Annotated in this window: 51 protein-coding genes, 10 tRNA genes, 1 pseudogene and 2 other annotated features (1 of these 64 running past the window's edge); of the genes and pseudogenes, 53 read left to right on the top strand and 9 right to left on the bottom strand. The window is 28.4% G+C overall.

Annotated elements, in window-relative coordinates:
* The 6 genes and pseudogenes from rsmA to AC4FQ1_RS09110 all read left to right on the top strand — a co-directional run.
* Positions 1-519 carry the 3' portion of a 16S rRNA (adenine(1518)-N(6)/adenine(1519)-N(6))-dimethyltransferase RsmA gene (gene rsmA, locus AC4FQ1_RS09135; protein ID WP_491169517.1) on the top strand. 324 nt of this gene lie to the left of the window's left edge, so the window shows 519 of its 843 coding nt (coding positions 325-843); its start codon lies off the left edge, out of view; it ends in the stop codon at positions 517-519.
* Between the two features lie 73 nt (positions 520-592).
* Positions 593-1,684 (top strand): DUF7922 domain-containing protein, encoded by a 1,092-nt coding sequence (locus AC4FQ1_RS09130; protein WP_491169516.1) that lies wholly within the window; start codon positions 593-595, stop codon positions 1,682-1,684.
* A gap of 116 nt (positions 1,685-1,800) precedes the next feature.
* A complete protein-coding gene (locus tag AC4FQ1_RS09125; protein ID WP_491149196.1) occupies positions 1,801-2,559 on the top strand; it encodes a prolipoprotein diacylglyceryl transferase in 759 nt (252 codons plus the stop codon).
* Complete coding sequence (locus tag AC4FQ1_RS09120) at positions 2,556-3,416, top strand: YhfM domain-containing protein (RefSeq protein WP_368410141.1); 861 nt, start codon at positions 2,556-2,558, stop codon at positions 3,414-3,416. Before AC4FQ1_RS09125 ends, AC4FQ1_RS09120 begins: the two co-directional genes overlap by 4 nt.
* Before the next feature lie 65 nt (positions 3,417-3,481).
* Positions 3,482-4,234: pseudogene (locus AC4FQ1_RS09115) on the top strand (Mrp/NBP35 family ATP-binding protein); the annotation flags it as partial.
* A gap of 35 nt (positions 4,235-4,269) precedes the next feature.
* Entirely contained in the window at positions 4,270-4,458 is a 189-nt protein-coding gene (locus AC4FQ1_RS09110) for a ferredoxin (protein WP_303127384.1), read from the top strand.
* Positions 4,459-4,494: 36 nt separating this feature from the next.
* Here the strand turns inward: AC4FQ1_RS09110 and AC4FQ1_RS09105 are convergent, their stop codons facing one another.
* The 4 genes from AC4FQ1_RS09105 to AC4FQ1_RS09090 form a co-directional block, all read right to left on the bottom strand.
* Positions 4,495-4,698, bottom strand: coding sequence for a hypothetical protein (locus tag AC4FQ1_RS09105; protein ID WP_303127386.1), 204 nt, complete (start codon positions 4,696-4,698; stop codon positions 4,495-4,497).
* 79 nt (positions 4,699-4,777) lie between these two features.
* Positions 4,778-5,230: a PadR family transcriptional regulator gene (locus tag AC4FQ1_RS09100; RefSeq protein ID WP_491169515.1), complete on the bottom strand. Its 453-nt coding sequence runs from the start codon at positions 5,228-5,230 to the stop codon at positions 4,778-4,780.
* A 2-nt stretch (positions 5,231-5,232) separates the two neighbouring features.
* Positions 5,233-6,078 (bottom strand): DegV family protein, encoded by an 846-nt coding sequence (locus tag AC4FQ1_RS09095; RefSeq protein WP_303127390.1) that lies wholly within the window; start codon positions 6,076-6,078, stop codon positions 5,233-5,235.
* A 132-nt stretch (positions 6,079-6,210) separates the two neighbouring features.
* Complete coding sequence (locus AC4FQ1_RS09090) at positions 6,211-7,248, bottom strand: DUF3048 domain-containing protein (protein WP_491169514.1); 1,038 nt, start codon at positions 7,246-7,248, stop codon at positions 6,211-6,213.
* Positions 7,249-7,518: 270 nt separating this feature from the next.
* Here AC4FQ1_RS09090 and AC4FQ1_RS09085 point away from each other — a divergent pair, with 270 nt between their 5' ends.
* The 3 genes from AC4FQ1_RS09085 to AC4FQ1_RS09075 all read left to right on the top strand — a co-directional run bounded on the left by AC4FQ1_RS09085 (position 7,519) and on the right by AC4FQ1_RS09075 (position 11,822).
* On the top strand, positions 7,519-9,636 hold the full coding sequence (locus AC4FQ1_RS09085; protein WP_491169513.1) for an anaerobic ribonucleoside triphosphate reductase: 2,118 nt from the start codon (positions 7,519-7,521) through the stop codon (positions 9,634-9,636).
* Positions 9,637-9,808: 172 nt separating this feature from the next.
* Positions 9,809-10,327, top strand: a complete 519-nt coding sequence (gene nrdG, locus AC4FQ1_RS09080; protein WP_491169512.1) for an anaerobic ribonucleoside-triphosphate reductase activating protein — start codon at positions 9,809-9,811, stop codon at positions 10,325-10,327.
* A gap of 22 nt (positions 10,328-10,349) precedes the next feature.
* Positions 10,350-11,822 (top strand): leucyl aminopeptidase, encoded by a 1,473-nt coding sequence (locus tag AC4FQ1_RS09075; RefSeq protein WP_491169511.1) that lies wholly within the window; start codon positions 10,350-10,352, stop codon positions 11,820-11,822.
* Positions 11,823-11,919: 97 nt separating this feature from the next.
* Here the strand turns inward: AC4FQ1_RS09075 and asnS are convergent, their stop codons facing one another.
* Positions 11,920-13,314, bottom strand: coding sequence for an asparagine--tRNA ligase (asnS, locus tag AC4FQ1_RS09070; RefSeq protein ID WP_491169510.1), 1,395 nt, complete (start codon positions 13,312-13,314; stop codon positions 11,920-11,922).
* 64 nt (positions 13,315-13,378) lie between these two features.
* Positions 13,379-13,638 (bottom strand) — a binding site (T-box leader).
* A 99-nt stretch (positions 13,639-13,737) separates the two neighbouring features.
* On the opposite strand from asnS, the gene AC4FQ1_RS09065 reads away from it, so the two are divergent.
* Positions 13,738-14,154: a cytochrome b5 domain-containing protein gene (locus AC4FQ1_RS09065; RefSeq protein WP_491169509.1), complete on the top strand. Its 417-nt coding sequence runs from the start codon at positions 13,738-13,740 to the stop codon at positions 14,152-14,154.
* 44 nt (positions 14,155-14,198) lie between these two features.
* Here AC4FQ1_RS09065 and AC4FQ1_RS09060 read toward each other — a convergent pair whose 3' ends face one another.
* Entirely contained in the window at positions 14,199-14,897 is a 699-nt protein-coding gene (locus tag AC4FQ1_RS09060; protein WP_303127405.1) for a metallophosphoesterase family protein, read from the bottom strand.
* A gap of 150 nt (positions 14,898-15,047) precedes the next feature.
* Between AC4FQ1_RS09060 and AC4FQ1_RS09055 the strand changes: the two genes are divergently transcribed.
* Positions 15,048-16,127, top strand: a complete 1,080-nt coding sequence (locus AC4FQ1_RS09055) for a M24 family metallopeptidase (RefSeq protein WP_491169508.1) — start codon at positions 15,048-15,050, stop codon at positions 16,125-16,127.
* A gap of 136 nt (positions 16,128-16,263) precedes the next feature.
* Here the strand turns inward: AC4FQ1_RS09055 and AC4FQ1_RS09050 are convergent, their stop codons facing one another.
* Complete coding sequence (locus AC4FQ1_RS09050) at positions 16,264-17,490, bottom strand: NupC/NupG family nucleoside CNT transporter (protein ID WP_303127409.1); 1,227 nt, start codon at positions 17,488-17,490, stop codon at positions 16,264-16,266.
* A gap of 51 nt (positions 17,491-17,541) precedes the next feature.
* Positions 17,542-18,360 carry a purine-nucleoside phosphorylase gene (locus AC4FQ1_RS09045; RefSeq protein ID WP_491169507.1) on the bottom strand — a complete coding sequence of 273 codons (819 nt, stop codon included), beginning with the start codon at positions 18,358-18,360 and terminating at the stop codon, positions 17,542-17,544.
* 191 nt (positions 18,361-18,551) lie between these two features.
* On the opposite strand from AC4FQ1_RS09045, the gene AC4FQ1_RS09040 reads away from it, so the two are divergent.
* Positions 18,552-19,106 carry a YdcF family protein gene (locus AC4FQ1_RS09040; RefSeq protein ID WP_491169506.1) on the top strand — a complete coding sequence of 185 codons (555 nt, stop codon included), beginning with the start codon at positions 18,552-18,554 and terminating at the stop codon, positions 19,104-19,106.
* 30 nt (positions 19,107-19,136) lie between these two features.
* Here AC4FQ1_RS09040 and murC read toward each other — a convergent pair whose 3' ends face one another.
* A complete protein-coding gene (murC, locus tag AC4FQ1_RS09035; RefSeq protein ID WP_303127415.1) occupies positions 19,137-20,516 on the bottom strand; it encodes a UDP-N-acetylmuramate--L-alanine ligase in 1,380 nt (459 codons plus the stop codon).
* Between the two features lie 290 nt (positions 20,517-20,806).
* On the opposite strand from murC, the gene purR reads away from it, so the two are divergent.
* The 41 genes from purR to murD form a co-directional block, all read left to right on the top strand.
* Positions 20,807-21,625 carry a pur operon repressor gene (purR, locus tag AC4FQ1_RS09030; protein WP_491169505.1) on the top strand — a complete coding sequence of 273 codons (819 nt, stop codon included), beginning with the start codon at positions 20,807-20,809 and terminating at the stop codon, positions 21,623-21,625.
* Between the two features lie 111 nt (positions 21,626-21,736).
* Positions 21,737-22,009: a septation regulator SpoVG gene (spoVG, locus tag AC4FQ1_RS09025; protein WP_303127419.1), complete on the top strand. Its 273-nt coding sequence runs from the start codon at positions 21,737-21,739 to the stop codon at positions 22,007-22,009.
* 228 nt (positions 22,010-22,237) lie between these two features.
* On the top strand, positions 22,238-23,608 hold the full coding sequence (glmU, locus tag AC4FQ1_RS09020) for a bifunctional UDP-N-acetylglucosamine diphosphorylase/glucosamine-1-phosphate N-acetyltransferase GlmU (RefSeq protein ID WP_491169504.1): 1,371 nt from the start codon (positions 22,238-22,240) through the stop codon (positions 23,606-23,608).
* A gap of 57 nt (positions 23,609-23,665) precedes the next feature.
* Positions 23,666-24,625, top strand: coding sequence for a ribose-phosphate diphosphokinase (locus AC4FQ1_RS09015; RefSeq protein WP_303127423.1), 960 nt, complete (start codon positions 23,666-23,668; stop codon positions 24,623-24,625).
* Positions 24,626-24,856: 231 nt separating this feature from the next.
* On the top strand, positions 24,857-25,543 hold the full coding sequence (locus tag AC4FQ1_RS09010; protein WP_024614186.1) for a response regulator transcription factor: 687 nt from the start codon (positions 24,857-24,859) through the stop codon (positions 25,541-25,543).
* Positions 25,544-26,962 carry a sensor histidine kinase gene (locus AC4FQ1_RS09005; RefSeq protein WP_303127426.1) on the top strand — a complete coding sequence of 473 codons (1,419 nt, stop codon included), beginning with the start codon at positions 25,544-25,546 and terminating at the stop codon, positions 26,960-26,962.
* A gap of 14 nt (positions 26,963-26,976) precedes the next feature.
* Positions 26,977-28,044: a S1C family serine protease gene (locus AC4FQ1_RS09000; RefSeq protein WP_491149168.1), complete on the top strand. Its 1,068-nt coding sequence runs from the start codon at positions 26,977-26,979 to the stop codon at positions 28,042-28,044.
* A gap of 196 nt (positions 28,045-28,240) precedes the next feature.
* Positions 28,241-28,816 carry an aminoacyl-tRNA hydrolase gene (gene pth, locus AC4FQ1_RS08995; RefSeq protein WP_491169503.1) on the top strand — a complete coding sequence of 192 codons (576 nt, stop codon included), beginning with the start codon at positions 28,241-28,243 and terminating at the stop codon, positions 28,814-28,816.
* 14 nt (positions 28,817-28,830) lie between these two features.
* Positions 28,831-32,343, top strand: coding sequence for a transcription-repair coupling factor (mfd, locus tag AC4FQ1_RS08990; RefSeq protein WP_491169502.1), 3,513 nt, complete (start codon positions 28,831-28,833; stop codon positions 32,341-32,343).
* A gap of 100 nt (positions 32,344-32,443) precedes the next feature.
* Positions 32,444-33,478 carry a peptidylprolyl isomerase gene (locus tag AC4FQ1_RS08985; RefSeq protein WP_491169501.1) on the top strand — a complete coding sequence of 345 codons (1,035 nt, stop codon included), beginning with the start codon at positions 32,444-32,446 and terminating at the stop codon, positions 33,476-33,478.
* Positions 33,479-33,616: 138 nt separating this feature from the next.
* Positions 33,617-34,168 carry a stage V sporulation protein T gene (gene spoVT / locus AC4FQ1_RS08980; protein WP_303127439.1) on the top strand — a complete coding sequence of 184 codons (552 nt, stop codon included), beginning with the start codon at positions 33,617-33,619 and terminating at the stop codon, positions 34,166-34,168.
* 101 nt (positions 34,169-34,269) lie between these two features.
* Positions 34,270-35,805, top strand: coding sequence for a putative polysaccharide biosynthesis protein (locus tag AC4FQ1_RS08975; protein WP_491169500.1), 1,536 nt, complete (start codon positions 34,270-34,272; stop codon positions 35,803-35,805).
* Positions 35,806-35,825: 20 nt separating this feature from the next.
* A complete protein-coding gene (gene yabN, locus AC4FQ1_RS08970; protein WP_303127443.1) occupies positions 35,826-37,277 on the top strand; it encodes a bifunctional methyltransferase/pyrophosphohydrolase YabN in 1,452 nt (483 codons plus the stop codon).
* Positions 37,278-37,510: 233 nt separating this feature from the next.
* Complete coding sequence (gene hbs / locus AC4FQ1_RS08965; protein ID WP_024614195.1) at positions 37,511-37,786, top strand: non-specific DNA-binding protein Hbs; 276 nt, start codon at positions 37,511-37,513, stop codon at positions 37,784-37,786.
* Between the two features lie 96 nt (positions 37,787-37,882).
* On the top strand, positions 37,883-38,140 hold the full coding sequence (locus tag AC4FQ1_RS08960; protein ID WP_303127446.1) for an RNA-binding S4 domain-containing protein: 258 nt from the start codon (positions 37,883-37,885) through the stop codon (positions 38,138-38,140).
* A gap of 91 nt (positions 38,141-38,231) precedes the next feature.
* Complete coding sequence (gene yabP, locus AC4FQ1_RS08955) at positions 38,232-38,528, top strand: sporulation protein YabP (RefSeq protein ID WP_303127448.1); 297 nt, start codon at positions 38,232-38,234, stop codon at positions 38,526-38,528.
* Between the two features lie 2 nt (positions 38,529-38,530).
* Positions 38,531-38,920, top strand: a complete 390-nt coding sequence (gene yabQ / locus AC4FQ1_RS08950) for a spore cortex biosynthesis protein YabQ (protein ID WP_303127451.1) — start codon at positions 38,531-38,533, stop codon at positions 38,918-38,920.
* A gap of 80 nt (positions 38,921-39,000) precedes the next feature.
* Positions 39,001-39,291, top strand: a complete 291-nt coding sequence (locus AC4FQ1_RS08945; protein WP_303127453.1) for an FtsB family cell division protein — start codon at positions 39,001-39,003, stop codon at positions 39,289-39,291.
* Positions 39,292-39,346: 55 nt separating this feature from the next.
* Positions 39,347-39,754, top strand: a complete 408-nt coding sequence (locus AC4FQ1_RS08940; RefSeq protein WP_303127455.1) for a S1 domain-containing RNA-binding protein — start codon at positions 39,347-39,349, stop codon at positions 39,752-39,754.
* 185 nt (positions 39,755-39,939) lie between these two features.
* Positions 39,940-40,028: transfer RNA gene (locus tag AC4FQ1_RS08935), tRNA-Leu, on the top strand.
* Positions 40,029-40,053: 25 nt separating this feature from the next.
* Positions 40,054-40,129, top strand: a tRNA-Met gene (locus AC4FQ1_RS08930).
* 7 nt (positions 40,130-40,136) lie between these two features.
* Positions 40,137-40,213: transfer RNA gene (locus tag AC4FQ1_RS08925), tRNA-Met, on the top strand.
* A gap of 8 nt (positions 40,214-40,221) precedes the next feature.
* A tRNA-Leu gene (locus AC4FQ1_RS08920) sits at positions 40,222-40,310 on the top strand.
* A gap of 31 nt (positions 40,311-40,341) precedes the next feature.
* Positions 40,342-40,417 (top strand) — tRNA-Met (locus AC4FQ1_RS08915).
* Positions 40,418-40,424: 7 nt separating this feature from the next.
* A tRNA-Met gene (locus AC4FQ1_RS08910) sits at positions 40,425-40,501 on the top strand.
* Between the two features lie 7 nt (positions 40,502-40,508).
* Positions 40,509-40,597, top strand: a tRNA-Leu gene (locus tag AC4FQ1_RS08905).
* A gap of 346 nt (positions 40,598-40,943) precedes the next feature.
* Entirely contained in the window at positions 40,944-43,334 is a 2,391-nt protein-coding gene (gene spoIIE / locus AC4FQ1_RS08900) for a stage II sporulation protein E (RefSeq protein WP_303130499.1), read from the top strand.
* 275 nt (positions 43,335-43,609) lie between these two features.
* On the top strand, positions 43,610-45,010 hold the full coding sequence (tilS, locus tag AC4FQ1_RS08895; RefSeq protein WP_491169499.1) for a tRNA lysidine(34) synthetase TilS: 1,401 nt from the start codon (positions 43,610-43,612) through the stop codon (positions 45,008-45,010).
* 2 nt (positions 45,011-45,012) lie between these two features.
* Positions 45,013-45,552 (top strand): hypoxanthine phosphoribosyltransferase, encoded by a 540-nt coding sequence (gene hpt / locus AC4FQ1_RS08890; RefSeq protein ID WP_303130501.1) that lies wholly within the window; start codon positions 45,013-45,015, stop codon positions 45,550-45,552.
* A gap of 75 nt (positions 45,553-45,627) precedes the next feature.
* Positions 45,628-47,430 carry an ATP-dependent zinc metalloprotease FtsH gene (gene ftsH / locus AC4FQ1_RS08885; protein ID WP_491169498.1) on the top strand — a complete coding sequence of 601 codons (1,803 nt, stop codon included), beginning with the start codon at positions 45,628-45,630 and terminating at the stop codon, positions 47,428-47,430.
* Positions 47,431-47,666: 236 nt separating this feature from the next.
* On the top strand, positions 47,667-49,337 hold the full coding sequence (locus AC4FQ1_RS08880) for a formate--tetrahydrofolate ligase (protein WP_491169497.1): 1,671 nt from the start codon (positions 47,667-47,669) through the stop codon (positions 49,335-49,337).
* A 127-nt stretch (positions 49,338-49,464) separates the two neighbouring features.
* A complete protein-coding gene (locus AC4FQ1_RS08875) occupies positions 49,465-50,244 on the top strand; it encodes a type III pantothenate kinase (protein WP_303130506.1) in 780 nt (259 codons plus the stop codon).
* Positions 50,245-50,251: 7 nt separating this feature from the next.
* Positions 50,252-51,235 carry a tRNA dihydrouridine synthase DusB gene (gene dusB, locus AC4FQ1_RS08870; protein WP_303130507.1) on the top strand — a complete coding sequence of 328 codons (984 nt, stop codon included), beginning with the start codon at positions 50,252-50,254 and terminating at the stop codon, positions 51,233-51,235.
* Positions 51,236-51,511: 276 nt separating this feature from the next.
* Positions 51,512-51,994 carry a transcription elongation factor GreA gene (greA, locus tag AC4FQ1_RS08865; protein WP_303130508.1) on the top strand — a complete coding sequence of 161 codons (483 nt, stop codon included), beginning with the start codon at positions 51,512-51,514 and terminating at the stop codon, positions 51,992-51,994.
* Positions 51,995-52,008: 14 nt separating this feature from the next.
* Entirely contained in the window at positions 52,009-53,514 is a 1,506-nt protein-coding gene (gene lysS / locus AC4FQ1_RS08860; RefSeq protein WP_491169496.1) for a lysine--tRNA ligase, read from the top strand.
* Positions 53,515-53,701: 187 nt separating this feature from the next.
* Positions 53,702-53,776: transfer RNA gene (locus AC4FQ1_RS08855), tRNA-Asn, on the top strand.
* A gap of 15 nt (positions 53,777-53,791) precedes the next feature.
* Positions 53,792-53,866 (top strand) — tRNA-Asn (locus AC4FQ1_RS08850).
* A gap of 12 nt (positions 53,867-53,878) precedes the next feature.
* Positions 53,879-53,953 (top strand) — tRNA-Asn (locus AC4FQ1_RS08845).
* A gap of 115 nt (positions 53,954-54,068) precedes the next feature.
* Positions 54,069-54,234, top strand: a binding site (T-box leader).
* A 48-nt stretch (positions 54,235-54,282) separates the two neighbouring features.
* Entirely contained in the window at positions 54,283-55,683 is a 1,401-nt protein-coding gene (locus tag AC4FQ1_RS08840) for a glycine--tRNA ligase (protein WP_303130512.1), read from the top strand.
* Positions 55,684-55,862: 179 nt separating this feature from the next.
* On the top strand, positions 55,863-56,246 hold the full coding sequence (locus AC4FQ1_RS08835) for a PH domain-containing protein (RefSeq protein WP_303130514.1): 384 nt from the start codon (positions 55,863-55,865) through the stop codon (positions 56,244-56,246).
* 216 nt (positions 56,247-56,462) lie between these two features.
* Positions 56,463-57,671 (top strand): UDP-N-acetylmuramoyl-L-alanine--D-glutamate ligase (gene murD, locus AC4FQ1_RS08830; RefSeq protein ID WP_491169495.1); only part of this gene is annotated, 1,209 nt, incomplete at its 3' end.

Raw genomic sequence — 57,671 nt, 5'->3', positions numbered from 1 at the left:
ATTGGAAATGAAAAAAGTGTAAAATTAGTTGCAAATCTTCCTTATTATGTAACTACTCCGATAATAGTAAATCTTTTAAAAGAAAAATATAATTTTAAAAGTTTAACTATAATGATACAAAAAGAAGTTGCAGAGAGAATAAATGCAGAACCAAACTGTAAAGAATATGGTTCATTATCATTATTAGTACAATATTACTGTAATACAAAAATAATAAGAAAAGTATCACCAAGTTCATTTATACCAAGACCTAAGGTTGATTCAATAGTAATAAGGTTAGATAGATTAGATAGTCCAAGAGTTGAAGTTAAAGATGAAAAACTTATGTTTGACATTATAAGAAATTCTTTTAATATGAGAAGAAAAACTTTATGGAACGGAGTAAAAAATATAGGTATAGATAAAGAAAAGCTACAAAAGGCATTTGATGATGCTGGAATAGATCCAAAGAGAAGAGGAGAAACTTTATCTTTAGAAGAATTTGCAAAGCTTAGTGATGAAATTTACAAATATAAGTAAATTTCGATTATCATAATAGGTACCTTACTGCATATACTATATTGAATAAATGTATGCGGAGGTAATGGGGAAATTGGCACATAGTAAATTATATAGAAATTTTATAATTCTACAAGAAGATGAAAGAAGTAAGAGTTCTTCAGATAAGGCACTGTCAGGATATGCAAAAATAGAATCAAAAGGGGATAAGTGCAAAATAACATTTTACACACAAAACTTAAAAAAAGAAGATGATTATACTATAGTACTTATTTGTTATAAAAAAGATTTAAAGCAAATAGTGGATATTGGTAAACTAAAGGTTAGTGATTCTGGAAAAGGTGAGGCGTGTATAGAATATAATTCTGATAATATAGCAGGATTAAATATGCATTATGATAAAATATCAGGAGCTGGTATATGTAAAAAGAAATCAGATGGATTAGATTTTACTATGTATGGATTTATGAGCGGAGAAAAGTTAGATGACAACTGGAAGAAATGCAAAGTAGTAAAATGTGATTATGATGGACTTAAACCTAAATCAAGAGAGTATATAAAAAGAGAGGTTATTGAACCAGAAGTTGAAGAAAAGCATACTGATATAAAAGAGAACTTAGATATAAATCAAAATAAAGAAGAAGTTGTTAAAGAAGAAGTAGAAAATATTAAAGCTGAACATAAAAACAATGAGGAAGAATTAACAAATAAGTTTGAAGATTATGAAAGAAGTATAGAGATAGAAAATGTAGATCCTTATGATTTTAAATTAAGAGGTGGCATTGGAGATTTCTTTGAAAACTTAGTTAAAGGTTTTGAGGAAGTTAAAGATGGATTCAAAGAATTAACTTATACTAAATGGTATAAGATACCTGTACATGATATAGAGGATATGTGTGATTCAAAAGATTATAATAAATATTCTATTTTATATTATCCTATGATTAATTATTATCCATATATCAGAAAATACGGTTATTTTATGATGGGATATAAATGTGATAAAAAAGGAAACTTAAAGTACTTAGTTTATGCTGTGCCAGGTAAAAAAGATAAGGATGAGCAACCTTATGGAGGAAAATCAGGATTTATTACATGGTGTAAGAGAAAAAGTAATGATGAATATGGCTTTTGGTTAATGTTCTATGATTATAAAAATTCAACAATTGTAGTTCCAGCTAAGTAATAAATTTGTAATATACAATAATTTGCAAGTAATATTTGAAAGTATTATAATTTAGATATAATTAGGAGAAGCTTAAGCTTCTCCTAATTAGTTATATAGGGTGTTTAGGAGGGAATATGAGACAAGTACTTTTTGAAATTTTAAATTTTAAGGTTTATAGTTATGGGTTTATGATTGCTATAGGTGTAATATTAGCATCAACATTTTTTATAAGAAAAGCAAAAAGGTATGGATATGATGAAGATAAGTTATTAAATTTAATAATTGTAACAGTTATATCAGGTATATTAGGAGGAAAGTTATTATTTATAATTACTGAATTTAAGGACATAATAAATAATCCGTCAATTCTATTTAATTTTGGTAATGGATTTGTAATATATGGAGCTATAATATGTGGTGCACTAGGACTATATTTATATTGTAGAAAAAATAGATTTGATTCTATACAATTATTAGATTTTGTTGTTCCTTTTGTTGCTTTAGCACAGGGGTTTGGAAGAATAGGATGTTTTTTGGCTGGATGTTGCTATGGAAGAGAAACAACACTTCCAATTGGAGTAGTGTTTCCAAGTGGGTCTTTAGCACCTAGTGGAATACCTTTAATACCAACTCAATTATTTAGTTCCGTATTTGATTTTTTATTAGCAGGTTTTTTGATATGGTATAGCAGAAAAGAAAGAATCAAAGGTAGGATACTTGCTGTATATATTATAATTTATAGTATTGGAAGATTTTTTATAGAATTTTTTAGAAATGATCCAAGAGGAAATATATTAATGTTTTCAACATCGCAATTTATAGCTATATTTACTCTTGTATTAGGAGTTATAATTTACAATTTAGATAAATTTAAAAGGAGAGAAAATAAGTGAATAGACGGGTAATATCAAAATTAGCAATGCTTTGCATTATGGTTGTTATTGGAACAACTATGGTTGGATGTACACCTGTAAATAATGTTTTAGTAAAGCTTGGATTTAGAAACAATGATTTTGATTATATGAAGACTAATAAGGTTGATGAAATAGTCATAGAGAATAGTCGTGATACTGGTTTTAGATTTGAAGTTACGGATCCGAAGGCAATAGAGGAAATATACAAAACATTATCAGCAGGAAACCCAGAGCCGGAAAAAAGTTCATTAGATCCTGATTACATATTTGAGATTCATACAGGAGACAAAGTTAAAAAGTATTATTATGTAGTAGGTGTTAATGAAAGTAGGAGAGGAAACTTTTATGATTCAAATAATGCCTATAAGGTACCAAGAGATTTGGATCAGACAATAATTAATAATTTATCATTTATAAGAAGACCTAGAGATTTTAATTCAATATATTATGGTACAATAATGAAAGTAATGGAAATGAATAAAGGTGCATTAGGTGATGGTAATCACAAAGTTGGAATTAATATACTAAGTGATTTAGATTGTGTTAAATATTTATTTTCAACAGATTTACAAAAATTCCAAAAGGATTTACAAAAAGTAATACCGGGGGCTGAAATAATAAATAATAACAACCAAAATGACTTTAATGTAGTTGTAACTGTTCAAAACATGGGATATAGCACAGATGTGTTTAGAACATTAATAACTGTAGATAATAAGATTGATAAGACTTACCAAAAATATTATGTTGTAGGACATTATGAATTTAAAAAATGGGAAATTACAGTCGGAAGCGATGGTAAAAAGCCTGATAATTGGAGTCAAACAAATAAATAAGGGAGGATTTACATATGAATAATGCTCAAAAAGCTACAATGAATCCATTTGGTAAAAAGCCAAAGTATGGAAAAATAAAAAATGTAATAGGGATAATAAGTGGAAAAGGTGGAGTAGGAAAATCTACTGTAACAGGAATAACCGCAACTATGCTTAGAAAAAAAGGTTATAAAGTTGGAGTCTTAGATGCAGATATAACAGGACCATCAATGCCAAGATTTTTTGGTATAAATAATGAAAGAGCGCAAATAATATCATTAGATGAACAAAATATAAAGTTCATTCCAGCTACAACTAAGAGTGGAATAAAGGTTATGTCAATGAATCTTTTAACAGAAGTTGAAGATGATCCTGTTATATGGAGAGGTCCTGTAATAACTGGAGTTTTAAATCAAATGTATTTTGATACAGAGTGGGGAGAGTTAGATTATCTTCTAATTGATATGCCACCTGGAACAGGAGATATAGCGCTTACAGTTATGAAGGAGTTCAATGTTAAGGAACTAATAATAGTTTCTACACCACAGGATATGGTATCAATGATTGTTAAAAAGGTTGTAAAAATGGCTGAGAAAGTAGGCACACCTATTAAGGGTGTAGTTGAAAATATGGCTTATATAACTTGTGATAGCTGTGACAAAAAGCTAAGAGTATTTAGTAAAAAGTCAGCAGAAGAGCATGCAGAATACCTTGGTTTACCACTTTTAGGGGAACTTCCAATAAATCTAGAACTTACAGAAGCTCTAGAAGAAGGAAGAGCTGAGGAGTATGTATTAGATAATGCTCTATATTCATTAATATTTGAAGGCTTATATTAATACATACTCTCTATGTATGAGAGGAGTAATTTAATATGAAAGCTAATGTTGATAAGGATACTTGTATTGGATGTGGATTATGTCCATCAATATGTCCAGAAGTATTTGATATGGATGATGACGGAAAGGCTGTTGCAATTTCACCTGACGTTCCACAAGAAAATGAAGATGGAGCTAAAGAAGCAGCGGAAAATTGTCCAGTAAATGCAATTAGTGTAGAGTAATAAAAATAGCAAGCTTATATAAGCTTGCTATTTTTATTAAAAGAAGTCATTCATAAGAGGATTTATTATATAATTAGAAAAGTTATGATTACTTGGTGAAGATGAGTTATCAAAAGATACAGATATATAATCTCCAATAGATGCACCAGCTATTTCGCATAAAGGGCGTGAAATCAAGGTGCCATTTTCTAATTCTATAAATGCCTCTAAATTATTTATATCTAATATTTTACCTCGCATAACACTACCTCCTTTTTATTATTAGTGTTAGCGTATTTATTAATATATATACAAAAAGGATACTAAGTTAATAGTATCCTTAATAAATATCATTATATACAATTTTGAACACATCTAATGCTTCTTCAATTTTAGATTTAAGCAAAGATTTTTTTCTTAAGTATTCTTTCTTTCCTTCATTTGTTAAAGAATATATTTTTCTGAATTTCTTTTTAGGATCATCCCATTTCCAAACTACAAGACCGTCTTTTTCTAATGCTTTTAGAATTGGATATATTCCACCTGTACTAGGAATCCATTTTCCTCGTGTACGCTCTCCAATTGAATGTGAGATATAACTACCTGTGGCTGGTGTAGAATTCAATATATGAAGAACATAAATGGATAATAAACCTTTTGTAAAAACTTGACCCACAGCATCTTTTTCTTTTTTTACTTTTTTAAGTTCCATCATATTTCTTTTATATTCTTCATAGAGTCTTTTTTCCTCAGCCTTTATATCCATTGAGTCAGAAAAATTTAAATTACTCATAATTATACCTCTTGGACTACAACTCCTAGTAAACCAGGACCAGTATGAACTCCAAGAGAAGGTCCTATTGTAGCTGGCGCGATAGATTCTATATTATCAAGTTTTGAGATAGCATCATATAAAGCATTAAATTCTTCATCAGATGAACCACCACATAGAACCCAAACTTTGCTTTTACCCTTTTCAAGGTGTTCTTTTGCTATTTTTACTAATTTGTTCATAGATTGCTTTCTACCACGAACTTTAGCAAATGTATAATAAACACCTTCATCATTAACTGATATTATAGGTTTTAAATTTAAGATTTCTCCGATAGTACCTGCTACTTTTCCTATTCTTCCACCTTTTTTTAAGTATTCTAATGTGTTTATAGTAAAGTATCCATGAGTTTTCTTACGAAGTTTTGGAAGTTCCTCAATTATTTCTTCAAAAGTTTTACCTTCTTTAACTAATTGAGCGGCATTTAATACTAATGCACCTTCAGCCATACTAAGAATTTTAGTATCAAAAACATAAGATGTTAATTTAGGGTGATCTTCAAGTGCTAATCTTATAGCATTACCTGTACCTGAAAGCCCACTTGAGATTGTAACTGCAATTACATGAGTGTAACCTTCTTCTTCTAATTTATTAAGAATATTTTCTATTCTAGAAGCACTTGGTAAAGAAGTTGTAGGAATTTCTTTTTCTAATGATTCATAAACCTCTTTTGGACTTATATCTATTTTATCTTCAAATTCTCCATTAGAATATATTATTCTAAATGGTGCAAACTCTATGTTATTTTCTTTTAATTGTTCTGTAGTTAAATCTGATCCACTATCAGTTAAAATGGCAATTTTTTGCATATAAATACCTCCTATTAAAATGATTAAAGCAAGTAAACTTTATCACTACTGATAATATAAACTATATCATTACTGATATAGTTTAGCAATATAAAAGAAATTATTATTAAAATAATTTCTTTTATAAAAAAATTAGTAAGAAATAGAAGAATCTGAATCTACTATATTCCATATTGTATTACCAGGAGATAAGCTAATTTCATTACCTTCTATATCAAAAAGCATAGTATCACTTGTCTCTGAATCTTTAGACCATAATATATTTATAACTTTACCATTAGAAAATAAATAACCTTCACCATCATTAATTAAATTTATATTTAAATGAGAATTATCTGTTTGAAGAGTGATGTCGGCTTTTTGAACTATTATGTTATTGAATGTTAAGGGTTTATTAGTTATAGCATCAATTGCAATTTTACCATCCATATATTTAGTATAAGAACCATTTTCGAAAACATATTTAGTTTCATAAACGTTATTTGGTTTTACAGTTATATTTGAGCTTGTTTTTAAATTATCTTTATTAAAATAGCTAGAATCAAATTTTAAATAAGATTTTGCAGTTAAGTTATATTTCTTATCTTTTATGGCAGTTAATATTTTTTCACTTGATGTATAAAGATTATGTGGTGCTTTTCTAGAATTATCCCTATAATAATATTTTCCATTTTTCATTTCATTTAAACTCATTAAAGAATCATCATTTTCAACTTGTGATAAAGCTTCCTTTGAACCACCACAATGAGCAATAGGTAATGAATATTCTTTTGATAGTGTTAAAAAATAAGGGCGTATACTTCTTATAGGTCCTATTTTTTCTGAAGTTTTACTATGATATAAGGCAATAAATCTAGGAATTCCACCTTCTGCTGAGGTTTCATAGACAATATCTGCAAAGGAGAGTCCACTTTGAGGCCTTGAAGCTTTAGAATTTTCAACAACTGCCATATAAGGAACTTTATTTTGAGGATCTTCTGATGATTCTACACCTGTAAAGGGATAATAAAATTTTTTAGTTTGTTCTATATTATTTGAAGATGTAGTTTTTGATTCATCTAAAATTTCACTTTGATTATTTGATGAATTTTTTTGTTCTTCAACTTTACAAGACATTACAGAAGTAAATGTAAAAATTGTAAATAATGAAATTAATAAAAATTTTCTCATATTTATCTCCTTTTTTTATTTAATGATACTTAATATATATAATGTTTTATAGAAAATGATTACTTTAATTTAAAAAAATATTTTTCTTAATAAAAATAAAAAAATAAAATAAAAAAGAGAGATAATTAGACTTAATATAAGCAAAGAATAAGCAAGGATAAAATATCAAATAAATTTAAAATAAAAGCTGATTGCACTAGAATATCTTTTGAAGTATAATAAGACAGTACTAAAATTGGTACTATATATTGTGTTATGGGGGTCGTTTAGATGCTATATGTTGTAAAAAGGGACGGTAGAGAGGTTGAGTTCAATTCAGAGAAGATAGTTAATGCTATAAAGAAAGCAGCTGAAGATATAGGTGTAAACCTAAAAGCGAGCAAAACGTTAGATATCGTTCAAAAAGTTATTGAGTATATAGAGGTGTCTGGGGAAAATAGAATATCTGTAGAGCAAGTTCAAAATCTTGTTGAAAAAGCTTTAAAGAATTCAAACTTAGATAATGTTGTTATTGCATATCAAAATTATAGAAGAGAGAGAACTAAGGTTAGAGAAATAAAATCAGACCTTATGAGAGCTATAAGTAAAATAGGTGTTGAAACAGATAGAGATAATGCTAATGTTGGTAATAATTTTAGTTCTAAATTATTAAGAATAGCATCAGAATCAAATAAATGGCATAACTTAGCAAATATGCCAAAGTATTTATCAAAAGCACATGAAATTGGAGATCTTTATTATCATGACTTAGATAGTTATAACTTAACTACTAACTGTCTACACATTCCAACTAAAGAGATATTAGAGAATGGATTTAATACAGGATATGGAACTATAAATGCACCAAGAAGAATAGAAACGGCAGCAGAATTATCATGTATATTATTACAATCAACTCAAAATGATATGTTTGGTGGTCAATCACATCCTGACTTTGATAATGATATGTCTATATTTGTTAAACCAACTAGAGAAGAAATAATATCTGAGTTTAAAGAACTTGGATTACCTCAGGAAAAAATAGAGGAACTAGCAGAAAAAAAATTAAAAAATAGAATACATCAAGCAATGCAAGGGGTAGTTTATAATTTAAACACAATGCATTCAAGAGCTGGTTCACAAGTACCATTTAGTTCAATAAATATAGGAATACCAGAATCAAGAGATGCAGCTTTAATTTGTGAAATATTCTTATTAGAGTATGAAAAAGGTTTAGGAAAAGGTGAGCAACCAATATTCCCTAACATAATTTTTAGAGTTAAAGAAGGCGTAAATAGGGAATCAAATGATCCTTATTTCTATTTATATGAGTTAGCTTGTAGAGTTGCGGCTAAAAGAATGAATCCTACATTTATGAATATAGATGCAGATTTTAATAAAAAATATTATGATATGGGTATTACTCCAGCTACTATGGGATGTAGAACTTATCTTATGAGTAATGTAAATGGAGAGCCTGGTGTTAAGGGAAGAGGTAATATAGCTCCTACAACTATAAATTTACCTAGAATAGGAATACAAGCTCAAGGTAATATAGATAGATTCTTTAAAATATTTGATGAAAGATTAAATTTAGCTAAAGAATCATTACTTCATAGATATGAAGTATTAAAGCATTTAAAAGTTAAAGATTTACCTTTTGTAGCAGGTCAAAATTTAATGAAAGGTTCAGAAGGTTTATTACCAGATGATTCAATAGAACCAATATTAAAACAAGGAACTTGGGGAATTGGATTTATAGGTCTTGCAGAAACATTAACTGCATTAGTAGGAAAGCATCATGGTGAAGATGAAGATGCTAGACAACTTGGTATTAAAATTATTGAACATTTAAGATCATTCTGTGATAGAACAGCAGAAGAAACAAAACTTAACTGGAGTGCTTATGCAACACCAGCTGAAGGTTTATCAGGAAAATTCATTAAACAAGACCAAAAGGCGTTTGGAATTATTAAAGGTGTAACTGATAAAGAATATTATACAAATAGTTTCCATGTTCCAGTTAATTATGCAATATCTTTAAAGGATAAGATAGATATAGAAGCACCTTATCATAAACTATGTAATGGCGGACATATAAGTTATTTAGAAGTTGATGATTGTCCATCAGGTGAAACTATAATGTCTATATTAGATTATGCATATAAGAAAACTAATATAAGTTACCTAGGAATTAACTTCCATATAAGATATTGTAAAGATTGTGGAACATACTTACACAATCACGAGCAAAAATGTACTAATTGTGGAAGTGTAGATATACAAGGAATTTCTAGAGTAACAGGATACTTAAGTTTAGATGAAAGATTTGGACCTGGAAAGTATCATGAAAGACAGGATAGAGTTACTCATACAGGAACAGGGGTTAATCACTATCAAGATTGTTAATTAAAAATAGATTAAGGCTGCTACAATAGTAATTGTAGTAGCCTTTTTAGCAAATAATATTTAAGAAAGTATTATAAAGATATTAATAAAATTAATTAAGTAATAAATATTTTTGATTATATTGATAGTAATTATTGGAATGATATAATTAATAGATAAGAGGAGTGAACTTATGAGCAAAAATATAAGACTTGCAGGAATAGCTTATGAAAGCCTAGTAAATGGACCTGGAATACGAAGAGTTTTCTTTGCACAAGGATGTAGACATAATTGTGAAGGGTGTTTTAATCCTGATACTCATGATTTTAATGGTGGAGAAGAAAAAAACATGGATGAACTTATAGAAGATGTTTTAGAAAACCCTATGATTAAAGGAGTGACATTTAGTGGAGGCGATCCTTTAGAACAAGCTGATAAATTTGCATATATGGCAAAAAAGTTTAAAAATAATGGTTTAAATATTTGGTCATTTACTGGATATAAATTTGAACATATTTTAAATAAGATGAATGAAAAAAAAGAATTAAAAGATTTTATAACTAATATAGATGTTTTAGTAGATGGAAAATTTGATCAAAATAAAAAAGAGGATGGAATTAGATTTAGAGGATCAACTAATCAAAGAATAATAGATGTTCCTAAAAGTTTAGCTCAAGGTAAAATTATTTTATTAGAAGAATATATGAAATAATAAGAATATGGAGGGGTATTATATGAATATAACTGTAAGTAATGTTAAAGAGAACTTTGATGGAAGAATAATTCCTTTATTTGAAGGTAATTTAGACATTAAGGATAATAAGTTAAAAGAAATTTTATCTAATTTAAATAGTAAAGATAAGTTTAAAGGAAAATCTGGAGAAACTTACATATTAACAAACGAGAACAATGGAAATATTGAAGATACAATTTTAATAGGTCTTGGAAATGAAGAAGATATAAATTTAGAAACTATTAAAGAAAATATATCAAAAGCCTATAAAAAGATGAAAGAGCTTAAAAATGTATCTATAGCTTTTAATATGATTAATACAAATAAACTTGATGCTTTAGAAATTATAAAAGCTATTACATTATCATTAATGCTTTCAGATTATGAATTTATAAAATATAAAAAAGATAAAGAAAATAGAGAAGTGTCTGTATCAATTATTGGTGTTGAAGAAGCATTAATAAATGAAGCTAATGAATTTGTTAAAGAAGGAATAGATATAGCAGATGGAGTTAAAATAGCTAGAGAATTAGTAAATGAACCAGCAAATGAAATGTATCCAGAAACACTAGCTGATGCAGCAACTATACTTGGAAATAAATTTGGTTTTGAAGTTGAAGTTTTTGATAAAGAAAAAATTGAAGAATTTGGAATGGAAGCTTTTATGTCTGTTGCAAAAGGTTCAGCTAGAGAACCAAAGCTTATTGTTATGAGGTATTTTGGAGATAAACACAATAAAAAAGATATTTTAGGACTTGTTGGTAAAGGATTAACTTTTGATACAGGTGGATATTCATTAAAACCAACTAATGGAATGGAAACAATGAAATCAGATATGGGTGGAGCAGCTGCTGTAATAGGTGCTATATCAGTTATTGCAAAAAGAAATCTTGCTATGAATGTTATAGGAGCAGTAGCAGCTTGTGAAAATATGATATCAGGATGTGCGTATAGACCTGGAGATATTATAGGTAGTATGTCAGGAAAAACTATAGAAGTTTTAAATACAGATGCAGAAGGTAGATTAACTTTAGCTGACGCAGTTACTTATATAAGTAAAAAAGAAAAGGTTAATGAAGTTATAGAAATGTCAACTCTTACAGGTGCAGCACTTGTTGCTTTAGGAGAAACTACAACAGCTGCTATAACTAATGATAATGATTTATTTAAAGAATATAAAACAGTAACTGAATATACTGGAGAAAAGGTGTGGGAATTACCAACATTTAATGAATATAAGGAGCTTATAAAATCAGACATTGCTGATTTAAAAAATATTGGTGGCAGAAATGCTGGAACAATAACAGCTGGATTATTTGTTGAAGAATTTGTAGAAGAAGGTGTACCATTCTTACATTTAGATATAGCAGGAACAGCGTGGACAGATTCACCAAAGCCTTATAAAGCTAAAGGTGGTACAGGAGTTCCTGTAAACTCATTATATGAATTTGCAAAAGGTAGAGAAAATAAATAAAATAATAAAAAAAGGCCAGTATCTTTTAAAGATACTGGCTTATATCTATTTATAGCCCCTAAATTTTTTATTGCTTATTGCTTAAATTATTTTATAATTAGAAATCTGATTGACCAGTTGTTCTTGGGAATGGAATAACATCTCTGATATTTGACATACCAGTAATGTACATTATTAATCTTTCAAATCCAAGACCGAATCCAGCATGCTTAGTTTCTCCGTACTTTCTAAGCTCTAGATACCACCAGTAATCTTCTTCAGCTAAGTTAAGTTCAGCCATTCTATTTTTTAATATATCAAGTCTTTCTTCTCTTTGGCTACCTCCAATTATTTCTCCTATTCCAGGAACTAGAAGGTCCATAGCTGCAACTGTCTTATTATCATCGTTCATTCTCATATAGAATGCTTTAATATCTTTTGGATAATCAGTTACAAATGTAGGTCTTTTGAAATGTTCTTCTGTTAAATATCTTTCGTGTTCTGTTTGAAGGTCAATTCCCCATTCAACAGGATATTCGAATTTTTTACCACAGCTTTTAAGTATCTCTACTGCTTCAGTATAAGTAACTCTAGCAAAATCTGAGTTTGCAACGTGGTTTAATCTTTCAACTAATCCCTTATCAATAAATTTATTGAAGAATTCAATTTCTTCAGGACATTCTTTCATTACATATTTAATTACGTAAGTTAACATTTCTTCTGCAAGTTTCATATCATCTTCTAAGTCAGCAAATGATATCTCAGGTTCAACCATCCAGAATTCAGCAGCATGTCTTGCTGTATTTGAATTTTCAGCTCTAAATGTTGGTCCGAATGTATAAACATTTCTGAATGCTAAAGCAAATGTTTCAGCGTTTAACTGTCCTGAAACTGTAAGATTAGTTTCTTTTCCAAAGAAATCTTTGCTATAATCAACAACACCTTCTTCAGTTTTTGGAGTTTCATTTAAGTCAAGAGTAGTAACTCTAAACATTTCTCCAGCACCTTCACAATCACTTCCAGTAAGGATAGGAGTGTTTGTATAAACAAAGTCTCTTTCTTGGAAGAACTTATGTATTGCATAAGCAGCAACAGATCTTACTCTAAATACAGCTGAAAAAGCATTACTTCTTGGTCTTAAGTGAGCGATTGTTCTTAAGTATTCAAATGTATGTCTTTTCTTTTGAAGAGGATAGTCTGAATCTGACATACCTTCAATTACTATTTCCTTAGCTTGAATTTCAAATGGTTGTTTAGCATTTGGAGTTTCAACTAAAGTTCCGATTATTTTTAATGATGAGCTTATTGGAAGTTTTGAAACTTCTTTAAAGTTCTCTAATTTGTTATCAAATACTATTTGAATATTTTTAAAGAAAGAACCATCGTTAATTTCAATAAATCCAAAAGCGTTTGAAGCTCTTAAAGTTCTTATCCAACCTGATATAGTTACATCTTTACTTAAATATTCTGATGTATTTCTATAAAGGGATTTAACTAAAATATTTTTATCCATTTAAATTTTACCTCCTATAACTTGAAAATTAATTTATAAAATAAAAAAACCTTCCATCCCAAAATAATGGGACGAAAGGATACTATCGCGGTACCACCCAAATTGCTATAAAATATAGCCAACTTAAATTACAGGCACATTTTATGCCCTTCTAGAAGTTAACGGTCTAGATGTCCGTCTAAGTCTACTAACAATTTAAAATCAATTTGCTTTCGGTTAGAAACTCTGAGATGTTCTTCAATCATAGGCTTCGTATAAGGCTTACACCATCCCTTACTCGCTAATACTACATCCTAAGTCTACTCTTCTCTTCACAGTTTTTATAAAAAATATATTAAATTGATTTTACAATACTTTTCTAACAAATGCAACATACTTATCATATATTATCATATATTTATCAATAATTATATGAGGTTGTTTATGTTACTAGAAAAAATTATAAATAAAAAAAATAAAGATCTTAATGAATTAAAAGATATGTTATTTTACAGAAATGATGATGATAGGAAGCAAATTATAAGAAATATAAAGGTTATAACAGAGGATTTATTTTTATTATTAGAGGAAGAAAAAAATTTGAGAAATAATTTTGTTTTGAAAAGAAGAAGAGAATTTACTTTAGGTGAATTATCAAAATATAATGGAAAAAATAATAATTTAGCATATGTAGCTATAGATGGTACAGTATATGATGTAACTGGAGTTACAGGATTTAATGAAAATGGACATTTTGGAGTTAAAGCTGGAACAGATGTAACAGAAAGTTTTTATGAGTGTCATAAGGGAGATAAAAGTATATTAAGTAATCTTAGAATTATTGGAGTTTTAAAGCAATAAAAACATACCCCATAATTAATTGTATAATTAATTATGGGGATATATTATTCAGCTCCAGTTTCAAAAGATCTTATTAAAGATTCAGGAAACTTAAGCATAGTCATATCTTTTACTATTCTTTTAACTTCATAAGTAATTTCTTTAATTTCTGCCTTTATAGGTTTATTTTTTTCAACTTCTATTAGGCAATAAGTTGGATTTGGTCTTCCTATTTTTGGTTTTCCTATACTTCCATCATTTATAAAAAGTTTATTTCCAAATTTTTTTATTGAAGGTATGTGTGTATGAGCACATACTAGGGCATCTTCTTTTAGGTTTTCCATAATTGAAGCTGTATTATCATTACCTTCAAGTAAGTATTCATTTATTGCATTTGGACTTCCATGAAGGAATAATATTTTCTTATCTTCAAATTCCAAAGTTAAAGAGGTTGGAAGAGAGTTTAAATAAAATTTATTTGCTGCTCTAAGCTCGTCCACGGCCCATGGTAGTGAAAATGAATTAATAGAGTTTTCTCTTATATATGTATAACTTCCATCTACAACAGATGCATCGTAATTACCTTTTAAACAAAGAATATTTCTTCTTTTTATCATTGATATAACTTCATTTGGGTGAGGACCATATCCAACTAGGTCACCTAAGCAAATTATAGTATCAACCTTATTATCTTCTATATCTTCTAAAGCTCTCATTAGTGCATAAATATTGCCATGTATATCTGAAATAACTGCTATTTTCATAAAGCTAGCCTCCTAAAAATTTCTCAATAATATTATATCACTTAGAAAATAATATAAATATTAAATAATACTTAAAGAATTGTAATTATTTGAACTTTATTCATATTAGTATATTATAATAGTAATATAAAACAATACGGAGGGATAAGAATGAAAGAGAACAGAATAAATAATGTTATAAAAGAAATGCAAAAAAATAATTTAACACAAATGATAGTTTCATCACCATCATCACTTTTTTATTTAACAGGAAAGTGGTTCCATCCAGGAAATAGAATGGTAGCTTTACTTATTAAAACTAATGGAGAACATAAATTAGTAAATAATAAGTTATTCCCTGTAGAAGAAGATTTAGGAATTGATATAGTTTGGTATGATGATATAGAAAATCCAGTTGAAATATTAGCTAAGTATGTTGATAAAGAGACGGTTTTAGGAATTGATAAAACTTGGCCAGCACATTTTTTATTAAGTCTTATGAAAATTAATGCGGCTAAAAATTATGAAAATTCATCACCAATAATTGATAATTTAAGAATGATAAAAGATGCAGAAGAAATAGAATTAATGAAAGAAGCTTCAAGAAGAAATGATGAAACAATGAAGGAGCTGTGGAAGCATTTAGAAGAAGGAAAAACTGAAGAAGAATGTACTGAAATATTAAAAGATTTATATGCTAAAAATGGAATGAATAAATTTTCATTTCCTCCAATTATAGCGGTATCACCAAACGGAGCAGATCCACATCATGAAACAGATAATTCAGCTATAAAAAGTGGTCATAGTATAGTTATTGATATGGGAGGAGTTTATAAAGATTATTGTTCAGATATGACAAGAACTGTATTCTTTAAAGAAGAGCCTTCAGAAGAACATAAAAAGATATACAACATAGTAAAAGAAGCTAATGAAAGAGCTATAGCTATAATAAAGCCAGGAGTTAAGTTTAAAGAAATAGATAATGCAGCAAGAAGTTATATTGAGGAAATGGGATATGGAGAATATTTTACACATAGAACAGGTCATTGTATTGGTATAGATTGCCATGATTTTGGTGATGTAAGTGCTGCAAATAATAATGAAGTAAAACCTGGAATGATATTTTCAGTAGAACCAGGAATTTATTTAAGTGGAGATATTGGTGTTAGAATAGAAGATTTAGTATTAGTTACTGAAGATGGTCATGAAAGATTGAATAAAGTAACTAAAGAATTAACTGTAATAAAATAATAAATATATTTTAAAAACAATTAATAATCAAGTTATTTTATAGTATTTACTACGATATATTTTAATTTTTATTATAGTGTAAATAAAAAGAGTACTTTTAAAAAAGTACTCTTTTTGTATTTATAAGTTTATTTTACTAAACTGAGAATAAAACTCCAGCTATTGTTCCTGTTAAACAAGTTGCAAGAGCTCCTCCTAGTAATGCTTTAAATCCAAGTTTTGCAATTAAACCTTTTCTATCTGGAGCTAAAGCACCTATACCACCAATTTGGATAGCAACTGAACTTATGTTAGCAAATCCACATAGTGCATAAGTTAATATAAGAACTGTTTTTGGTTGTAAAGTTCCAGCAGCTACATATTTAGACATTTCTGAGTATGCAACGAATTCGTTAATCATAACTTTTTGACCAAGTAAACTACCAGCAGTTCCTAAATCAACAGTAGGTATACCCATTACAAATGTTAATGGTGAGAATATTTTACCTAATATCCATTGGAAGCTAAGTGTTGGGAATCCAAATAGTCCGCCAATTGCAGCTAATATGTAGTTAAGTAAAGCTATAAGTGCAACGAATGCAAGAAGCATAGCAGCAACGTTAAGGGCAAGACCTAAACCTTCACTAGCTCCATTTGCAGCAGCTTCAACAACATTTGATGCTGTTTGTTCTACTTTTACATCAGTAGTACCTTTTGTTTTTGGTTCTTCTGTTTCAGGTACAAGAATTTTAGCTAAGATAAGTCCAGCAGGAGCAGCCATTATACTACCAGCAAGTAAGTCACCTGCATTAATTCCCATTGCCACATATCCAGCCATAACTCCACCAGCAACAGTAGCCATACCACCGACCATTATAGCCATAAGCTCTGATTTAGTCATATCTTTTATAAAAGGTTTTACTAAAAGTGGAGCTTCTGTTTGTCCTAAGAATATGTTTCCAACAGCACTTAATGTTTCAGCGCCTGATGTTCCAAGTAATTTACAAAGACCTTTAGCGATAATTTTAACTATGAATTGCATAATTCCTAAGTAATAAAGTATTCCCATTAAAGCTGAGAAGAAGATAATTGTTGGAAGAACTTGTAATGCGAAAATCATTCCAAAAGTATCTTGATTCATTAAGTTACCAAATAAGAACTTTGAACCTTCAAGAGTAAAGTCAAGTAATTTTGTTATTGCTTTACTACAAAAATCGAAGAAAGCTCTACCAGCTGGGATCTTTAATATAATTAGGGCAAATACAACTTGAAGTGCTAACCCTATACCAACTAAACGCCAATTGATTTTCTTTCTGTTGTCTGAGAACAGCGTAGCTATTCCTAAAATTACTATGATTCCGATTAATCCAATAAATCTACTCAATGTTCTTTCTCCTTTGTATATAATTTTTACTTATAGACTTAAGACTGTTCTTTATAGATTTTTAATTATTTCTTTAGTTAGAGTTATAAAACTATTTTTAGCTTTATTTGAAGTTTCTATAACTTCTTCATGATTAAGTGGTTGTTTTAGTATTCCAGCAGCCATATTTGTTAAACAAGATATGCCCAATACTTTTATTCCGGAATGATTGGCAACAATAACCTCTGGTATCGTTGACATACCTACTGCATCACCACCTAAAATTCTAACCATTCTAATTTCAGCTGGAGTTTCGTAAGTTGGCCCGCTAAACATAGTGTAAACGCCTTCTTTTATGTCAATATTTAAATCCTTAGCGATATTTTTTGCAAGATTTATAAGCTCTGGATTATAAGCTGTTGACATATCAGGAAATCTTGGTCCGAATTCATCTAAATTTTTACCAATTAAAGGATTGCTTCCGGAAAGATTAATGTGATCATTAATTATCATTAAATCCCCAGGTTTAAAATTTGTATTTACAGCACCTGCGGCATTGGTAACGATTAACTTGTCTACGCCTAAAAGCTTCATTACTCTAACAGGAAAAGTTACATCCGTCATTTTATAACCTTCATAATAATGAAATCTTCCTTGCATAGCAATTACAATTTTTCCTTCTAATTTTCCTATAACTAGACGACCTTTATGACCTTCTACAGTAGATACAGGGAAATTAGGTAATGTTTCATATGGATAAAATTCAGGTTCTTCAATTAAGTCAGCTAAAGATCCCAAACCTGATCCTAGAATAAGACCAATTTCAGGTTTATATTTACTTTTAGAAAGTATATATTCTGAAGTAGTCTTTAAAGTGTTTGATAAATCCATTTAATCACCTCTACTAGTTGTATTATTGTAAAATTTAAAAAGAGCATAGAAACAAGTCTACCATATAGATTATAGAATAAAATTAATTAAATTAAAATATAAAAAGCAAAAAATTTAATAAAAGAAAAAATAAAATTTTTGGCAAATCACCAAAAGTATACTTGAATAAATATAATAGTATATACTAATTTGTGGTGGTGAAGATTATAAGTACTATATTAATAAATTTAGTAATCATTTTCACGATAACCTTAAAAATAATTATTGCACCACATTTATGTAAAGTGGAAAAGAGTGATGTTATAGTTATTTTAGGTTGTAATTTAAATAGTATTTTTATGAATCAAAGGTTAAAAAAATCTATTGAATTATACAATGAAGGAATCGCAAAATATTTTATTGTTACAGGAAAAGGAAAAGGAGATATAAGTGAAGCTTTAGGAATGAAAAATTTTTTGGTTAATTTAGGTATTGATGATAATAATATATTTATAGAGGAAAAGGCAAAAAACACATATCAAAATTTAAAATTTTCTAAGAATATAATGAATAATAAAGGGTTTAAAAAAGCTGTAATTGTTTCGGATTATTATCATATTGCTAGAATAAAGATGATAGCTAAAAGAATTAAGTTAGATTGTTCATTTGCAACATGGCCTGTTAAAAAGTTCAATAAATATGAAGTTAAGGCGATTTTAAGGGAAGTAATAGCTTATATAAAAGATTTTATTATTGTATATGAATAAAAAGGTGGTATAACCACCTTTTTAAAAATTTTATTTATTATTTAAAAATTTTTCTCCAACTATAACAACATCACCAGCACCTACTGTTAAAAGCATATCTCCAGGATTTATATTATTTTTTACATATTCAACAGCTTCATCATGAGAGTGTACATTAGTACATTTAACACCTGTTTTTCTTATTGCATCACCTAATTCGTCAGATGAAACAAGACCAGTATCTTTTTCTCTAGCAGCATATATATCCATTAATACTAATTCATCAGCATCATTAAATGCTGTAGTAAATTCATCAAATAATGTTTTTGTTCTAGTATAAGTATGTGGTTGGAATACACATATTGTTTTATTGTGAGGAATTTTTTTAGCAGTACTTAAAGTTGCTTTTATCTCAACTGGATGATGAGCATAATCATCTATAACTGTAACTCCATTTAATTCCCCTTTGTATTCAAATCTTTTATGAGCACCCTTGCACTCTTTTAATCCATCTATTATATCATCATAAGGTAGATTAAAAATAAGTCCTACACATGCACTTGATAATGCATTTAAGATGTTGTGTTTACCTGGCATATTTAATTGTAAATCAAATAAATCTTCTCCATCTTTACAAACAGTGAAAGATGCACAACCTCTATTATCATATTTTATATTTGTTGCAGTTACATTAGTATCCTTAAATCCATAGCTTATAGTATTGCAATTAGCTTCTTTTAAAATTTTAGCAACATTAGGGTCTTCACCATAACCTATTAAGTAACCATCTGTAGGAATTAATGTTGAGAATTTTTTAAATGTTTCAGTTATATGATTTAAATCTCTATAATAATCTAAATGATCAGCATCTATATTTAAGATTATTCCTATGTATGGGAAAAATTTTAAAAATGATTCTTTATATTCACATGCTTCTGTAACAAAATATTCACTACTTCCTATTCTGTAATTACCGCCTATTACATCAAGTTCACCACCTACAAGTATAGTTGGATCTAAATTTGCTTTAAGAGTTATATTTGTAATCATAGAAGTACATGTAGTTTTACCGTGTGTACCTGCGACTGCAACATTATATTTATGACCTTTCATTATAAGACCTAAAAATTCTGCTCTATCCATAAGGTGTATATTATCTTCTTTGGCTTTAATTATTTCAGGATTATCTTGTGGAATTGCAGCCGTATAAACAACTAAGTCAACATCTTTTATATTATCCTTTTTATGCCCTATATAAATTTCAGCACCTTTTTCTTTTAAGCTATTAGTTATTTCTGATTCTTTAGAATCGGAACCTGAAACTTTAAATCCATTATTTAAAAGTACAGCAGCAAGACCACTCATACTTATACCGCCAATTCCTATAAAGTGAACCTTTTTATTGGTATCTTTTAAAAAATCAAATGACATGAAATCAACCCCTTTTTTTATTTATTTTATGATTATATAAGTTTAATGTTTTAAAAATTAATTTTTTATTTTATAACCATTTATAATTATATACATTTTTAATTAAATGAACACAAAAATTAACTAAAAATTATATCAATTTAAAAAAGAATTTTCAATTTATTTTACATTAAGTGATTAAAATGTATTGCACTAGGAAAAAATATAGAATAAAATATGAATATTGAGAGTGAAAAATTATGATATAATTCGTATAAATTCGAATAATTATTAAGATGCAGGTGGTTTTCATGGAAAAGTTAAGTAGAAATAGTAGAGTTGTTGTAATTACAAAGATACTAATAGAAAATCCGAATAAAATTATCGGATTAAATAAATTTTCAGAGTTATTAAATGCAGCAAAATCAACTATAAGTGAAGATATAGTTATAGTTAGAGAAACATTAGCAAAGTTTGAAATGGGAAGAGTTGAAACCATAGCTGGTGCTGCAGGAGGTATAAGATATATACCTGAAACAAGTGTATCAAAAGGAAAGGAATTTGCTTTAAGCCTTTGCGATTTGTTAAAAGATGATGGAAGAGTGGTTCCGGGAAATATAATATATATGACAGATTTAATGTATAATCCTGAAATAATAAGTAAAGCTGGAACAATACTTTCTTCTTGGTTTGAAAATATGGATATTGATTATGTAATTACAGTAGAGACAAAGGGAATTCCATTAGCATATGAAGTTGCTAGAAATTTAGGAGTTCAACTTGTTATTGCAAGAAGGGACAACCAATTTACAGAAGGAACAACTATGACAATTAATTATGTGTCAGGTACTAGTGGGAAGCTCCAACAAATGTCATTATCTAAAAAATCAATGAAAAGTAATTCAAAATGTGTATTCATTGATGATTTTATGAAAGGTGGGGGAACTGCACTTGGAATAAAGGATCTTTTAAAAGAATTTGATAGTGAATTAGTTGGAATAGGAGTTTTAGTTGATAATAAAGAAGCTAAAAAGAAACTTATTGATGAATATATATCAATAGTTGAATTACATTCAGTAAATGAATCATCAATAGTTGATATACGTCCTTCTAAGATATTTGAAAAATAGATAAATAATTTACCACACCAATAATAAATTTAAAAATTTACCAAATAAAAGAGGATATTGCCAATGTATGGAGAATTTATAATATCATAAAGGCAACTGGAGGTGTGGTCAATGCAAATTACAGACGTTAGAATCAGAAAGATAGCTACAGATGGGAAGATGAAAGCAATAGTATCAGTTACTTTTGATGATCAATTTGTAGTTCATGACATTAAGGTTATTGAAGGGCAAAATGGGTTATTTATTGCTATGCCAAGCAGAAAAACACCAGATGGTGAGTTTAAGGATATAGCACATCCTATAAACAGCGAGGCAAGGGACGTAATACAAAGAGCTATTCTTGAAGCGTATGATAAAGCTTTATCAGAAGAAATAGCGGAATAATTTATTAAAAATAAAAGGGATTTTCCCTTTTATTTTTTTGTAACTTACTGAAATAAGAATATTATAAAGGATAATAAAACAATATACATATATTATAAGTTTTATTGTATTGTTATCTAAGTTGAAATAGTTAGTTTGTTGAAATATAATAAAATAGAATTAAAATGTACTAAAATATAATACTATAAAAAATCGGGTTAAATATAAGTAATTAATAGAGGTGGTAAAATGTATAAATGTGCATTAATACTTGCAGCTGGTCAAGGTACTAGAATAAAGTCAGATTTACCTAAGGTTTTACATAAGGTTTGTGGCAAAGAAATGGTAAATCACGTTATAGATAATATGAGAAAAGCAAATATCAATGATGTAAATGTAATTATAGGAAAAGGAGCAGAGTTAGTTAAAGAACAAACTAATGATAGAAAAGTTTCTTATTCATTACAAGAAGAGCAATTAGGAACAGGACATGCAGTTAAATGCGCAGCTGAATTCTTAAAAGGAAAAAAAGGAACTGTAGTAGTATTTGCTGGTGATGCACCGCTAACAAAAGAATCAACAATAGAAGAATTAATAAAAACACATGAATCAAATGGAAATTCAGCAACTTTATTAAGTGCTATAGTTGAAGACCCAACAGGCTATGGAAGAATAATAAGAGATGATGAAGGATATGTTTTAAAAATTGTTGAACATAAAGACTGCAATGAAGATGAATTATTAGTAAATGAAATGAATGCAGCAATGTATTGTTTTGACATAGAAGATTTAGTTAATTCATTAGATAAGCTTTCAAATAATAATACACAAGGTGAATATTATCTTACAGATGTAATAGGAATTCTTAAAGAAGAAGGAAAAAAGGTTGGGGCACTAGTTACTGATTATGAGGATACTATAGGAGTTAATTCAAGAGTTCAACTTGCAGAAGCAGAAGAAATATTAAGAAATAGAATTAATTTAAAACATCTTAATAATGGTGTAACGTTAATAGATCCAAAATCAACATACATAGGAATAGATGTTGAAATAGAAAAAGATACAATTATATATCCAGGAACTATATTAGAGGGAAATACTAAAATAGGTTCAAACTGTATGATAATGCAAAATTGTAGAATTAAAGATAGTATAATAAACGAAGGTGTTACTGTAGAATCTTCAGCAATATTAGATAGTGAAGTAGGAGAAAATACTACTGTTGGACCATTTGCATATATAAGACCAGAAAGTAAGATTGGTTCAAAAGCTAGAATAGGGGATTTTGTAGAAATTAAAAAATCTACAATTGGTGATGGAACTAAAGTATCACATTTAACTTATATTGGAGATGCTGAAGTTGGTTCAGGATGTAACTTTGGATGTGGTACTGTTGTAGTAAACTATGATGGAAAAGTTAAGAATAAAACAGTAATTGGAAATAATAGTTTTATTGGATGTAACACAAATTTAGTTTCACCAGTAACTGTTAAAGATAATACTTATATTGCAGCAGGTTCAACAATAACTAATGATGTTAATGAAGGTGAACTTGCAATAGCTAGAGCTAAGCAAAGAAATATATCAGGATGGGTAGAGAAAAAGGGATTAAAGAAGTAATCAATAAAAATTTATTTATATATAAAAGAGCTAAATTTGAGGAGGTCTTCATTAATTATGTTAAGTCATGGAAAGAATATTAAAATATTCACAGGAAACTCACACCCAGAATTAGCGCAAGAAATTGCAAAAATATTAGGGCTAGAAGTAGGTGCGGGCGATGTAGGTACTTTTAGTGATGGAGAGATATCAGTAAATATAGGTGAGACAGTAAGAGGTGCTGACGTATTTATAGTTCAATCAACTTGTTCACCTGTAAATAATAACTTAATGGAATTACTTATAATGATTGATGCATTTAAAAGAGCATCAGCAGGAAGAATAACAGCTGTTATTCCATACTATGGATATGCAAGACAAGATAGAAAAGCAAAATCAAGAGATCCAATAACTGCAAAATTGGTAGCGGATTTACTTACAACAGCAGGAGCTCATAGAGTTTTAACTATGGATTTACATGCTGCTCAAATTCAAGGGTACTTTAATATACCTGTTGATCATTTAGTAGGTTCACCAATACTTTCAAAGTATTTTGTAGATAAAGGATTAATAGATCAAGATGATGTTGTTGTTGTGTCTCCTGATCTTGGAAGTGTAACTAGAGCCAGAAAATTTGCAGATAGATTACATGCACCAATAGCAATAATAGATAAAAGAAGACCTAAGGCAAACGTATCCGAGATAATGAATATTATTGGAGATGTTGAAGGAAAAAGATGTATATTAATAGATGATATGATAGATACAGCAGGAACTATAACAAATGCAGCAAATGCGCTAAAAGATTTAGGCGCAAAAAATGTATATGCATGTTGTACTCATGGGGTTTTATCAGGACCGGCATTTGAAAGAATAAATAATTCAGCAATTGAAGAATTAGTAATGTTAAATACAATAAAACTTCCAGAGAATATTGATAAGAAAAAATTTAAATCAATATCAGTTGCTCCTATATTTGCAGAAGCTATAAAAAGAATATATAATAATGAACCAATAAGCAAATTATTTGAAGCATAATAGTTAATGTATTAATACATAATATACATAAAGAAAACCTCTAGATAAATCTGGAGGTTTTGTTTTATAACTATTTATATAATAATGAAATATTACAGTTAACAAATTGTAACTTTTATATGAAACTATATTAAAAACTGTGAAAAAATGATAAATTTATAATTGTTAGTTAATTTTTAAATTAATTAAGCAATAAATATTTAATAAGTTAAAATGTGGAGGTATTAAGACATGGAAGGTGTTTTAGGTAAAGTATTAATAGTTGATGATGATGAAAATATTTGTGAAGTAATAAATATGTATGTAAAAAGTGCTGGATACGATACAAGAGTTGCACATAATGGTAAAGAAGCAGAAGAAATATTTTTAGACTATAAACCGGATATAGTTCTTTTAGACGTTATGATACCAAACATAGACGGAATAGATGTTTTAAAATGGATAAGAAAAGAAGGTACAACTCCAGTAATAATGCTTACAGCAAAAGGAGATACATTTGATAAGGTTTTAGCTTTAGAACTTGGTGCTGACGATTACATAGTTAAACCATTTGAACCAAAAGAATTACTTGCAAGAGTAAAAGCTGTAATGAGAAGATATACAGCAGATAATACAAATAAAGAAGTAATCCAATATAATGATTTAACAATAGATGCAAATTCATATAGAGTAATTTACAAGAATAATGAAATTAAAATGCCACCTAAAGAATTTGAACTATTATATTATTTAGCATGTAATAAAAATAGAGTTTTCACAAGAGAACAATTATTATGTGAAGTTTGGGGATATGATTATCCAGGAGACTCAAGAACTGTTGATGTTCACGTTAAGAGATTAAGAGAAAAGTTACATTCAGGAGATACTTGGCAAATTGAAACAGTTTGGGGGGTTGGCTATAAATTTGAGGTGAAATAGATGAAAAAGCATAGCTTAGCATATAGGCTTATAATAACATTCACATTAATAGTAGTAATCGCGCTTGTAATAGTAGCAGGAGTTTTATCTTTATGGATTAGACAAACTTATTTTGATCAAAAGAAAGAGCAATTAAATAGAGAAAGTAACATAATAGAAAGTGCAGCCATAGCTTATTTATCTTTGGATAAAAGTTCAAACTTAACAACGTTAAATAATGTAATGAACTTTGTAAGCAAAACTATAGATGCAGAAATATTAGTTACAGATAATCTAGGATATACATATGCTGTTTCTAATAGTGGATATGAAAATTATAAGTTTTCTAATGCAGGAATTCCTAAAGAAGATATGGATGTGTTGAAGCAAGGGAAGTCTATAGAATATGGAAATGTAAAAAGTGCATCTCAAAATAATTATGTATATTTAAAGCCTATTTTTAATAAAGATTATTTTAGCGGAGTAATAATAATGGTTATTCCGACTGATAGTATGTTATCTCCTATAATTAAAATAAATAAAATTATATGGATAACTGCTTTAATTGTAATAATTATTGGTGGTATATTTGTGTACTTTTACAGTAAAAAATCTTTAATAAAGCCTATAGATGAAATAACTGCAGCAGCAAGAAGAATATCTAAAGGTGGAGTTAATGAAAGACTTAATATTAATCAAAATAATGAAATAGGAGAACTTGCAGAATCATTTAATATAATGGCACAATCTCTTCAAACAGTTGATGATAATAGGAGAGCTTTTATATCAAATGTATCACATGAATTAAGATCACCTATAACCTCAATAAAAGGATTTATATCAGGAATATTAGATGGTGTAATTCCGAGAGATAAAGAAGGATATTATTTAAAAATTGTATATGAAGAAACTGATAGGTTATCAAGATTAATAAATGATTTGTTAGATATATCAGCTTTAGAATCAGGAAAAATAAAGCTTAATAAACAAGAAATTGATATAAGTAATATGTTAAGGTACACAATTACTAAATTTGAAAGTGCTATAAATAAAAAAGGATTAAATGTTGATGTTGTTTTAGAGCAGGAACATCAATATGTAATTGGAGATAATGATAAAATAACACAAGTAGTAACAAACTTAATAGATAATGCAATAAAATATTCTTATGAAAATGGTAATATAAGAATAAACACGAAATCCAAAGGTGATAGAGTGCTTGTGAGCATTTATAATGATGGTGAGTTATTAACTAAGGAGCAATTAATAAAGATTTGGGATAGATTCTATAAAGCAGATGTATCAAGAACTAACAAAGTAAGTACAGGGCTTGGATTATCTATAGTAAGGTTAATTCTTACAGAACATGGTGAAGATATTTGGGTCGAAAACTATAAAGATACTGGTGTTATGTTTACATTTACTTTAATCAAGAAATAATTTTGGTGATATTTATGAAGAATAAGAATGATAAGGGTAAAATAAATATAAAAAGTAAAAAAGTTGTTGTAACTAAGAAAAAAATTATTATAGCATTAGTAATAATATTAATTATAGTAATAACTACTTCACTATCAGTTGCATATGCTATGAATAGTATAAATAAAATTATTGATAAAAAGATTGAAAGTGTGTTAGAACAAAATAATTTAAGTGGAGTTATAAGCAAAGTTGCGCCATCTTTAGTAACTATAGGAGAAAATTATGATGATGCTACCTCATCAAAGGTATCTCAAAAAAATTCAACTGGAATAGTTGTTGATAGTGGTGGATTGATAATTACTTCTTATGAAAAGATTAAGGATTATAAAGAAATATTTATAGATATACCAGCAAAAGGAGTAAAACCGCTTAAGGGTACTTTAATTGGATATAATAAAGAGGCAGATATGGCATTAATAAAAATATCTGCAAATGGATTAACACCAATTTCATTAGCTAGTTCTAGCTCAATAAAAGAAGGTGAAAGTGTCTATGCAATAGGAAATTCTTTAAGCAATAATTATATAGGTCTAATTACTTCAGGGATCATAACATCTACAAATCATAAAATTAAAATGAATGATGAATATTGTTCTATAATACAAACAAATGCTGTTATGAATGAAGAAAATTTTGGGGGAGTACTTTGTAACTCTAAAGGAGAATTAGTAGGCTTAAATAGTAGATACTTAACTCAAGAATTTAACAAAGATGGATTATATTTTGCATCTAGTATAGACATGATAAAAAAATCTTTAAATAGTATAATAAAAAAAGAAGATCTTATAGGAATACGTGGTGTTGAGGTAAATGTTAGCAATGAGTATAAAAAAGGTTTTTACATAAAAGATGTAATAACTGATAGTAATGCTCAAAAAGGTGGGCTTAAGCCAACAGACATAATATTAACTGCTAATGATACTAAAATTTTATCTTATGATGATTTGATAAAAGTACTTAAAGATGATAAGTATAAGGGTAATATAAAATTTAAGATACTAAGAAACGGTGAGATAGAAAAGATAACTATAAATCTATAATTTAAAAGGAGTATAGCGAGTGATTATAGTATAATCATAAGCTTACTCCTTTTAATATTTTTTTAATATATTTTGAAATTTATAGTACGCTTTTTTTATTATCAAAATTTAGTATAATATTTAATAGGTATTTGAATAAATAAATTTTTATTGTAGAAGATTATAAAATATAAGTAGTTTAGAAAGAGGAGATAAAATGTTCATAATAGTAGGACTTGGAAATATAGGTGAAAAGTACGAAAATACTAGACATAATATTGGTTTTGATAGTGTAGATTATATAGCTAATAAGTATAATATAGATATAAACAGGAAAAAATTTAAAGGGGTTTATGGAGAAGGATTTATTGAAGGAGAAAAGGTAATTTTAATTAAGCCTTCAACATTTATGAATTTAAGTGGAGAATGTGTCAGGGAAATACTTGATTTTTATAAACTTACAAATGAGGATATTATAGTTTTATATGATGATATAAGTTTAGATGTAGGTAAGATAAGAATAAGAGAAAAGGGAAGTGCTGGGGGACATAACGGAATAAAAAATATAATATCACATTTAGGCACTGATAAATTTTCAAGAATTAAAATAGGAGTGGGACAACCTAAAGGAGATTTAATAAATCATGTTTTAGGAAATTTTTCAAAAGAAGAAAGAGAAGTTTTAGAAGAAAGTTTAGATGTTACTAAGCTTGCTGTAGATGAAATAATAAAAAGTAATATAAGCTCAGCTATGAATAAATATAATGGATTTAAAGCTAAAAAAAGTATTTAAGGATGGTGTATAAAATGAGATTAGAGGGGTTAATGGAGCCCTTAATTGAAAGTAAAAAATTTAATGAAATAAAAGAAAATATAAATAATAAAAAGTTTCCATTAGGGATATATGGACTATCAGAATCTGGTAGAACATATTTAATGAATGCTATATTTGAAAGTTCTAATGAGTCTTTAGTTATAGTTACAAACAGTGATATAGAAGCAAAAAATTTATATGAAGACTTAAGTTTTTATACAACAGAAGTTTATTATTTCCCTGTAAGAGAGGTTGTTTTTTATAATATAGATGCTATCTCAGGTGATTTAAGATGGGCTAGACTTAAGGTAATAAAAGAAATATTAAATAAAAAGAAGAAAATAATAGTTACATCCATAGAATCTTTTGCAGCAAGCTATACTCCAAGAGAATATTATGAAAATCATAAAATAGAATTATCAATAAATAATGAAGTGGATTTTAATGATATAAATAGATTGCTTGTTGAAGGCGGGTATGAAAGAGTTGAAATGGTTGAAGGAAAAGGTGAGTTTGCTTTAAGAGGTGGAATTCTTGATGTATACCCTCCAGATTCAATTTATCCTTATAGAATAGAGTTATTTGGAGATGAAATAGATTCTATTAGAAGATTTAATGTGGAATCTCAAAGAAGTATAGATAAGGTTGATAAAGTTAGTATTTTTCCTGCTAAAGAAATAATAATAGATGATAATGTTATAGATTATGCTAAAAGTACTTTAATAAAAGAGTTGAATAAAGCTTTAGAAAATAATAAAAATAAAGATAGTAAGGAAAAATTAAAAGAAATAATAAATAGAAACTTAGAATCTTTAATTCAAACTTCAAGTTTTGAAACTATAGATTCATATCTTCCATTTTTTTATGAAAAATTAGAAAGTTTATTTGATTATTTTAAAGGATATAATTTCGTAATTGATGATACAACAAGGTCTCTTGGAAAGTTAGAAGGTACTTATAGTGAATTTAGAGAAAACTTTTCAATGTTTCTTCAAAAGGGAAATATACTTCCTAAACATTCTGAATTACTTTTAGATTATAGTGAAGTTTTAGGTAAGTTCGATGAATGTAAATTAATAACTATGGATACCTTTAAAAAGGTTAGAGATATACTAAAGCCTCGTTCTATAATAAATATGTCTCAAATAACACTTCACAATTATCAAGGACAGTTAGATTTACTTATAGATGATATAAAAGATAAAAAGAGTAAAGGCTTTAAAAGCTTAATTCTTTCAGGAACAAGAACTAGAGGAGAAAGATTAGTAGAAACTTTAAGAGATAGAGAAATTGAAAGCGTTTATAAGGATAACGTTGATAAAATATCTTGTGGGGAAGTCGTAATTACTTTTGGAAATCTTCTTAAGGGATTTGAATTTCCTGATGAAAAGTTATGTGTAATATCAGATAAAGAAGTATTTGGGGAGGCGAAACGAAAAATCCCTAAAAAGAAAAAGGTTAAAAAGGGTATAGCTAAAATAAATTCATTTACTGAATTGAAAATAGGTGATTATGTAGTTCATGCAAATCACGGAGTTGGTGTTTATAAAGGAATTAAACAAATAGAAGTAGCGGGAAATAAGAGAGATTATTTGGATATAGTTTATCAAAAGGGCGATAAGCTATATGTTCCTGTTGACCAACTTGACCTTATACAAAAGTATATAGGAACTGAAGGAAAGACTCCTAAGGTAAATAAACTTGGTGGAACAGAGTGGCAAAAGGCTAAGAGTAAAGTTAAACAATCAATAAATGAAATAGCTAAAGATTTAGTGAAACTTTATGCAACTAGGGCTACTTTAAAAGGTTATAAATTTAGTAAAGACACAGAGTGGCAAAGACAATTTGAAGATGAGTTTCCTTATGAAGAAACACCAGATCAACTTACATCACTTTCAGAAATAAAAAGTGATATGGAATCTGTAAAATCAATGGATAGACTTCTTTGTGGAGATGTAGGATATGGAAAAACTGAAGTTGCTTTAAGGGCAGCATTTAAAGCTGTTATGGATGGAAAGCAAGTTGCATTTTTAGTACCAACAACTATACTTGCAGAACAACATTATAAGAATATGATTAAAAGATTTTCAGATTTTCCAATAAAAATTGATATGATAAGTAGATTTAGAACTGCAAAAGAACAAAAAGCTACGATACAAGCAGCAAAAGAAGGAAATGTTGATATATTAGTTGGAACTCATAAATTAGTAGCAAAAGATATTCAATTTAAAGACTTAGGTCTTTTAATAATAGATGAAGAGCAAAGGTTTGGAGTTAAACAAAAAGAAAAAATAAAAGAATTAAAGAAGAATGTTGATGTTCTTACATTAAGTGCAACACCAATACCAAGAACTCTTCATATGTCATTAACAGGTGCTCGTGATATTTCTGTAATAGAAACACCTCCTGAAGAAAGATATCCGGTTCAAACTTATGTTATAGAACAAAATGATCAACTTATAAGAGATGCTATACTTAGAGAAATGAACAGAGGAGGGCAAGTATTCTTTGTTTATAATCGTGTTGAAAGTATTGAAAGCATGGCAAATTATATAAAAGAATTAGTTCCAGAAAGTAAAGTAACGTTTGCCCATGGTAGAATGACAGAAAGACAACTAGAAAAAGAAATGATGGACTTTATGGATAAAAAGTATGATGTGTTAGTATGTACTACCATAATAGAAACTGGTATAGATATACCAAATGTAAATACTATAATAGTATTTGATGCAGATAAGATGGGGCTTTCACAATTATATCAATTAAGAGGTAGAGTTGGGAGATCTAATAAGATAGCTTATGCTTATCTTTTATATACTAAGGATAAAATATTAACAGAAGTAGCTGAAAAGAGGCTTAAGGCACTAAAGGATTTTACTGAACTTGGATCTGGATTTAAAATAGCTATGAGAGATTTAGAAATAAGAGGTGCCGGAAACATGATGGGTTCAGCTCAACATGGTCATATGGCTACTATAGGTTATGATTTATATTGTAGAATGCTTGAAGATACAATAAAAATTATAAAAGGTGAGATTACAAAAGAACCAGTTGAAACTACTGTTGATATTAAAGTTGATGCATATATTCCAGGAACGTTTATATCAGATGAAAATCAAAAGATTGAAGTTTATAAAAAAATTGCAGCTATTGAAAGTTATGAAGAATACATGGAAATTAAAGATGAATTAGAGGATAGATATTCAGATATTCCAGATTCAGTTTATAATTTAATGGATATAGCTTATATAAAGAGTAAAGCTAAGCAACTTAATATAGAAGAAATAAAAGAAACGCCAAAAGGAATATTCTTTAAATTTGAAGAAGGCGATAAAGAACATAAGGAAGTATTTAAAATATTAATAGATAAATATAAAGATAATGTAATACTTAAGTTTGGCAATATACCTGAATTTCAGTTCAAGCAAAATGGATTCAAGAAAGAGGAAATATTACCATTCTTTAAAAATATGTTAAATAACATATTAAAAGTAATAAATACTTAATTCTATATAATTGAACTTAATAAATAATATGTTATACTAAAAACAGTGAAATTTTAACAATTAGGTACTTTATAATAAATAGTAAAGCGAGGGAAAGTTAGTGGGTAGAATTAAAAGAATTGTAGCTTTAGGTTTAGTTGCAATATCAAGCATGGTATTTACTGGATGTAACATGATACAAAAAACTCCTGAAGCAATAAAAAATGAAACCTTAGCAAAGGTTGGAGATCAAAAAATAACAAGAGGTGAAGTTGAAAAGGTTGTTGAAGGAAGTATGTATTATCAACAATTAAAACAACAATATGGTGATAACTTACAAAATAATGAACAAGCAAAGTCAATGTTATTACAATTACAAAAAAGTGCATTAGAAAGTCTTGTAGATCAAAAGGTTATGATTACTGAATCTGAAAAGAACAAATGGATGTCAGATGAAGAAATAAATAAAAAAGTAGACTCTGAACTAAAAGAAATGAAAAAAGGTTATAAAACAGAAGAAGAATTTAAACAGGCTTATGAAGCAAGTGGCTATAAGGATGAAAATGAATTAAAAGAAAATTTAAAAGAACGTGTTATAGTAGGAAATGTTATTGAAAATCATATATATAAAGATGTAAAAGTTACAGATGCTGATGTGAAGAAATATTATGATGAAAATAAAGCAACAACATATACAATAAAACCTGGTGCTGATGTATATCAAATAATAATAGCTGATGGAAAAGATGCTGAGAAAACTATAAAGAAGATAAGAGAAGATATAGTTTCAGGAAAAGCTAAATTTGCGGATATGGCAGCTAAATATAATATTGATGCAACAAAATCAACAGGTGGATCATTAGGTTATATAGATTATGATTCACAACAATATGATAAAACATTTATGGCTGCTATGAAGAAACTTAAAGATGGTGAAATATCACAACCTGTAAAAACACAGTTTGGATACCATTTAATAAAAGTAGAAAATGTTAAAAGCAAGGCAGAAGTAATACCATTTGATAAAGTAAAAGATTCAATTAAACAACAATTAGATCAAAGTAAAAAGAATAAAGCTTATACAGACACTCTTAAGAAGTGGAAAGATGAACTTGGAGTTAAAGTTTACGAAGATAAAATAGAACAAAAAAACTAAATGTTGTAAAAAGGACACCTAATTTTAGGTGTCCTTTTTGTTTAAATAATGGATATAAGTGCATAAAATTTCTATATAGTCAAATACTAATAATGTTACTAAATTTAACAGTATTTTATTAAGGAGGTTAAATATAAAATGAAAGCTACAGGAATTGTAAGACGTATAGATGATTTAGGTAGAGTAGTTATACCAAAAGAAATTAGAAGAACTTTAAGAATAAGAGAAGGAGATCCACTTGAGATATTTACAGATAGAGAAGGAGGAGTAATTCTTAAAAAATATTCACCAATTGGAGAACTTACAGATTTCTCAAAAGAATATGCTGAAAGCTTACAACAATCAATAGGTCATATAGTTTTAATAAGCGATAAGGACGCATTTATTTCAGCAAGTGGTGTACCTAAAAAGGATTATATAGATAGAAAAATAAGCAATGAACTTGAAGCAATAATGGATGCTAGAAAACCAGTTTTATTAGGAGAAGGAGGACAAAAATTAATTCCTTTACATAGTGATGAAGATACTTCAGAAATGACATCACAAGTTGTTGCGCCAATTATAGCTGAAGGAGATGCAATTGGTGCTGTAATAATTCTATCAAAAAAATCAGGTGAAACTTTAGGTGAATTAGAACTAAAATTATCTGAAACAGCAGCAGCATTTTTAGGAAAACAAATGGAACAATAAAAAACATATTATAAATTTAGTTAAAATAATGAATAAATAGTAATAATGCCTCTGAACTTACAATAATTATTATTAGTAAATCAAAAGTTTGGAGGTATTTTATGAAGAAACAATCCTTAATAAAGGGAAGTATAATATTAGGTACAGCAGGAATATTTGCAAGGTTTTTAGGTGTTTTTTTTAGATGGCCTCTTATTATGTTAATAGGAGATGAAGGAATTGCCTTTTATCAAATGTCATATCCTTTATATATGTTTTTTGTAGCTATAGCATCTGGAGTTCCGGTGGCTATATCTAAGATAGTTTCTGAAAATAATGCTATAGGAGATATAGAAGGCAGTTTTAAGGTTGTAAAAGAATCAACCTATATGATGCTTATATTGGGAGCAGGTACAAGCTTTTTCTTGTTTTTCTTTGCAGATTTCATAATAAAATTTGTTGAATGGGATCCTAAAGCTTATTATTCAATAATAGGAATATCATTTGCACCACTTATAATTTCAATAATGACAATATTTAGAGGATTTTTTCAAGGGCTTCAAAATATGACTCCATCAGCAGTATCACAAATATTAGAACAAGTTGGTAGAGTTATATTCGGTGTTGGACTAGCTGTATTATTTTTACCAAAAGGAATAGAATTTGCGGCAGGGGGTGCAGCATTTGGTGCAGCAGCAGGAGGTTTACTTGCAGGAGGATATTTATATATAAAATATATAAAAGTAAAAAAGCAATTTGGTATTAAAAAAGTAAAAAGTGATATAGACATAATGAGTAAAATATTAAAGATTGCAATTCCGATATCATTGGGAGCAACTGTTGGTACAATAATGAGTTTGATAGATTCTATATTCATACCACAAAAACTTTTAGAAGCTGGAATTATAAGAAGTGAAGCAAATATTTTATATGCACAACTTACAGGGAAAGCGTCTGTTATTGTAAATATACCAATGACATTATCTATGGCATTATCTATTTCTTTAATTCCTATAATTGCAGAAGAATTTATACTAAGGAGAAGAAAAAATGTGGAAAATAAGACTAACCTTGCAATTAAAATATCAACAGTAATAGCCATACCATGTATGTTTGGAATGTTTTTTATGGCAGAACCTATAATGAAACTTATATTTCCAGGAAGATTTGAAGGTTTTGAAATACTTAAATATTTATCTTTAACAATTCCATTTATAATATTAACTCAGACTACTACAGCAATCCTTCAAGGTGTTGGAAAATATATATTGCCAGTAGTAAATCTTTTTATAGGATGTTTAATAAAATTAATTTTAACTATAAAATTAGTTCCAATATCAGAATTAAATATATATGGTGCTGTTATAGCAAGTATAGCTGCATATATAACTACAACAGCATTAAATGTAATATTATTAAAGATAACTTTAAAAACTAGAATAGATATAATAAATAATGTAATAAAGCCAACATTAGCATCATTTATAATGTCTATATTAGTTTTAGTTTCATATGATAAAATATTAATTTATACAATGAGCAATGGTCTATCTTGCTTAATATCAGTATTTTTAGGTATTATAATATATATGGCCTTAATAGTTGTAATGAAAGTTTTTGATGTTAATGAGGTAAGAAACAGAATTTACAAAAAATAATAAAAAAGGAGAAATACCTAATGATTAAAATAGTTGGTTTAGGACCAGGAGCAAGTGATGCACTTACAGTAGGTGCTTTAAGAGTTTTAGAAGAAAGTAAAAACATATATTTTAGAACAGAAATTCATCCAACAGTTGATTTTATAAAGTCAAAAAATATAAAATTTAACACTTATGATCATTTTTATGATAGTAGTAAAAGTTTTGATGAAGTTTATAAAAATATAGCAGAAGATTTAATAAAAGTTTATAAAGAATTTGGCGATGTTGTTTATGCAGTACCAGGACACCCTTTAGTTGCAGAAAAGTCAGTATCAAACATTATGGAACTTTGTGATAAAGAAAATATAGAATATGAAATTTTGCCTGCAGTTAGTTTTGTCGATGCTATGATGGATAGATTAAAAATAGATCCTATAGAAGGACTAAAGATTATTGATGCATTTGATATAAATAATCAAATATTAGATAAGAGAATAGGAACTATAATAACACAAGTTTATAATCCTTTTATAGCATCAGAAGTTAAACTTAAGTTATTAGAATGTTATGATGATGAAACTGAAATAATTTATGTAAGAGCAGCAGGAATAGAAGGTCTTGAAAGTATAAGAAAAATACCAATATATGAGTTAGATATGCAAGAGGATATAGATTACTTAACTTCACTTTATATACCTAAAGATTTAAATAATAAAAAAGATATAAATGATTTAATTGCTCTTATAGATACATTAAGAGGAGATGATGGTTGTCCTTGGGATAGAGAACAAACTCATGAAAGCTTAAAAGACGCCATAGTTGAAGAGAGTTATGAAGTAAAAGACGCAATTGAAAAAGAAGATGATGATGCATTAATAGAAGAGTTAGGAGATGTTTTATTACATGTAATATTCCATTCATCAATAGGTAAAGAAGATGGATACTTTGATTTCAATGATGTAGTTTTAGGAATATATAATAAAATGATAGAAAGACATCCACATATATTTGGTGAAGAGAATATAGATACATCAAGTGAAGTAGAAAAAAGTTGGGATGAAATAAAAAAAGAAGAAAAAGGCTTTGAGACAGTTACACAGGAATTAGAAGGGGTAGCTAAAGCATTACCAGCTTTAATAAGAGCTCATAAGATACAAAATAAAGCAAGAAAAGTTGGTTTTGATTGGGATAATGTAGAGGATGCCTCAAAGAAGGTTATAGAAGAGTTAAATGAAGTATTAGAAGTATATAATACTAAAGATAAGGATAGAATAACAGAAGAAGTAGGAGACTTACTATTTGCTTGCGTTAATGTTTCAAGATTTTTAGAGGTAAATGAAGAGGAAGCGTTAAATAAAACAATAGATAAGTTTATAAAAAGATTTAGTTATATAGAAAGTGCTGCGCTTAAAAATAATAAAACATTAAAAGAAATGACATTACAGGAAATGGATGAGCTTTGGAATGAAGCTAAAAAACAAGAATTATAAGTAATTTTAGAAGGAATTTTAAAGACTTTGTAGAATATATAATTCAATGAAATTCTATATTTCCAAGATAATGTATTTAATTTGCTTTTTTTTACAAAAATATATAAATATTTATTCATTGAGTGTAGACGAGAGTAAAAAGTAATAATATAATAAGATAATGTAAGTGTAGTACATAAAAGAATTAGTTACTACTATAAATATATAACTAGTTATTTAAGGAGGATGTAATTGTGAATAAAGCAGAATTAATTACTAGCATGGCTGAAAAGTCAAAGTTAACTAAAAAAGACGCAGAATTAGCTTTAAAAGCATTCATAGAAAGTGTTGAAGAAGCTTTAGAAAATGGAGAAAGAGTTCAATTAGTTGGATTCGGAACTTTCGAAACTAGAGAAAGAGCTGCTAGAGAAGGAAGAAACCCAAGAACTAAAGAAATAATCAAAATTCCAGCATCAACTGTTCCAGTCTTCAAAGCTGGTAAAGAGTTTAAGGAAAAAGTTAATAAATAATTTTTTGAACCCGAGGAGACTCGGGTTCTTTTATAAATTAAAGCTTTATTGAATTATAATAATATTTTTAGGAATAATATTAAAGAAGGTGATTTTGTGAGATTAGATAAGTATTTAAAGGTTTCAAGATTAATAAAAAGAAGAACAATTGCAAAAGAAGCTTGCGAAGGTGGAAGAGTTTCTATAAATGGAAAAGTTGCAAAATCAGGAACCAAATTAAAGGAAGGTGACATAATAGAGATAACTTTTGCAAATAGAAGTTTAAAAGCTGAAGTCCTTAATTTGGCAGAGCATGTAAGAAAAGAAGATGCAAAAGATATGTATAGAATTTTAGATGGAGAAGAAATAGACTAATTTTATCTCTTTATAAGATATTAATTAAGAATATACATATGTATAAAAACATATATTTTTTAATAAGAATAATATCTTAAAGGAGAATAAAATGGAAAGAAAATCTGATTCTATAAATTTGTGTAAGAGTTTTATGACACTTGAAGATAGGAAGAAGCTTTCATTAACAGGTGTAGATGAAGTTTTAGGTTTTGATGAAGAAAAAATAATTTTAAATACTATACTTGGAAGGCTAAAAATAAATGGTCAAGGTCTAAAAATGAATAAACTAGATGTAAAAAATGGTGATGTAACTGTAGAGGGTTATATAAGTAGTATAATTTATCAAGGTAAAGCAAAAAAGAAACATAAAAAATTAAACATAAAAAAGCTTATAGGTAGGGAATAAAAATGCCTTTAGAGTTAGAAGTTCAGTTTGAGATTATAATATATGCTTTAGCTTCTGGAATTATATTAGGAGTTTTTTTTGATATATATAGATTAATAAGAGGAAATGATGGACATAAACTTATAATAGCAATACAAGATATATTATTTTGGTTATTATGTTCTATAATTATTTTTATTTTTTTGCTTTATACAAATTATGCTTTTTTAGGAACTTATGTATACTTGTGCATGGGTTTAGCTTTATTCATATACTTAAAACTTTTTAGTAAGATAGTTTTTAAGATTGAAAAAACTATTTTGTCTGGATTTAAAACTATTATAAGATGCAGTTACAAGACTTTTAGTTATCCTATTAGAATTATGTGGTCTAAGATTTTAAACAAAAACTAAATATAATTAAAAATAACTTGAATTAAAGGTTCAGAGTGTTTAAAATATATTTATAGAAGTTAAAAAATGAGGTACTATGGATGATAAAAAAGATAAAAGGGAAGAATTTAATAATATTATTGCTATGCCTTGTTTTTTTGTTTGGTTTTATTAGACAGGAAAGAGCTATTAAAAGAATAGAAAGTGAAATAGCAAATAAACAAACAGAATTAGAAACACTGAAAAAGAAAAACAAGCAACTTGAAGAAGAAGTTAAAAGCGCTAATTCTGATGAATATATTGAGACCTTAGCGAGAGAAAGGCTTAATATGGTTAAGCCTGGAGAAAAAATCGTAAATTATAAAAAAGAGGACTCAAAGACTAAAGATTAGGTTATTCAAAATAACATATATATATTTTATTTAATTAAGGAGGAGTCTTTTAAACATGACCTTAGAGGCAGGAAACATATTAGAGGGTACAGTGGTAAATATCACTAATTTCGGAGCTTTCGTAGAATTAGAAGGCGGAAAAACAGGTCTAGTTCACATATCAGAAGTAGCAGATTCTTTTGTAAAGGACATAAGACAACATTTAAAAGAACAAGATAAGGTGAAGGTTAAAGTTATCTCAATTGATGATAATGGTAAAATTAGCTTATCAATAAAACAAGCTGAACCAAAACAAAAAAAATCAGTTAGACCAGCTGAATTTGATTGGGCAGCAGAAAAGAAAAAGGTTTCTGGAAATTTTGAAGATAAAATGTCAAAATTTTTAAAAGACAGCGAAGAAAGAATGCAAGATGTTAAAAAGCATCAAGATTTCAGAAGTAAAAGTGGTAAAAAATCATTTTAAAAAGTAGATCATCATATAAATTTAATATATAAATCTATATAAGTAAAAAGCCGTAGATAAGAAAACTACAGGCTTTTTATTATATTAAAAATAAAATAAAATAAATTTCAAAAAAAATGTTGACAGTTATATAGCTATAATATATAATAACTATTGTCGTCAGGAAATGACAGAGAAAAACGCATGCCGAAGTGGCGGAACTGGCAGACGCACAGGACTTAAAATCCTGCGGTGGTTAAACACCGTACCGGTTCGATTCCGGTCTTCGGCACCAAGTTTTTCAAAATAAAATATAATATCGCGGGGTGGAGCAGTTGGTAGCTCGTCGGGCTCATAACCCGAAGGTCGTAGGTTCAAGTCCTGCCCCCGCAACCAAAAGTTTGGCGGAATAGCTCAGCTGGCTAGAGCATTCGGTTCATACCCGAAGTGTCGTAGGTTCAAGTCCTATTTCCGCTACCAATTAACTTGCCGAAGTGGCGGAACTGGCAGACGCACAGGACTTAAAATCCTGCGGTGGTTAAACACCGTACCGGTTCGATTCCGGTCTTCGGCACCAAGTTAATTTTTGAAAATAAAATATATAATATCGCGGGGTGGAGCAGTTGGTAGCTCGTCGGGCTCATAACCCGAAGGTCGTAGGTTCAAGTCCTGCCCCCGCAACCAAAAGTTTGGCGGAATAGCTCAGCTGGCTAGAGCATTCGGTTCATACCCGAAGTGTCGTAGGTTCAAGTCCTATTTCCGCTACCAATGCCTTGCCGAAGTGGCGGAACTGGCAGACGCACAGGACTTAAAATCCTGCGGTGGTTAAACACCGTACCGGTTCGATTCCGGTCTTCGGCACCAAGGATCTAAGATTTTTCTTAGATCCTTTTTTTATTTTCAAAAGTATTTTGTGGTAAATTTTTATTTTATGTATAAAAATATATATTAAGAAATAACAAAAAAATATATATATTGACATTATATAAATATTGAGAAATTTAATATCAATCCTTTTAATTCTTTAGTTTGTTCATAATTATTAGAAATTTATTAAAATATCGAAAAATAAGATTAAATATAGAAAGTTGAATTTATTAAAGAAAATTGTCTTACGAAAGTTTGAATGTATAACATAAAATGACATATATCGAAAAGATAAGTTGCTATAATTTAATTACAATTTTTGGTAATTAACGGAGGGGGATATATGCAATACGGACTAAGTGGGGGAAGAATAAAAGGATTAAGTAAAAAAAATAGTAAAAAAATAGAATTAGGGGAAGATTCCTTTATTTTATGTATCATATTTATAACATCTTTATTATTGAGTAGAGTAACAATAATGTTTGGTGAAGGTGATATATCTGGAGTATCACCTTTTGGATTGGCTTTTTTAATAAGCATAATTATGACAAAAACACAAAATAAAATATTGTCATCAGCAACTGGAGCTATTATTGGGTATTTTACAGTTAATGCTACGTTAAGTGATGGATGGATATACTTAACAACAGTTTTAACTATTTTAGGATATACATTTTTAGTAAATAAATTTAAAAAGAATATTAGCGTGTTAAGTTTATTTTTATTAATATTTTTAAGTTATACAATATATAATTTAATGATAGTAAAATATGATTTTGGCGTTAGTGTAACTATCTCTATACTTAATACAGTTTTAATTGTTCCAGTATATTTTGTTGTAAAATACAGTTTAAGATGTATTGGAGAATATAACACAAATTATTTCTTTAATACAGAAGAAATAATAAGTATAGCAATAATAATATGCTTAATGGCTGCTGGAATAGGTGAAATTTCAATAGTAGGAGTTTCAATAAAAAATATAATATCATTAGCTATTGTAATTTCTATAGCTTATATTGGTGGGTCAGCTAATGGTGCAGCTATCGGTATAACTATGGGGGTAATACTTGGAATCACATCAGGAGATATGATTAGTGGTATAGGTATTTATGGCAGCGTTGGTTTAATTGTAGGTTTATTTAAGGATACTGGTAAAATATTTTCATTTTTATCATCAATGATAGTATTTTTAATTTTATCTTTATATTCTAAAGGGTTATATGTTCAAGGGATTTTTGAAATATTAATTGGAGGTTTTATATTCCTATTAATACCAAAGAAAATATTAAAAACTTTAGAACTTGAACTTTGTAAAGAAGTTAAAATTGATGCAATGCAAGAAGAACATTTAAATCAAATAAAAGATGAATTTACAAGAAAAGTTCAAGGATTTGAGAATACGTTAGGGGTTGTATCAAAATCATTAAGAAATATATCTGATAATGATAAGCTTTCATACAAAAATAGAAGTACGGCTTTAATTGAAAATTTAGCTGATAGAGTTTGTGAAAATTGTGAAAATTGTAATAGATGTTGGGATAGAGAGTTCACTCAAACATATAATGCTTTTCAATTATTATTAAAGGGAAGAGAAGAGGGAAGAGATTATTTTCCTATGGAATTAGAAAAGAAATGTATAAATAAGTATGATTTAATAAGGAATTCAGAAGATGTATTAAATATATTAAATGCAAATGAAATAACAAAAAGAAAATTATCAGAAGGTAGAATTCTTATATCAAATCATTTAAATAACATGTCAAATAATTTATATAACATGGTTGGAGATATAAAAAGAGATATAGATTGGTGTTTAGATGTTGAAAGAATTGTTAGGAGAGAGTTAAACAAAAACTCTATAAAATATAAAGAAGTTTTCTGTTTTAATGATAAGGGTGGAAAGGTTAACATAAAAATAAATATGGAAAAATGTTCAAGATGTGATTATTGCATAAAAAATGTTCTTCCAGTAGTAAATAAAGTAATGAAAAATCCTATGATGATAAGTGATGAAGGGTGTAGGATAAAACCAAATAACAAAGAATGTTCAATACTTTTAAAAGAAATGCCTAAGTATAAAATAAAATCTTATGCAGGAGTTAGAGTTAAAGAGGGAGAGCAGTATACTGGAGATACATGTACTTTTGGAAATTATCCAGGTGGAAAATATGTAACTATATTAAGTGATGGTATGGGATCAGGTCCAGAAGCAGGTAAAGAAAGTAAAATAACTGTTGATTTAGTTGAAAAGTTTATAGAAGAGGGTTTAGGGATAAATACAGCTTTAGAAACTGTAAATTCTATAATGAGTATGAAATTTGAGGAAGATGAAAAATTTGCTACATTAGATTTAAATACAATAGATTTGTATACAGGAAAAGCCCATTTTTATAAGGTTGGAGCTGCTGCAAGTTTTATAAAGAGAGGAAATAAAATAAATAAAATATCATCAAATATGCCACCTTTTGGTTTGGTTGATAAGATAGAAGTTGAAAGTGTTGAGGAAATGATTAATGGTGGGGATTTAATAATAACATTAAGTGATGGAGTTTTGGATGTAGATAAAGATGGTGTTGGAGATTCTAAATGGCTTGAGGATTATTTAATTAAAAATGATAGTGATCCAAAAGATCTTGCTATGGACATATTAGAATATTCAAGAGATATTAATGGTGGAAAAATAAAAGATGATATGACTATTATAGTTTCAAAGGTTTATTCAGTGTATTAATGAATATAAATTAAATATTCAATTTTATTAGGTTAGTTAAAAATATTTGGTTTATGTAAATTAGCTAAAGCTTAAGATAAATAAGTTTTTATGAATCTAGTATATTACAATAAAAAGCTGGCTTATTGTCAGCTTTTTTATTGTAAGTTTCATTAATTTTATAGATTTATATAGTTTAGTACATATAATTTTAATATTACAAAAAACATAATATAATGTATCATATAAATAAGACAAAATTATGATTTAGCAAAGTTTACGTAGGAAGTGATAATATGGTTAAAGATTTTATTAGATATATTGATGAAAATAATCTTATAAATAAAGGAGACAAGGTGTTAATAGGTTTATCTGGGGGACCGGATTCTATATGCTTATTACATTTATTAAATAGTGTAAAGAATAAATATGAATTAAAACTTGGAGCTGCTCATATAAATCATATGTTAAGAGGTGAAGAAGCAATAAAGGATGAACAATATTCAAAAAGTTTTTGTGAATCGTTAGGTATTGATTTTTATAGTATCAGATTAGATGTTGATAAGATAGCAAAAGATAGAGGGGTATCAACAGAAACTGCTGGAAGAGACTGTAGATATAATTTCTTTAACTCAATAAAAGATAAATATGGGTATACTAAGATAGCTACAGCACATAATGCAAATGATCAAGCTGAAACTATTATTATGAGAATAATGAGAGGAACAGGTCTTGAAGGTTTAGGAGGAATTCCGGTATTTAGAGATAATTTATATATAAGGCCAATATTGTTTTTAGAGAGAGAGTATATAGAAAAATATTGTGAAGATAATAATTTAAATCCAAGAATAGATAGAACAAATTTAGAAAATATATATAGCAGAAACAAAATAAGGTTAGATATATTGCCTTATATGCAGAAAAATTTTAATAATGATGTTATAAAAGCTATTAATAGAATGAGTTTGCTGCTTCAAGATGATAATGAATTTATAGATAATGAAGCAGAAAAATCTTTTAATAAATATTGCGAAGTTAAAGATGATGAAATAATAATTTCTGAAGAATTATTTTTAGAAGAAAGGGCAATAATTACTAGGGTAATAAGAAAATCATTAACTAAACTTTCAAAGAGCGAATATGATTTTGAGTTAAAGCACATAAAAGAAGTTATAAATCTTGAAAGTATTGGAACACATAAAAGAATAGATTTACCTAACAATATCTTTGCTGAAAATATATATGGTAAAGTATATATAAGAAAAAAGGATAGATTAAATAAAATAGCTAATAAAATAGAAGACGAAATAATAAAAAAAGAAGACTTAAATAATTTTAAAATTAATTTTTTAGGGTGTCTAATTGAATTTGAAGTTAAAACTAAAGAAAAAAGTTTAAAATTTCAAAATAATGACTTAATTAAGTATTTTGATTATGATAAAATTAATAGGTATGTTACTATCAGAAAAAGGAAGAATGGAGATAGAATAATTCCTTTAGGTATGAATGGAAGTAAAAAAATTAAAGATATATTTATAGATATGAAAATACCTAAGGACTATAGAGACGAAATTCCGGTTATTCAGTTTGATGATGAAATTGCTTGGCTTGTAGGGCTTAAAACATCAAACACATTTAAGGTAACAAGTAATACAAAAAAAATTATTAAAATAGAGATTAAAAGAGAGGAATTATAAACATGAGAGAAGACGTTAAAGAAATATTATTTGATGAAAATCAATTAGCTGAAAAAGTTAAAGAGTTAGGTAGTAGAATTAGCAAGGATTACAAGGGTAAAGATTTACTTGTAGTTGGAGTTTTAAAAGGATCAGTTTTATTTGCTGCAGACCTTATAAAGAATATAACTATACCTTGTGAAATAGATTTTATGGCTGTTTCAAGTTATGGTAATTCAACAGAAACTTCAGGTGTTGTTAGAATATTAAAGGATTTAGACCATAGTATAGAAGGTAAGCATGTTCTTTTAGTTGAAGATATTGTAGATAGTGGAATAACATTAAGTTATCTTTTAAAATATTTAAAGGCTAGAAGAGCTGAAAGTATTGAAATAGTATCATTATTAAATAAACCAGAAAGAAGAACTGCTGATTTAGAAGTTAAATATATCGGCTTTGAAGTTCCAAATGAGTTTATAGTTGGATATGGAATAGACTATGCAGAGAAGTACAGAAATCTACCTTATATAGCTATATTAAAAGAGGAAGTATATAATAAATAGATTTGGATAAATTGTATAAAGAATACATCTATGTTAATATGTAAAAAATAATTAAAAAAGAGAGGGGGACCTTGAATGAAGAAATATTCAAGTGCAGCTGTATGGATTGTTGCATTAGCTGTTCTGATTTTTGCATCAGTAGCTATGTGGGAAACAGGAAGTAAAGCGGATACTATTTCATATAGTTCGTTCCAGCAGAAATGGAACTCAAATCAAATAACTAAGATATATGTTCGTGAAGATAATATGACTATTGAAGGTGTTTTAAATGATAATAAGAAATTTATAACATATGCACCTAAAGAATTAGTAAATAAATTGATAACTGATAGTCCTAAAGGGGATGTTAAAGTTGATTTTGAAAAACCATCAAACACAAGTGCTTGGCTATCAATAATACCTACAGTTTTAACTATAGTATTATTCTTAGTGTTATTATTTGTTATGACTCAACAATCACAAGGTGGAGGTGGAGGAAGAGGTGTTATGAACTTTGGTAAAAACAGAGCTAAAGTTGCAACACCAGATTCTAAGAAAGTAACATTTAATGATGTTGCTGGAGCTGACGAAGAAAAACAAGAATTAGAAGAAATAGTTGATTTCTTAAAAGAGCCAACTAAATATACAGAAATGGGGGCTAGAATTCCAAAAGGAGTTCTTTTGGTTGGACCTCCTGGAACAGGTAAAACATTGCTTGCTAAAGCTATAGCTGGAGAAGCTGGAGTTCCATTTTTCTCAATTTCAGGTTCTGACTTTGTAGAAATGTTTGTAGGCGTAGGTGCATCAAGGGTAAGAGATCTTTTCGCAGATGCTAAAAAGAATGCTCCTTGTATAGTATTTATAGATGAAATAGATGCTGTTGGTAGACAAAGGGGAGCAGGTCTTGGCGGAGGACATGATGAAAGAGAGCAAACACTTAATCAGCTACTTGTTGAGATGGATGGTTTTGGTATGAATGAAGGAATCATAATGATTGCAGCTACTAATAGACCAGATATATTAGATCCTGCTCTTTTAAGACCAGGTAGATTTGATAGACAAATAGTAGTTGGAGCTCCTGATGTAAAAGGAAGAGAAGAAATACTTAAGGTTCATACTAGAAAAAAACCTTTAGCAGAAGATGTTAAGCTTGATGTTTTAGCTAAGAGAACTCCTGGTTTTGCAGGAGCAGATTTAGAAAACCTTACTAATGAGGCAGCTTTACTTGCTGTTAGAAGAGGAGATAAGTCTATAACAATGCAGGATATGGAAGAGGCTATAACAAGAGTGATAGCTGGTCCTGAAAAGAAAAGCAGAGTTATTAGTGAAAAAGATAGAAAGCTTACTGCTTATCATGAAGCTGGTCACGCAGTAGTTATGAAATCTCTTAAATTCTCTGATCCAGTTCATGAAATAAGTATAATACCAAGAGGTAGAGCTGGTGGGTACACTATGCATTTACCTGATGAAGATAGAGCATATACATCAAAATTAAGATTGAAAGATGATATGGTTGGACTTCTTGGAGGTAGAGTAGCTGAAAAACTTATATTAGGTGATATAAGTACAGGAGCTAAAAATGATATAGATAGAACAAGTGCTATAGCTAGAAGTATGGTTATGGAATATGGTATGAGCGAAAAGCTTGGAACAATATCATATGGTGCAGATCAAAATGAAGTATTCTTAGGTAGAGATTTAGGAAGAGGAAGAAACTTCTCAGAAGAAATCGGTGCTGAAATTGATAAGGAAGTTAAAAGTCTTGTTGATGAAGCTTATAGAAGAGCTGAGAAAATTCTTAAAGATAATATAGCTAAGTTACATGCTGTAGCAGGAGCGTTACTTGAAAAAGAGAAATTAGAAAGAGAAGAATTTGAAAGAATTTTTGAAGAAGCATAAATTTAAATAAGTATAAAGAGAGTCTATTAAAGACTCTCTTTTATTTTCTGGGAAATAACAAAAATAATATGATAATCATTGCAATAACACGAATAATTTTATTTATTTTATAAAAATAATTCGAAAAAATCTTTGGTTATAATATTTTTGATGGTATACTTTAGAAAAGTAATGTATAATAAAATATATTTATTTAAAAATAACGAATATTATTTAATGGAAAAGAGGTTATGGTATTGAAAAGTGATATAAAAATAGCTCAAGAAGCTAAAATGGAACCAATAATAAAAATTGCTGAAAAATTAAATTTAAAAGATGATGATATAGAGTTATACGGAAAATATAAATGTAAAATATCATTAGATATTTTAAAAAATAATGAAAATAATAATAAAGGTAAGCTAGTACTTGTAACAGCAATAAATCCAACTCCTGCTGGAGAAGGAAAATCAACAGTAACTGTTGGACTTGGAGATGCTTTAAGTATAATGGGAAAAAGAAGTGTTATAGCGTTAAGAGAACCTTCACTTGGACCTGTATTCGGAATTAAAGGTGGAGCAGCTGGTGGTGGATATGCACAAGTTGTTCCTATGGAAGATATAAATCTACATTTTACAGGTGATATGCATGCAATAACATCAGCTAATAATTTATTAGCTGCAGCTATAGATAATCATATACATCAAGGAAATGATTTGAGAATAGACTCAAGAAGAATATTATTTAAAAGAGTTATGGATATGAATGATAGAGCTCTTAGAAATATAGTAGTTGGAATGGGTGGAAAGGTAAATGGATTTTTAAGAGAAGATGGATTTATGATAACAGTAGCATCAGAAATAATGGCAATACTTTGTTTAGCTACTGATTTAAATGATCTTAAAGAAAGAATGGGTAATATATTAATTGCTTATAATTTAGATGGTGAGCCAGTTTACGCAAAAGAATTAAATATTCAAGGTGCTATGACATTACTTATGAAAGATGCTATAAAGCCTAATCTAGTACAAACGTTAGAAAACACTCCAGCAATAATTCATGGAGGACCTTTTGCTAATATTGCACATGGATGTAACTCAATACTAGCAACTAAACTTGCTTTAAATTTAGGTGAGATAGTTATTACGGAAGCTGGATTTGGAGCTGATCTTGGAGCTGAAAAGTTCTTAGATATAAAATGTAGATATGGGAATTTAAATCCAGAGTGTGTTGTAATAGTAGCTACAATAAGAGCTTTAAAGCATCATGGATGTGTTGTTAAAGCTGAATTGAATACACCAAACATTGAAGCTTTAAAACTTGGTATATCAAATTTAGAAAAGCAAATTGAAAATATAGAAAAATATAATGTTCCAGTTGTTGTTGCTATAAATAGATTTGTTACAGATAGTGATGAAGAAATTGAATTTATTAAAGATTTTTGTAAATCAAAAGGTGTGAGAGTTGCACTTTCAGATGTTTGGGCAAAAGGTGGAGAAGGTGGAACTGAATTAGCTTCAGAAGTTCTAGATGTATTAAATAGCAATGAAGCTGATTTTAAAGTTTTATATGATGAAAAGGATAGTATAGAAAATAAAATTTTAAAAATAGCTGAGGAAATATATGGAGCTAATCATGTTAATTATACGCCAGCAGCTAAAAAACAAATAGCAGAACTTGAGAAATTTAATCTAGATAAATTACCTATATGTATGGCTAAAACACAGTATTCATTATCAGATAATCCTAATTTACTTGGAAAACCAGAAAATTTTGATATAACTGTAAAAGAGGTTAGAGTGTCAAATGGAGCTGGATTCATTGTAGCATTAACAGGAGATATAATGACTATGCCTGGGCTTCCTAAAGTTCCTGCTGCAAATAAAATGGATATATTAGATAATGGAGAAATTATTGGATTATTCTAATAATCTGTTAAACTCTTGACAAATACTGCCGAATTGTTAAAATTATATTGTTAAAATTAAGTTAGTTTATTGTAATAAAAGCAGCTTTGATTATAGCTGCTTTTAACTATATTAAGGTGGTGCTTTTATGATTTTGCTTGTCGATGTAGGGAATACTAACATAGTGTTAGGGGTAAACAAAGATGATAGCTATATAGCAAGTTGGAGAATATCAACAGATGCAAAGAAAACTTCTGATGAATATAGTATTCAAGTAATGCAGTTATTCTCACAAAGTGGTTTAAATCCAAAGGAAGTTAAAGGTATAATAATATCATCGGTTGTGCCTAATATAATGCATTCCTTAGAAAATATGATAAGAAAATGTTTTTGTAAAGAGCCTATTATTGTAGGTCCTGGAATAAAAACAGGAATAAATATAAAATATGATAATCCTAAAGAAGTTGGAGCAGATAGAATAGTAAATGCTGTTGCAGCTTTTGAATTATATAAAAAACCAAATATAGTAATTGATTTTGGTACAGCAACAACATTTTGTGCAATAACAGAAAAGGGTGATTATTTAGGGGGATGTATTGTTCCGGGGATAGGTATATCATCAGATGCATTATTTGAAAGAGCGGCAAAGCTACCAAGAATAGAGCTAGAAGTACCAAAAAATATTATATGTAAAAATACTACTGTAAGTATGCAGGCTGGTATTTTATATGGATATATTGGGCAAGTTGAATATATAGTAAATAAAATGAAAAAAGAAATGAGAAATAAATGTTCAGAAGAACCGATAGTTATAGCTACTGGAGGTTTAGCTAATTTAATAGCAAAAGAAACAGATGTTATAGATATAGTTGACGGAGAATTAACACTAGAAGGATTAAGATTAATATACAATAAAAATAAGGAGTAGTACTCGTATGAAAATAGGAAATCTAGAATTTAAGAATAATGTATTTCTAGCACCTATGGCAGGAGTAACTGATATTGCGTTTAGAGGACTTTGTAAAGAACAAGGATGCGGATTAGTATATACGGAAATGGTTAGTGCAAAAGCACTTTTTTATGGGAGTGAAAATACTAATAAGCTTTTAAGGATAGCAGATGAAGAGAGACCGGTTGCTGTTCAAATATTTGGTCATGAACCAGATATTATGGCAAAGATGGTTGAGGAGCATTTTAATAAGAGAGAAGATATTTGTATAATAGATATAAATATGGGGTGTCCAGCACCTAAGATAGTTAAAAATGGTGATGGTTCAGCTCTTATGAAAAATCCAGAGTTAGCTGCTGAAATAGTTAGAAAAGTAAAAAGTGTTTCTAACAAACCTGTAACTGTTAAATTTAGAAAAGGCTTTGATGAAGATAATATAAATGCAGTTGAATTTGCGCTTGCTTTAGAGAAGGCAGGAGCTGATGCTATTGCTATACATGGTAGAACTAGAAAGCAGATGTATGAAGGTAAAGCTGATTGGAATATAATTAAAGAAGTTAAAGAGCGTGTAAATATACCTGTTATAGGAAATGGTGATGTATTTACACCAGAAGATGCATTAGATATGAAAAGACTTACTAATTGCGATGGTATTATGATTGCAAGAGGAAGTATGGGTAATCCGTGGTTATTTAAACAAATTGAAAGGGTTTTAAATGGAGAGGAACCTATAGAAATAAGTCCTGAAGATAAAATCAATATGTGCATTAGACATTATGAGCTTGCTATAAAGTATGATGGTGAGCATAAAGCTATAAGAGAAATGAGAAAACATGCATCATGGTATATAAAAGGATTACCTAAATGTACTGAGATAAGAAATGTAATGAATACATTAAATGATAGCAAAGAAGTAATGAAACTTTTAGTTGATTATAAAAATGAATTAAAGCATTTAAAATTAAGATAAAATATTAACTTTTGAATAAAGTTTTTGCTTTATTCAAAAGTTGTATTATTTTTAAACATAAAAACAATTAATTAATACTATATATGAATAAAGTATATATGTATTTGGATATATAATATATAGTATGTAATTGTTTAAAGACACTAGATTTGTTGACATATTATATGCCCTGCTTTATAATATTTTAAATGAATTTCAATATTTGTAGGGCTCTAATAGTTTGAAAATATTATAGTAAAATATAGACCGATTTAGGTTATTAAAGGGGAGTTAAATATGAGTGAAAAGAAGAAATTTGTAATGACTTACGAAGGCGTAAAGAAACTTGAAAACGAACTAGAATACTTAAAAACAGTTAAAAGAAAAGAAATAACTGAAAAGATAAAAGTAGCATTAGGATACGGAGATTTAAGTGAAAACTCAGAATATGATGAAGCTAAAAATGAGCAAGCTTTTACAGAAGGAAGAATACTTCAATTAGAAAATATGCTTAAGAATGCTGAAGTTGTAGATGAATCAGAAATACCATCAGATGTTGTTTCAGTTGGTGCTAAGGTTAAAGTTAAAGATTATGAATTTGACGAAGAAGTTGAATATACAATAGTAGGTTCAGCAGAAGCAGATCCAATGGAATTTAAAATATCAAATGAGTCACCAGTTGGAGCTGGACTTATTGGTAAAAAAGTTGGAGATATCGTTGAAATAACAGTACCTGATGGAGTTAATAAATATGAAGTCTTAGAGATAAGTAGACAATAACGGAGGGATAATTAATGTCAACTGAGGAAATTAATGTACAAGAATTAGAAGCTCAGTTAAGTGAACAAGAGGCACTTAGAAGAGAAAAACTAGCTGAATTACAAGCAGCTGGAAAAGATCCATTTGATGTATATAAAGTGGAAAGAACTCATAGTTCAGAAGAAGTTAAATCAAACTTTGAAGAATTAGAAGGTCAAGTTGTAACTGTAGCAGGAAGAATAATGTCAAAGAGAGGACAAGGGAAAGTTGTATTCTCAGATATCCATGATAGAGACGGAAAAATCCAATTATTCATAAAGATTGATGCAGTTGGAGAGGAAAACTTAAAAGCATATAAGAGTTTTGACTTAGGTGACTGGGTTGCAGCAACAGGAGAAGTATTTAAAACTAAAACTGGTGAAGTTTCAGTTAAAGTTACAGATTTTGAATTAACTTGTAAATCATTAAAGCCACTTCCAGAAAAATTCCACGGATTAAAAGATCCTGATTTAAGATATAGACAAAGAGAAGTGGATATAATAACTAATCCAGAAGTAAAAGATACTTTCATAAAGAGATCAAAAATAATAAAAGCTATAAGAGAATTTTTAGATGAAAAAGGATTCTTAGAAGTTGATACACCAATACTTTCACCAATAGCTGGTGGTGCAGCTGCTAGACCATTTATAACTCACCACAATGCATTAGATATAGATATGTATTTAAGAATTGCTACAGAGTTATACTTAAAGAGATTAATAGTAGCAGGATTTGAAAAAGTTTATGAAATGGGTAAAAACTTTAGAAATGAAGGAGTTTCAGTAAGACATAATCCAGAGTTTACTGCTATAGAATTATATCAAGCATATGCTGATTATAATGATATGATGGAAATTATGGAAAATATGATTGCTTATGTATGTGAAAAAGTAAATGGAACAACTAAAGTAATGTACGAAGGAACAGAAATAGACTTTAAGCCACCATGGAGAAGAATTACTATGGTTGATGCTGTTAAAGAATATGCAGGAGTTGACTTTAATGAAATAAAATCAGATGAAGAAGCTCAAGCAATAGCTAAAGAAAAACATTTAGAATTCCCTAAACCACTTGATAAGGTAACTAAGGGAGAAGTTCTTAATATGTTATTCGAAGAATACGGTGAATCAAACTTAATTCAACCAACATTCTTAATTGATTATCCAGTAGAAATATCACCTCTTACTAAGAAAAAGAGAGGAAATGAAGAATTTACTGAAAGATTTGAAGGATTTGTATATGGAAGAGAAGTATGTAATGCATATTCAGAACTTAATGATCCAATAGTTCAAAGACAAAGATTTGAACAACAAGCTAAGGAAAGAGAATACGGAGATGATGAAGCATATATGTTAGATGAAGAATTCATGAGTGCTTTAGAAACAGGTATGCCTCCAACAGGTGGACTTGGAATTGGTATTGATAGAATGATAATGTTCTTAACTGATTCATCATCAATAAGAGACGTTATTCTATTCCCAACAATGAAACCAGCAAAATAATTGCATATATTAAGGATATCTCATTAGAGGTATCCTTTTTTGTATGTAATATTATTTAAAATAAAAAGCTCTTTTAAACATAATATAGTTTTATTAAAATAAATTAATTTAAATATAAAATAAAAAAGTTTTAAAAAATAGTTGCATTTTATATAAAAGATGATATAATATCAAATGTAGCAAATATTCCGCGATAGCTCAACGGTGGAGCACTCGGCTGTTAACCGATAGGTTGGAGGTTCGAATCCTCTTCGCGGAGCCACTTTTAAAATAATATTCCACGGTAGCTCAATGGTGGAGCACTCGGCTGTTAACCGATAGGCTGGAGGTTCGAGTCCTCTCCGTGGAGCCATTTTAAAAATATTCCGCAGTAGCTCAATGGTGGAGCACTCGGCTGTTAACCGATAGGTTGGAGGTTCGAATCCTCTCTGCGGAGCCATTTTTAATTTAGAATTTATGCAGTGATTTTAATCACTGCTTTTTTTATTAAATCAAGCTATATACCTTGACATATAAAAACCTTTTGGTAAAATAAATTTATGATTTAAAATTTAATAGATGCGTTGATAAAGAAGAGTAAATTTATATTTATTTAAAGAGAGATGATGGTAGGTGCAAATCATTAATAGATTAAATTGAAGGGAACTTTTGAGCATTTTAATTAGAAAGTTGGGCTTTAGCCAAGAAGGGTGGAACCGCGGAAAGTTTTTCGTCCCTTTATTGTGCTTAAGGCTTTTTTTATTATAAAAATTTTTGGAGGGATTAACAATGGCAGTAGAAAAAACTATGGAAAAAATAGTTGCACTATGTAAAAATAGAGGATTTATATTCCCAGGTTCAGATATATACGGTGGACTTGCAAACTCATGGGATTATGGTCCTTTAGGAGTAGAATTTAAAAATAACGTAAAAAAAGCATGGTGGAAGAAATTTGTTCAAGAAAGCCCATATAATGTAGGAGTTGATTGTGCTATCTTAATGAATAAAGAAGTTTGGGTAGCTTCAGGTCACTTAGGTGGATTCTCAGATCCATTAATGGATTGTAAAGAATGTAAATCAAGATTTAGAGCTGATAAATTAGTTGAGGATCATATGACTGAGAGTGGAGTAGAAGTTGCTTCAGCAGATGGTATGTCAAATGAACAATTAAAAGCATACATAGAAGAACATAATATAGTATGTCCTAAATGTGGAAAGATGAACTATACTGAAATAAGACAATTCAACTTAATGTTTAAGACTTTCCAAGGAGTAACTGAAGATGCTAAAAATGAAATATACTTAAGACCAGAAACAGCTCAAGGTATATTTGTAAACTTTAAGCAAGTTCAAAGAAGTTCAAGAAAGAAAGTACCATTTGGTATAGCTCAAATAGGTAAATCATTTAGAAATGAAATTACACCAGGTAACTTTACATTTAGAACAAGAGAATTTGAACAAATGGAATTAGAATTCTTCTGTAAGCCAGGAACAGACTTAGAGTGGTTTGGATACTGGAGAGATTATTGTTGGAATTTCCTATTAAATTTAGGAATGAATAAAGAGTGTTTAAGATTAAGAGATCATGAAGCTGAAGAATTATCATTCTATTCAAAAGCAACATCAGATATAGAATACCTATTCCCATTTGGTTGGGGTGAACTTTGGGGAATAGCTGATAGAACAGACTATGACTTAAAGAAACATGAAGAACATTCAGGTCAAGATATGAGCTACTTAGACCCTTCAAATAATGAAAGATATGTACCATATTGTATAGAACCATCATTAGGAGCTGATAGAGTTGCTTTAGCATTTTTAGTTGATGCTTATGATGAAGAAGATTTATCAACAGAAACAAAGCAAGATTCAAGAGTTGTAATGCACCTTCATCCAGCACTTGCACCATTTAAGGCGGCTATATTACCTTTATCAAAGAAATTATCAGATAAAGCTCTAGAAGTTTATGGTGAGTTAGCAAAGAAATTCAATATAGATTTTGATGAAACAGGAAGTATTGGTAAGAGATACAGAAGACAAGATGAAATTGGTACTCCATTCTGTATAACAGTAGACTTTGATACATTAGAAGATGGAGCAGTAACTGTTAGAGATAGAGATTCAATGGAACAAGAAAGAATAAAAATAGAAGATTTAGAAGCTTATATAGCAAAGAGTTTAGAATTTTAATTATATAATTTTAAATAAATAAAGGGAGCATTTTTAAAATGCTCCTTTTATTTTTATATATAAATGTTTAAAAATAATTATTATGAAAATAATATTATAAATTGTAGTTTAAATTTTAAAATTATAATATTATTAATATATAAATATACAATATTTTATTGGTTTTGGGAGGTATAAATATGGCTGAGATATTAAATAAGAGAGTGTTTAATTTTTATGGAGAGATACAAGCGCCGGAAGAGTTGAATAAGTTTATAAATAATAATGAAAAAACTTTATTTGCAATAAAGACATTTAGAGATGCCGCAATAATTACTGATAAAAAGATATTGATATGTGATAAGCAAGGATTAACAGGCAAGAAAGTAGAGTATTTTGTAATACCCTATAGCAAAATAGTTACTTATTCTATTGAGACATCAGGAAGATTCGATTTAGATTCTGAAATTAAATTAACTTTGTCTGGAGGGCTTGAAATAGAACTTCAATTTTTAAAGGACAAAAATATGAATGACTTATTATTTAAAGTTTTTAAAGTAATAGATGAATATGTAATAAAATAAAAGGTACTATCTTTAAGTACCTTTTTTATTTCTTTAAATAATAGATATTTAATAAAAAATAAAATAAAATTATTTAGATTTATTTAAATTAGTATATATGATATTTTACAGTAGTTAAAAATAATAATATATAGTGTTATAATTAAAAGCAAATGGGACAAAATTAAAGACGACTCATAATATAAGTTGAGGGCAAGGAAGACTTGGAGGCAAAGTATGAGAAAAGATTTTAAAGAATTTAAAGATTTTATAAGAGATAAGAAAGTAGCTGTAGTAGGTATAGGGGTTAGTAACATTCCTCTTATAAATTTTTTGGTTAAATTAGATGCAAAAGTAACAGCTTTTGATATAAAAACTGAAGATAAGCTTGGCATGATAGCTGAAGAATTTAAAAATAAAGGTGTAAAACTTTCACTTGGAGAAAATTATTTAGACAATTTAAGTGGATTTGATGTTGTATTCAAAACTCCTTCTATGAGAATTGATTGTGATGCTTTGGTTAGAGCTAAAGAAGAAGGGGCATACATAACATCAGAGATGGAAGAGTTCGTTAGATATTGTAAAGGAAAAATTTATGGAGTAACAGGTAGTGACGGAAAAACAACAACAACAACTATAATATCAAAATTATTAGAAAAGCAAGGATATAAAACTTGGGTTGGAGGAAATATAGGTACACCTCTTTTTTCTCAAATAGAAGATATAAAAAAAGATGATATGGTAGTTTTAGAGTTATCAAGTTTTCAACTTATGACTATGGATTTACCTATAGATGTAGCTATATGTACAAATTTAGCACCTAATCATTTAGATATGCATAAAGACATGCAAGAATATATAGATGCAAAGAAAAATATATTTTTATATGGAGAAAAGGATGGAGTATTAGTTGTAAATAGAGAAAATGAAATAACATATTCATTCGAAAAAGAAGCTAAAGGTGAAGTTAGAGAGTTTAGCTCAAAAAGAATATTAAAAAATGGAGCTTACTATAATGATGGCAAACTTTATTTAGAAGGACAAGAAGTAATAAGTAGAAATGAAATATTGTTAAAAGGAATGCATAATGTTGAGAATTACTTAGCTTCATTTATAGCTACTAAAGATGATGTAGAGATAAATACAATGAAAGAAGTTTGTAAAACATTTGGTGGAGTAGAACATAGATGTGAGTTAGTTAGAGAGATTGATGGCGTTAAGTATTATAATGATTCAATAGCATCAAGCCCTACAAGAACATTAGCAGGTTTAAAGGCTTTTGATGAAGAAGTAATATTAATAGCTGGAGGCTATGATAAACATATTCCATTTAAACCATTAGCTGAAGAAGGCTATAAATTTATAAAAACTCTAATTTTATTAGGAGATACTAAAGAAAAAATAAAAAATGCATTTAATAAACTAAAAGAAGAAAAAGGTATAGAA

The sequence above is a fragment of the Clostridium sp. TJA020 genome (assembly GCF_058310295.1).
This window is presented reverse-complemented; position numbering and strand designations above follow the sequence as displayed.

Coding starts and splice junctions, on each gene's coding strand:
- asnS (WP_491169510.1), bottom strand. CDS start 13,314: ATGGATAAAAATATTTTAGTTAAATCCCTTTATAGAAATACATCAGAA.
- AC4FQ1_RS08835 (WP_303130514.1), top strand. CDS start 55,863: ATGGCTGAGATATTAAATAAGAGAGTGTTTAATTTTTATGGAGAGATA.
- mfd (WP_491169502.1), top strand. CDS start 28,831: ATGAGATTAGAGGGGTTAATGGAGCCCTTAATTGAAAGTAAAAAATTT.
- hpt (WP_303130501.1), top strand. CDS start 45,013: ATGAGAGAAGACGTTAAAGAAATATTATTTGATGAAAATCAATTAGCT.
- tilS (WP_491169499.1), top strand. CDS start 43,610: ATGGTTAAAGATTTTATTAGATATATTGATGAAAATAATCTTATAAAT.
- spoIIE (WP_303130499.1), top strand. CDS start 40,944: ATGCAATACGGACTAAGTGGGGGAAGAATAAAAGGATTAAGTAAAAAA.
- AC4FQ1_RS09045 (WP_491169507.1), bottom strand. CDS start 18,360: ATGGATTTATCAAACACTTTAAAGACTACTTCAGAATATATACTTTCT.
- AC4FQ1_RS09005 (WP_303127426.1), top strand. CDS start 25,544: ATGAAAAAGCATAGCTTAGCATATAGGCTTATAATAACATTCACATTA.
- AC4FQ1_RS09010 (WP_024614186.1), top strand. CDS start 24,857: ATGGAAGGTGTTTTAGGTAAAGTATTAATAGTTGATGATGATGAAAAT.
- AC4FQ1_RS09090 (WP_491169514.1), bottom strand. CDS start 7,248: ATGAGAAAATTTTTATTAATTTCATTATTTACAATTTTTACATTTACT.
- glmU (WP_491169504.1), top strand. CDS start 22,238: ATGTATAAATGTGCATTAATACTTGCAGCTGGTCAAGGTACTAGAATA.
- pth (WP_491169503.1), top strand. CDS start 28,241: ATGTTCATAATAGTAGGACTTGGAAATATAGGTGAAAAGTACGAAAAT.
- ftsH (WP_491169498.1), top strand. CDS start 45,628: ATGAAGAAATATTCAAGTGCAGCTGTATGGATTGTTGCATTAGCTGTT.
- nrdG (WP_491169512.1), top strand. CDS start 9,809: ATGAGCAAAAATATAAGACTTGCAGGAATAGCTTATGAAAGCCTAGTA.
- purR (WP_491169505.1), top strand. CDS start 20,807: ATGGAAAAGTTAAGTAGAAATAGTAGAGTTGTTGTAATTACAAAGATA.
- spoVT (WP_303127439.1), top strand. CDS start 33,617: ATGAAAGCTACAGGAATTGTAAGACGTATAGATGATTTAGGTAGAGTA.
- AC4FQ1_RS09105 (WP_303127386.1), bottom strand. CDS start 4,698: ATGCGAGGTAAAATATTAGATATAAATAATTTAGAGGCATTTATAGAA.
- AC4FQ1_RS08840 (WP_303130512.1), top strand. CDS start 54,283: ATGGCAGTAGAAAAAACTATGGAAAAAATAGTTGCACTATGTAAAAAT.
- AC4FQ1_RS09060 (WP_303127405.1), bottom strand. CDS start 14,897: ATGAAAATAGCAGTTATTTCAGATATACATGGCAATATTTATGCACTA.
- dusB (WP_303130507.1), top strand. CDS start 50,252: ATGAAAATAGGAAATCTAGAATTTAAGAATAATGTATTTCTAGCACCT.
- AC4FQ1_RS09055 (WP_491169508.1), top strand. CDS start 15,048: ATGAAAGAGAACAGAATAAATAATGTTATAAAAGAAATGCAAAAAAAT.
- spoVG (WP_303127419.1), top strand. CDS start 21,737: ATGCAAATTACAGACGTTAGAATCAGAAAGATAGCTACAGATGGGAAG.
- AC4FQ1_RS08945 (WP_303127453.1), top strand. CDS start 39,001: ATGATAAAAAAGATAAAAGGGAAGAATTTAATAATATTATTGCTATGC.
- AC4FQ1_RS08975 (WP_491169500.1), top strand. CDS start 34,270: ATGAAGAAACAATCCTTAATAAAGGGAAGTATAATATTAGGTACAGCA.
- AC4FQ1_RS09075 (WP_491169511.1), top strand. CDS start 10,350: ATGAATATAACTGTAAGTAATGTTAAAGAGAACTTTGATGGAAGAATA.
- AC4FQ1_RS09110 (WP_303127384.1), top strand. CDS start 4,270: ATGAAAGCTAATGTTGATAAGGATACTTGTATTGGATGTGGATTATGT.
- murC (WP_303127415.1), bottom strand. CDS start 20,516: ATGTCATTTGATTTTTTAAAAGATACCAATAAAAAGGTTCACTTTATA.
- AC4FQ1_RS09000 (WP_491149168.1), top strand. CDS start 26,977: ATGAAGAATAAGAATGATAAGGGTAAAATAAATATAAAAAGTAAAAAA.
- AC4FQ1_RS09015 (WP_303127423.1), top strand. CDS start 23,666: ATGTTAAGTCATGGAAAGAATATTAAAATATTCACAGGAAACTCACAC.
- AC4FQ1_RS08875 (WP_303130506.1), top strand. CDS start 49,465: ATGATTTTGCTTGTCGATGTAGGGAATACTAACATAGTGTTAGGGGTA.
- AC4FQ1_RS09095 (WP_303127390.1), bottom strand. CDS start 6,078: ATGCAAAAAATTGCCATTTTAACTGATAGTGGATCAGATTTAACTACA.
- yabQ (WP_303127451.1), top strand. CDS start 38,531: ATGCCTTTAGAGTTAGAAGTTCAGTTTGAGATTATAATATATGCTTTA.
- AC4FQ1_RS08940 (WP_303127455.1), top strand. CDS start 39,347: ATGACCTTAGAGGCAGGAAACATATTAGAGGGTACAGTGGTAAATATC.
- greA (WP_303130508.1), top strand. CDS start 51,512: ATGAGTGAAAAGAAGAAATTTGTAATGACTTACGAAGGCGTAAAGAAA.
- AC4FQ1_RS09065 (WP_491169509.1), top strand. CDS start 13,738: ATGTTACTAGAAAAAATTATAAATAAAAAAAATAAAGATCTTAATGAA.
- yabP (WP_303127448.1), top strand. CDS start 38,232: ATGGAAAGAAAATCTGATTCTATAAATTTGTGTAAGAGTTTTATGACA.
- AC4FQ1_RS09085 (WP_491169513.1), top strand. CDS start 7,519: ATGCTATATGTTGTAAAAAGGGACGGTAGAGAGGTTGAGTTCAATTCA.
- yabN (WP_303127443.1), top strand. CDS start 35,826: ATGATTAAAATAGTTGGTTTAGGACCAGGAGCAAGTGATGCACTTACA.
- lysS (WP_491169496.1), top strand. CDS start 52,009: ATGTCAACTGAGGAAATTAATGTACAAGAATTAGAAGCTCAGTTAAGT.
- AC4FQ1_RS09100 (WP_491169515.1), bottom strand. CDS start 5,230: ATGAGTAATTTAAATTTTTCTGACTCAATGGATATAAAGGCTGAGGAA.
- AC4FQ1_RS09125 (WP_491149196.1), top strand. CDS start 1,801: ATGAGACAAGTACTTTTTGAAATTTTAAATTTTAAGGTTTATAGTTAT.